We start from the raw sequence: 48117 nt of genomic DNA, 5'->3' as shown, positions 1-48117 counted from the left end.
CCACGTGTGCAGTTCGCGCTGACCGTCCCGACGGTGACGGACCGGCTGATCCAGCAGGCGTTACTGCAGGTACTGCAGCCGGTTCTGGACCCGACCTTCAGCGAGCATAGCTACGGCTTCCGGCCCGGGCGGCGTGCGCACGACGCGGTGCTTGCCGCGCAGTCGTACGTGCAGTCAGGGCGTCGGATCGTGGTAGACGTGGACCTGGAGAAGTTCTTCGACCGGGTCAACCACGACATCCTGATCGATCGTCTGCAGAAACGCATAGACGATGCCGGCGTAATCCGGCTGGTCCGGGCGTATCTGAACAGCGGCATCATGGATGGCGGGGTGGTCCAGCAGCGGGATCAGGGCACGCCGCAGGGCGGGCCACTATCCCCGCTGCTGGCCAACGTGCTGCTCGATGAGGTGGACAAGGAACTGGAGCGGCGGGGCCATTGCTTTGCGCGTTACGCCGACGACGCGAATGTTTATGTTCGTAGTCGCCGGGCGGGTGAGCGGGTGATGGCGCTGCTACGACGTCTGTATGGTCGACTGCGGCTGAAGGTCAACGAGACTAAAAGCGCGGTGGCAAGTGTGTTTGGTCGCAAGTTTCTGGGCTACAGCTTGTGGGTGGCTCCGGGCGGTGTGGTGAAGCGCAAGGTGGCGGCTAAACCGCTGCTGGCGTTCAAACGCCGCATCCGTGAACTGACGCGTCGGTCTGGTGGACGCAGCATGAAGGATGTGGTGGAACGGTTACGGTCCTACGTGCAGGGCTGGAAGGCGTACTTCCGGCTGGCGCAAACGCCGCGCGTCTGGTTAGCATTGGACAAGTGGCTGCGTCACCGGTTGCGTGCCATTCAGCTTAAACACTGGCGCCGTGGCACTACCATCTACCGGGCACTGCGTGCGCTGGGGGCATCGGCTGACGTTGCGCGACACGTCGCGGCGAACAGTCGCCGCTGGTGGCGCAACAGCGACCAATTGCTCAACAGCGTGCTGACCATCGCGTACTTCGATCGGCTGGGCGTGCCACGACTCTCATAACTTCAACTTCCCGAACCGCCCGGTGCGGACCCGCATGCCGGGTGGTGTGGCAGGGGTACGGCCTTCTGGCCGTCCCCTATGCCGATTGGACAACCGTCCCTTTCTCCAAATAAGGATGTGGCCAGACGCCATCGAACCGGCGCCACGGCGCGCGGTAACCGATGCCGACCGGCGCCGGATTGGGGCGCAGGTGCGCAGACGCCGGCGCTGACTTAATTGGCGCGCCGAGCCATAACGTTGAGGTAGTGGAGTCCGGAACGCTGCACGGGGCAAATTCCTGTCGGGGCAGACCGCTGGCCATCGCATCGACAGACGGTGCCAACGTCGGGCGCGATCGCGCCACGTACGATCCTGCGTGCGGATTGCGCGAAGGCGCGCCGATCGGGTAGGGTGACGAGATCGTCACCAACCACGACCGGGGCACAACGATGAACAAGCAGGAGTTGGTGGATGCAGTCGCCGCGAAGACCGGCGCAAGCAAGGCGGCCGCCGGCGAGGCGATCGATGCGTTTATCGGCACGGTCACCGCGGCCGTCACGAAAGGTGACACCGTGCAGCTGATCGGCTTTGGATCATTTTCGACGGGGGCGCGCGCCGCGCGCGTCGGCCGCAATCCGGCGACCGGCGCCGAAATCCAGATCGCGGCTGCGAAGACAGTGAAGTTCACGGCGGGCAAGGCGTTCAAGGATGCCGTGAACGGCGCCTGAGACCCGACGCAGACCGTCGGCCGGATGTCTGCCGATGGCGCGGCTGCCAGCAGTAGCCGCTGCAGGTACTGGCGGCAGCGACGGCGCGGCGTGATCGGGCAGGGCCTGGACCCCGGCCAGCCGGCCTGGTAGGATCAGTGCGAGATGCCGCGACATACTGCGGCCCCCGCGATTCGCTGCACATCTATATAGATAGCCGTATGGAAAAGAAACGATCGCGGACCGGGCGCGAAATCTCGTGCCCAACGATCGGCGCGTTACTGCGCTACCGGACGCGCATCGTGCAGTGATTCATGACGGACTCTGCTGACGCCGACGACACCCGACGTCCTTCCGTTCTGGCGCGCTGACAGTCGACAAGATCCTTTCTATCCGAGGCGGATGGTTACGACCGGTGGAAAAGCCGCGCTAGCAGAATTAAGGGACAGCATTAGCGCTTCAACGGACACCGCCAGCAAAATTAACGATCTCCAACACCAATCCTGACTTGTCGAATTGATTCTGGTGGGAATCAAATTCACTCGCTCAAGCGGCGTCGCGCGGAGGTTTGCTTTGGGCCTGGACAATCTGAATGAAGCGCTGTGTCGCCGGTGACAGATACGCATCGGTCCGATGGACGACGCCGAATTCGCGCGTCATGGTGGTGTCGGCGTTGAAGACCTCGACGAGTCTAGGCGCGAAGCGCCGGTCGTTCAGGTTGCGCCGCGAGATGAAACTGAGCAGGCCGGTTTCCGCAATGAGGCGGGGCACGGCATTGATCGAACTCGTCATTATGGCCGCGCGAGGCGGCGGCAAGCCACGCGCCGCGAACACCCGTTCGAGCCATTGCCGTGTCGCAACCGAGCGCGCCGGCAATACCCAGCCGTATTCGCACATATCTTCAAGTGGCGCGTGCTGGCCGGCGAGCGGATGCGTCGCGCTGACCGCGACCACCACGTGGTCCTCCGTAATCGGAATTCCCACCAGTTCTTCATCGCGAGTGCCGAGCGGGCCGATTACCACATCGAGCAGGCGACTGCGCAACGACTCGTGCAGTACATCGTTCATGCCGATCTGCAAATCGATCACCACATCGGGCGCCTCCTGCTGCAACGCCCGGCAGGCCTCCGGCATGATGAATTCGGCGACGGTCGCCGCCGCGCCCGCCCTGATCAAGCCTGCCAGCCCCTTGCCCAGCGATGAAATCTGCCGGTACGTCTCGTCGAGCGTACGTTCCACCAGCAGCGAGCGCGTGTAGAGCAGGTGCCCTGCGTCCGTGAGCCGGATGCCGCGGCCGCTGCGCTCGAACAGATCGGCACCGTAGGTCTCTTCAAGACGGTCAATACATTTCGACAGGGCCGGCTGCGTGATGTGCAAGGCGTGTGAAGCACGCCCAAGATGCCCTAGTTCGGCAACTTTGACGAAGTAAAGAAGGTCGCGCACCTGCAGGTTCATCGCCATTGCGTGATCTCCCTTAGCCACAAAATCCCAGCTCGAATCATAACTGGCAGGAATGTAAAGATGAAAAATTGAAAATAGACATTATGAGTCCATCCGTCAACAATGTGTCCAAACATTCAAGGAGACATTGATGTCTTACCGGATTCTCGTCACCGCTCCGCTGCTTGCCGCTGCCGGCCAGCGCGCATTGGCCGAGGCGCAATGTGAGGTCGTCTATATCGCCGACGCGCAGGATTCCGCGGAGGTCGAGCGCATCCTGACCACGCAGCCCATCGACGCCGTGATCTCGCGCACGGTCGAATTGTCCGCCGCTGGCATCGGGGCGTGTCCGACGCTCAAGGTGATCTGCAAGCACGGCGTGGGCGTGACCAATATCGATGTCGATGCAGCCACTCAAGCCGGCATCCCCGTCTTTACGACACCCGGCACCAACACGTTTTCGGTGGCCGAACTGACAATCGGACTGATGCTTGCGGCAGCCCGCAAAATCAATTTCTATGACAGCGAGCTGCGCGCCGGCCGCTGGACGCGCACCGGCGACGGCGTGCAATTGCATGGCCGCACGCTGGGCCTGGTGGGTTACGGCCAGATTGGACGGCATGTCGCGACAATCGCGCACGCACTCGGCATGCGCGTGCATGTGTTCGATCCCGCGTTGAGCGAGGGCAGCGTGGAGGCGCATGTGACTGTGGAGCGCTCGCTGCAGGATCTGTATGCACGTGCGGATGTGCTGAGCCTTCACTGTCCGGTGAACGCCCACACGCGCGGGATGATCGATGCGCATGCCATTGCCGCGCTGCCGGATCGCGCAATTGTGATCAACACGGCACGTGGTGAACTGATCGACGAGGCTGCGCTGGTGGCCGCGTTGCAAAGCGGGAAGCTGGCGGCGGCCGGACTCGACACCTTCGCGCATGAACCGCTCGGACGGGAAGATCCGCTCCTCGCGCTTCCCAATATTGTCCTAACGCCACATGTCGGCGGTTCGACGCCGGATGCACTCGACGCCGTCGCGACTTCGGCGGTGGCTACCAGCGTGCGTTATCTGCGTGGCGATGAAGTCGATACGGCAAGCTGCGTCAATCCGCAGATTCTTCTCTCTGACAGAAAGGTTATCGCATGAGCGTCATTCAGAATCGGGCCGGCTGGCCCGCAGGATTTTTCGTCGGCCAACGCACTTCCGTGCCCACTGCTGCGCAGGTCGACGCGTTCCGCACGGTGCCGGTCGCGCATGCAGGCGACTGCATGGGCCGCAGCGTGGGCGCTACGGGGCTGGTCGCGTACCACAACTCTCTGTCGCTGACGATGTGCGGCCCGGCGATCACGGTGCGCGTGCGTCCTGGTGACAATATGATGATTCACAAGGCAATCGAGCTCGCGCAACCAGGCGATGTCATCGTCGTCGACGGCGCTGGCGATCTGACCCAGGCGTTGATCGGCGGATTGATGCGGACGTCGGCGCTGACCAGGAAGATCGGCGGTTTCGTGATCGACGGCGCGGTTCGCGATCTCGCCGAATGGGCCGAGGGCGAGATTCCGGTCTACGCTCGCGGCCATACGTTTCGCGGGCCGAGCAAGGAAGGGCCGGGGGAGGTGAATGTGACGATCGCGTGCGCCGGCATGGTGGTGAATCCCGGCGATCTGGTGCTGGGCGACGCGGACGGCGTGATTGCCGTGCCGGTCGATCAACTCGACGCGCTGTTGCCACTGGTGCTCGCGCATGCCGACAAGGAAGCCGGTATTCGCGCGACCAACCGGGCCGGCACCGCCGATCCGGAGCGCTTCAACGCGCTGCTGCGCAAGAAGGGTTGCCCGGTTTGACCTCGCGCGTCCCGGCCGTCAATGCGGCGCCCGACATGCCAGTGCCCTTTTCCGCGGGCACGGGTGCGCCACGTCTCAATGTGCCGCCACTTGCCTGCGACTGCCACATGCATGTGTATTCAGATCGCTACGCGGTCGCGGACGATGCCGTATTGCTGCCGCCGGACGCGTCGCTAGCGGACTATCGCAAGCTGCAGCGACGGCTAGGTACGACTCGCAACGTGTTCGTCCTTCCGTCGACGTATGGCGTCGACAACGCCAGCGTGCTCGATGCAATCGCTGCATCGAATGGCGAAGCGAGAGGAATTGGCGTAGCTGACCGTTCTCTTACCCTGTCGAGCCTGGAAAAACTGGATCGAGGCGGCATGGTGGGGCTCCGGTTCAACCTGGCCCGCGCCGGTGCGAATGCGCTGACCGACGCAACGTTGCTCGCGCCCGCTCTCGCCGAACGTGGCTGGCATGCTGAATTTCACGTCAGTGGGCTGAGCCTGGCCGATATCGCGCCGACGCTAGCGGGCTTGCCATGCGATGTCGTACTCGACCACATGGCACGCATGCCTTTTAACGAAGGAACCGTGCAACCGGCGTTTCGCCTGTTGCGCGAACTGCTCGATGGTGACGCCTTCTGGGTGAAGCTGAGCGGGACTTATCTCGACACGCAGGCAAGTGTCGGAAACGTCGTCGAATTCGGCAAGGCGCTTGTTGAGCATCGCCCCGATCGCCTCGTATGGGGCAGCGACTGGCCTCATCCAGCGGCCAAAGCAATTCCCGACGACGCCGGGCAACTGGATTACTTGCTGGATTGGGCGCCCGATGCGGCAACGCGCAATTCGATACTGGTTGACAACCCCGCGCGGCTATATCGCTTTTAGATTGCAGATAAAAGAGCAACGAAACGCCTAAACAGGAGACTGTATGAAATCCGATTCATCCACTGCGTTCGCGCAGGATGCGGCGCGGGCCGTGTCGATCGCCGCAGCGCAAGCGGTGGAAGACGCCGACCAGTGTAGCAAGGCGGTGCGTAAAGCATCGTTTCGCTTGCTGCCGGTATTGTTGCTCGGCTATATCTGCAGCTATCTCGATCGCACCAACGTCGGTTTCGCCGCGCTCACGATGAACCGCGAACTCGGGCTGACATCGCTCGAGTTCGGCTGGGGAGCGGGTTTGTTTTTCGTGAGCTACGCGCTGTGCGAGGTGCCGAGCAATCTCGCACTACATCGATTCGGCGCGCGCCGCTGGCTGTCGCGCATTATGGTAACGTGGGGGTTGCTCTCTGCAGCGACCGCTTTTGTTGTCGGCCCCCATTCGTTCTATGGATTGCGACTCGTGCTCGGTGTGGCGGAAGCGGGCTTCTTTCCGGGTGTGGCCTTTTACCTGACGTCATGGTTTCCGCGCGCATACCGGGCGCGTGTGCTCGCTTGGTTCACGTTGGGCATTCCCTTGTCAGCTGTCATTGGCGGGCCTCTTTCCGGGGCTTTGCTTGGCATTCACACGTTTCTTGGGCTTTCAGGGTGGCAATGGCTATTCATTGCGCAAGGGCTTCCGGCTTCACTACTTGGTGTGTGCGCGTGGTTCCTGCTCTCCGATTCACCACAGGAGGCGCGCTGGCTTAGCGAGGGCCAACGCAGCGCTTTGTGCGCGCAGCTGGCGGCTGAGGTGAAATCCGGAAATGAGCGCAGCTTTCGCGCCGCCGTGCGCGATCCCCGTGTGCTGCTGCTGACCGCTGCGCTGTTCGGATTATCCGTGGGTATCACCGGGGTGGGCATGTGGTTGCCTCAGATCATTCGCCGCGATGGGCTCGGTCTCTTTCATACGGGGCTACTCTCCACGATCCCCTACTTGTTCGCGGGACTATGCATGGTGGTCTGGGCGCGCTGGATGGACCGCCGCGGCAATTACGTGGCGAGCCTGATCGCTGCCGCTGTCGTCGCCGCGCTCGGCTTCGGCGTCTCAACTTTTTCTGGGTCGGTCAGCGTGGCGCTCGTCGGCATAACCATTGCGATGATCGGCGTCAATGCAGCAAGAACCGCGTTGTGGGCGATCCCGCCGACTTTCCTGTCCGGCGCGGCCGCGGCTGGCGGTATCGCGTTCATTAACGCAATCGCGAATTTTGCCGGCTTCGTGGGTCCCGCGATGGTCGGTTTCATCAAGGAAATCACTGGGTCGTTCACTGCGGGGCTCATGAGTCTGGCGTTCTCGCTGGTGTTGACCGCAGGTGTCGCGGTCATGCTGGGCACGGTGTCGCGCCGATATCACCCTGGCTCGCGCTAGCGACTGAGAGACCTGACGAACTCTACTAAAATTGGAGCCTTTGACATGTACGACTTCACGAGTATCCCCATTATGGGTCGCAGGACGAAAGCGTTATGAGAGTGCCGAGAATCCTGGGGTCAGGGGCACATGAAAGCGATGCGACCGGCGAGCGCCCGAGTGCCCCCTACAGCGGTTCGTCATCGCCGACTGAACTGTCAGCACGCGAAGCCCCAAACTTGCGAAGCAAGGTCGCTGGCGAACCCTGACGAAGATCGCATGACGAGCTTTCGCTCAGTTTGGTAGAGGCGCAGGGTTGGCCGCCATACGCCCCGCGCCCTTGTTGTTCAATCCTAGGCGTCGGTGTCGAGCGCCTCGAGTGAACTTGTTTCGGGTTGCATCATGCAGGAATGATCCGCTCTGCCTTCAGCCGGTCAAACAACGCAAAGAATGCGTCTGGCGTGCTCTGATAGTCAAGAAAGCCCGCCTTGCGGCTCTTCGTCATGTCGGTGAGCACTTCCATCGGGCGTCCGAGATCGGCATCGGTATGCCACCACGACACCAGCTTGCCGATGTCCGCTTCGATCAGACCGAACCGCGCCGCAATCCCGGACCATTGCTGTTGCGCGTCCTGCATCCGGCTCTCGAGCGGACGCACCACGCCATCGAATGGAATCGCTTCAATGCCGAAGTAATCCGCAATGCGCGACCACATCCATTTCCAGCGAAACACATCGCCGTTGACCACGTTGAAATCCTGGTTACGGGCATTCGCGGAAGTCGCGGCCCATTCCAGATGTCGCGCGAGCAACCGGGCATCCGTCATGTCGGTGAGACTGTCCCACTGGGCGGCGGAACCGGGAAACAGGAATGGCTTGCCCTCCTGCTTGCAAAGCGTCGCGTAGACGGCGAGCGTCACCCCCATGTTCATCGCGTTGCCGACAGCAAAACCGATGATCGTATGCGGACGATGCACGCTCCAGCTAAAGCCGTATCGTTGCGCCGCTTCGAACAGGCGGTCTTCCTGTTCGTAATAAAAATTGTCGACCGGCTGGCGGCCCTGTTCTTCCCGAAACGGTGTAATCGGCACTGCGCCCGTCGCGTATGCCTCGAAAGGACCGAGATAGTGCTTCAGGCCGGTGACGAGCGCGGCGTGCGACACGGCGCCCGTCGGTCCAATCGCGTCCAGAACGTGACGCACCATGCCGCCGTTGACGCGGATGTTCTCCTTCTCCGTGGCCTGGCGGGCCCATGCCGTGAAGAACAGGTGACTGAAGGCTCTACCGGCTAACGCGTGACTGACGGATTCAGGTGAGGTCAGATCGGCGGTGATCGATTCGATCGCAGGCGACACCGCAGTGCGGCCCCGCGAGAGCCCCGAAACGCTCCAGCCAGCTGAAAGCAGACGATCGGCCAGATTGCTGCCGACAATGCCGCTTGCCCCAATGATAAGTGCCCGATTTTCCATGAGTGAGAAATTCAAAAAGTGAATGCCTGTTGACACAGGGAGGGTTCTGCGACCGATCGTTCCCCGTGGATGGAACGCGTCTCCAGCGAAATTCGTTAGACATCGTCGAATGAATGCAGATTCGGCGGTGCGCCGTCGAAAGCGATTTGCAGCAAGCGGCGAAGCGCGCCGCAGGACAGTGGCCTCGGATTGAAATACGGTGAACGCATGGCGACTTCGGCCGCGTGATCGAGATCAGTTTCGCTCAGACCGAGCGCCGCTAGCGACGAGGGCGCTCCAAGCCGCCGTCCGAGTTCATGCAGAGATGTCACCGGATCACGGGTGTCTAACGCACGGCAGAGCCGCTCAGCAGCCTGAGTCGCTGCCGGCAGATTGAACGCCATTGCATACGGTAGAACTACCGCGTGTGTTTCCGCGTGCGGCAGGTTGAATGTACCGCCCAGTGTGTGACAAAGCTTGTGATGCAACGCCATACCGACATTGCCCAGCACGGTTCCACACAGCCACGCACCGTACTGCGCGGTTTCGCGTGCCGCTACGTCATCGGGGCGCGCGCACACCGCCGGCAGCGCGAGCGCCAGATTGCGAATACCTTCCTCCGCGAATAACGACATCACCGGATTCACATCCTGCGCGTACAGACCCTCGGCAGCATGCGCAATGGCGTTCAGCCCGCTTGTTGCTGAGAGACCCGCAGGCAATGTCAACGTGAGGCTCGCGTCGTAAATCACGGTGCGCGGCAGTACGCGATAGCTCTTGCCGGTTTTCTTTTCATTGCCCGAGGTCATGCCATAGATCGGCGTGACTTCGGACCCCGCGTAAGTGGTCGGGATGGCGACGATGGGCAGCGACGTTTCGAGTGCGATCGCCTTGGCGAGTCCGAGCGTGGAGCCTCCACCCGCAGCAATCAATCCATCCGCTTCGACTGCACGCGCTGCGTCGACACCTGCTTGCGCGACTTCGACTGGAACATGCATGACGGCACCGTCGAACACGTCCACACAACGCTCGCTGCCCAACTTGCGAACGCGGTCGGCAAGGAAGCGCTGTTCCGGCGTCGACAGCACGAGTGCTCGCCGGATGCCCAGTTCGTCGAGTTCCTCGCCGAGCCTTTCGAGCGATCCCGAGCCGAAAACGATCCGGCCGGGCCGGCTGGTGTAAGTAAAGGGTGTCATGTTGAGCGGCTCAGGACGAAATCGAATTCAAGCGTGCTGAACGGAACGCTCATTCGCGTTCCATCCGGCGCCTGGCCGTCGGCATGTCGTATCCATTGCGCGACAAGCGACGAGCGCACGCCGAATACGGCATCCGAATCGAGATACCTGTCGCCCTCGCGGAAAACATGCGTGACGAGACGCTCGTATCCCGGTGCGGTAATCATGAAATGCAGATGCGCCGGCCTCCAGGGATGACGCCCAAGTGCCTCCAACATCCTGCCGACAGGGCCGTCGTGCGGAATCGGGTATGGCTCGGCCACGATCGAGCGAAAGTGGTAACGCCCGTCCGCGAGACTATGCAACATGCCTCTCGCCCGATGCGCCTCTCCGCCTGCCAGCTGCACGTCATAGAAGCCGTCCGAATCGGCCTGCCACACTTCGATACGGGCGCCGGCTACGGGTTCGCCATCGGGTCCCTTGACCGAGCCGGATACGAAGCACGGTTCGCCGCGCGCGCCGTTCGCTACATCGTCGCCGTTCTGATAGACGGGCGCACCCTCGACGAAAAACGGCCCGAACACCGTCGCTTCTGTGCAGCCTGCGGGCTTGCGGTTGGCCATTGCCGTAACGAGCATCGACAACCCGAGGGTGTCCGACAGCAGAATGAATTCCTGGCGGTTGTCGTCGGTGATGTGGCCGACCTCAGTCAAAAAGCGGATGCCTTGCTCCCATTCGCTTTCCGTCAGGTTCACTTCGCGCGCAAACGCATGCAGATGCTGAACGAGGCTCGTCACAATGGTTTTCAGGCGTTCGTCGGCCGCATGCTCATGCCGTGCCAGCACTGCTTCGGTGATGGTATTTTCGTCGAGATTGCGCATGGCCGTGATGTCCCTCTCCGGTTGGTCTAGCGATTATCTACCCGCTTGAGGAAAGGTCGGATATCGACGGTGCGCCAGATGCCGGCTTCGTTGAAGGGGTCGTTGCTGTTAAAGCGCATCACGTCGGCGATATCGTCGGCTTCGTACAGGAAGAAACTGCCAATCATGGTTTCCTGGTCGCCGGCCAGCAACGGACCGGACATGACCATCCTGATCGGCGCCGTTGCCAGATAGGCTTTGTGTGCATCGTAATGAGCGAGGCGGCGTTCGACCATATTGTCGTGATCGAGGCAATAGACTGTGAAATGCATTGCAGCTCCTGAGAGTAAGTAAATGATCGGCGTAGACGTTCAACCAGCAATACCTGCTGCCGATTCGACCGCCCGCACGATCGAAAAGAAATCGAGTTCCGCGCCATCGCCGTTCACGTATTGCGCGAACTGCTCACGTACGAGCGACGCGGCGGCCATCGGCACACCGGCCGCATCACCGGCGTCGACCACGAGCGTCATGTCCTTCAGCATTTGCGTGGAGGAAAACGCGGGTGAGAAGTCGCGTTGCTTCAATGGCTCAAGCTTGTATTTGATCAATGGCGACGCAGCGACGCTGTCACCGATCACGGTCAGCATCTCCGTCCAGTCGAGACCGCCTTTTCTGCCGAGCGTCAACGCTTCCGCAAGCAGCACAGCCGTCGACCCAACCAGATGATTGATCGCGAGCTTCAGATAGCGCGCCTGCTGGTCCGCGCCGACGTAGTACTGGCGTGCCGAAAGCGCCTGGAAAACTGGCAGCGCGTGCTCAAATGCGGGCTTCGGACCCGATGCAAAAACCGTCAGTTGCGCCTTCTCAGCGAGTACGGTGCTGCCCGAAACGGGCGCAGCGATGAAATCGATCGCGCGTGCGCGCGCCGCATCCCGCACGGTCTCCGAAACGGTTGGCGACACGGTGCTCATGTCGATGTACACCGCGTCATCTCGTGCATGTGCAATCACCCCTTGCGGGCCGAGCGCGACCTTTTGCAAAACTGAGTCGTCGGGAATGATCGAGAAGATCAGTTGCGCTGATGCCGCGACGCCAGCGATGTCTTTCGAGAGCCGCGCGCCCCGTTGCGCGAGCTCTTCCGCACGGCGCGAGTCGACGTCGTACACCACGACGTCGAAGCCCGCCTTGAGCAGATTGCCGACAATGGGCGAGCCCATCTTGCCAAGGCCGATCCAGCCAATCGTGGTTCTGTTCTGCGTGCCTGTTCCAGTCATGCCATTCTCCAGCTGCGTTATCACATCGGCGCCTTAGCGCGATTGCGGATTGATAAGGATCTTCATCTTGTCGCTGCCTTTGTCGCTCAGTACGTCAAAGCCCTTTGCAACCACATCGTCCGCGTCAATCAGATCGTGAATCAGCTTTTCGACCGGGAACTTGCCGTTCGCGATCATGCCGATGATGCGCGGCCAGATCGTGACCGGATAACACCATGTTCCTTCGATGCGAATATCCTTGAGCGACCACTTCATCGGATCGACGCTCGCCGTACCCACGTGCAGTCCCGCCTGTACGACGGCGCCGGCCGAACGCACGGCGTCGACACAGGCATTGAGCGCATGCTGGTTGCCCGCGCATTCGATCGCGACGTCCACGCCGACGCCTTCAGTCAGGTCGCGGATCTTTTGTGGCAGCTCACCGTCGGAGGGATCGAAGATATCGGTCGCGACGCCGAAGCCAGCCATCTTTGCAGCGCGTGCCGGGTTAGGATCGCTGACGAAGATTTTCGAAGCGCCGGCTGCGTGGCAGGCCAACGCGGCGAGTACGCCGATAGGCCCCGCGCCGGTAATGAGAACAGTCGACCCCACCGTCACGCCGCCGCGATCGACGGCATAAAGTGCGACCGCAGCCGGCTCGATCAGCGCGCCTTGCTTGTCGCTGACCGTGTCGGGCAGTTTGTTCGCGTGATAGTCGTTCAGCACCGTGTATTCGGCCATACCGCCGCCGTCCCAGCTCAGGCCCACGCAACCCATCTTCGTGCACAGGTGACGCAAGCCACGTGCGCAGTAGTAGCACTGACCACACGACGCCAGCGGCATCACCGAGATACGGTCGCCGGGTTGGACGTTCTTCACGTCTTTGCCGACTTCGATCACTTCAGCGCTGAATTCATGTCCGAGCACCTGCGGCGCCTTCGCGCCCGTGAGTGCATGCGGTTCGGTGGGCACGACAATCGGACCGGCCTGATACTCGTGCAGGTCGGTACCGCATATGCCGCACCACATGGGCTTGACGATCATCTGGTTCGCGCCCATCCCGCTCGGGTCGGGCACGTTCTCGACGCGGATGTCGTGTGCGCAGTGAAAACGGACTGCTCTCATGTGTCTGCTCCTGTTTGCGTTGACGTCCCTACATGGGCGTCGTTCTCCGATGTTCCTGGTTGCGTCGAAAGCGCTGTATGCGGTGTGATATGAAGCCACTGCGCTAACGCCGCCGCCGGACGACATAACACGCCGACGCACCGATGATGATTACGCCCTTGACGATGATCTGTGCCTGCACGGGCATGCCAACCAGCAGGACGATGTTGAAGACGATGACGAGGATCGCCGCGCCGGCCAGGCCACCGGGCAAGGAGCCGCGTCCACCCGAGAGCGCGAGGCCGCCCATCACGGCTGCCACGATCGAATCGAGTTCGAAGCCGCGTCCGACCCAGTTGTCGACGATGCCGACGTAACCCGACAGCGCAAGTCCGGCAAGCCCTGCGAGCAATGCGCTGATGACGTAGCAAACGATGCGCACAGCGTCCGGACTGACACCCACGAGCCGCGCCGCTTCCGGATTGCCGCCGACCATATAGACGCGTCTTCCGAACGTCGACAGATGCAAGAGCACGCCGAACACAACGGCACACGCGACCAGCATCAATACGCTGACGGGCATGCCGCCTATCGCACCTGTCCCCATTTCATGAAAGAGCGGCGGCACATTACCCGACGGCGCGCCCTGCGTATAGGCGAAGCGCATGCCCTGCAACACGATCGCGGTCGCAAAGGTAGCGAGAAAGGGCGACACCTGCCGCTTCGTGACGAGCAGGCCGTTCAACAGTCCAGCGCATACGCACATGACAAACGTCGCGCCGAATATCGCGGGTGTCGATGCATCGGTTCCGTCGAATGCGGTCGCGATCACGGCGGCAGTCGCCATGACGGAAGCAACTGACAGATCGAGTCCACCCACCAGAATCACGAACACCTGGCCGATCACGACAATGCCGAGTGGCGCGAACTGCACCAGCATGTTGACGACGTTGTCACTGCGCAGGAAAGTCGGCGACAGTGCACCTGAAACGACAACAAGCAGGATGAAGAACAGGAAAATGCCGTAGCGTCGCGCAATATCGATCGACAGGAACCGGACGAAAGACGGGCGGCGTCGGGAAGCGATCGAATTCATGCTGCCACCCGTTTGCGTTGCAGATTGACGGATACCGCGACAATGATTGCTGCGCCCTGGACGATCAACTGATAGTGTGAAGGAATGCCCGCAAAGTTGATCAGGTTGTTCAGCAGGCTGAGCAGATAAACGCCGATCAATGTGCCGATCACGCCGCCGCGTCCGCCGCTGAGAACCGTGCCGCCCACCACCACCGGCGTGATCGAAGCGAGCGTGTAGTTCGCGCCGAGGTACGGCTGGCCCGAGCCGAATTGCGCAGCGAGATAGATACCCGTCAAGCCTGCGCAGAGTGCGGAGAACACATAGACGAACAGGATCACGCGCGCTCGCGGAAGGCCCGACAGCGTTGCCGCGTATTCGTCGTCGCCGACCATATACACGTAGTGGCCCAGCCTGAAGTGGCGCATGAAGTACGAGACGGCGAAGTACAGCAGCACGACGATCGTCGCGGCGACGGGCACGCCGGCATAACGGCCATACGCGAGCGAATCAAATCCGTCAGGCACATTGCCTGCGGGGCCGCTCGAGTAGTAGAGAATAGCGCCCTGCAGTACTGCTCCCATGCCGAGTGTAACGATTAGCGGATGCACGCGTAGCCAGAGAACGAGGAATCCGTTCACGAGGCCAACAACGAGCGACAAGGCAAGAACCAGCACGATGGCCGTGATCCAGCCGCCGTACGGGTTGTCGGAGAGACCGGACGTAAGCGTCGCCGTCACGCTGATCAGCGAGCCCACGGACAGGTCGATACCGCCTGTGAGAATCGCAAGGGTCTGGCCAAGCGCCACCAGTGCAAGCCCCGTCGCCTGTTGATGCACATTCAGCAGGTTCGACACCGTCGCGAACCGGTCGCTCACATAAGCGCCGGCCAGCAGCAGAACCAGCAGCAGGCCGGCTACGACATACGCTGCACCGTTCGGCATCACATGATGTTTCAGCAGGCTTGTGCCGCTATTGGTTGACGAAAGCATGCTAGGCTCCTTGGGCTTGCGGCTGTGAAACGGTGGCAAGCCGCATGATGTCGTGCTCGGTCATCTGGCCGCCCGTCACCTCGCCGTTGATCCGGCCTTCGCGCATCACGAACACGCGGTCAGACATGCCGATCACCTCCTGCAATTCCGAACTGATCATCAGGATTCCGAGGCCTCGCTGCGTCAGTTGTCGCATTACACGATAGATCTCGGCTTTCGCGCCCACATCGACACCACGCGTCGGCTCGTCGAGAATCAGCACGCTCTTGCTCACACGAACCCATCGACTGATCAGCACCTTCTGCTGATTGCCGCCTGAGAGTGTTGCGACGCTGCCCGCAGGACGTGCGCCGGCAATGCCGTATTCCCGGATAGAAGCCGCGCCGGCCTCGCGCTCGGCACGCGAGCGCAACAGACCGAAACGTGAGATCCTGTCGAGCGTTGTCGCCGTGACGTTCTGGGCGACATTCAGGTACATCAGCAAGCCTTGCGATTTTCGATCCTCGGTGACGAAGCCGAGACCCAGGCGAATCGCTGCGCCCGGTGTCATGCGTGTGCGCCGGGTGCCGCGCACGTCGACGGTGCCGCGCACAATGCGCATTGCGCCAAAAATGCCCGACGCGAGTTCGGTGCGCCCGGAGCCAACCATCCCGGCAAGGCCGACAATTTCACCCGCACGCACGGTGAGCGACGCGTCGAACACGCGGTCTTGGACCTGCAAGCTATCGACTGCAAGCAATATGGGCGCGTCATGCGCGAGCGCCACTTTAGGCGGATAGATCTCCTTCATCTCGCGGCCCACCATCATCCTGACCAGAGCGTCGCGGGTCGTCGCGCTCACGTCCTGCGTCGCGATCTTGCGGCCGTCTTTCATCACCGTGACGCGATCGCAGAGCGCGAAAATTTCTTCCAGGCGGTGCGAGATGTAAATGATCGCAACGCCTCTCGCGCGCAGCACGCGCAGCCGCTCGAACAGTAACTGCACTTCCTTACCCGCGATCACGGCAGTCGGTTCGTCCAGTACGAGTACGCGCGTTTCACCTGCCATGGCCTTCGCGATTTCAACCATTTGCTGATCCGCGACCGAGAGATTCCTCAACCGGTCGCGAGGATCCAGGCGCACGCCGAGTTCATTGAGCAAGGTTTGCGCCTGACGGTTCATGCGTCGATGATCGATTGTGCCAAGCGATGTGCGCGGCTCGGCCCCGGCAAAAATGTTTTCGGCCACCGTCGATTGCGGAAACAACACGAGTTCCTGATAGATGACGTGAATGCCGCGCGCCTTGGCGTCCGCTGCCGATTTCCACTGCACCGGCTCGCCTTCGAAACGGATCTCGCCTTCGTCAGGCGTATACGCGCCAGCCATCACTTTCATCAGCGTCGACTTGCCCGCGCCGTTTTCACCAACCAGCGCGTGGATTTCTCCGCCGCGCACGCCAAACGTCACGGCGTCGAGACTCTTCACGCCGGGGAACTGTTTCGTCACGCTGACGACCTCGATCCTGTCAGGAGACCGTGGAGCCGCGTCGCCTGCAACCTTCGGCGAGGGATCGCTCATTTTTCCCCCGGCAGCTTGACCTTGAACGTCGACGGGTTGTAGCCCGGCCCCATGCCGCCGTCGATTATTTCGTCCGGCGGTCCCTTCGCATCGACGATCTGGTCGATGTACTGATCCGGATGCGGGACCGAGGCCGTTTCATCGCCACGCGTCAGTGCGATCTGTGGACTGATCTCGTAAATTTTCGGCAGAGGCTGGCCATCCAGGACCTTCAATGCAACGTCGAGTGCGGTACGGCCCATGGCCGGCGGGTAGCCGATTTCGAGCATCGGAATCCTGTATTTGAGCGCGAGTTGCAGTGGGCCGTTGAGGTCTGCCGTGGTGTGCGGCGGAATCTCGCCCGCCTTGAAGCCAGCCGCAACGAATGCATCGATCGAACCCGCAACCGGCAAACCGTGCGCGCACCACACCGCGTTAATCGTATGCCCGTATTTGGCGATCATTGCCTGCATCTGTTGCTTGGCTTTCACCGGGCTCCAGTCCGAATAGACAGTATCCAGCACCTTGATGCCCGGATACTGCGAGAAGACCTGATGCGCTGCGGCTTCGCGATCCGCGCTGACGCTGGAGCCTGCCTGGCCCGCGAGCATGATCACGTTACCTTTGCCGTGCAGCTTCTCGACGATCCATTGCGCCCACACACGGCCCATCATGGCATCGGAACCCGTCACGAACGACACGAAGTTGTCCGATGAAATGCGGCGATCGACCATCACGACAGGAATGCCTTGCTTCATGGCACGCGTGACAACAGGGTCGAGTGCTTTCTGTGTATTCGCACTCACGATCAGCAGATCGACGCCTCGGGAAACCAGATCCTGGATGTCGGCAGCCTGCTTCGCGTCGTCCATGTTGCCGTTCGTGATGATCAGCTGTTTGATGACGTCCGCATGCTCCGATGCGGCCTTCATCAACGACTGCTGCATCACGACACGCCAACTGTCTCCAAGCCCGGCGTTCGCAAAACCGATGACATACGGTGCCTTCTTTTTGAACTTCGCGGTGTCGGAAAAGGGAATCTGCACAGCGGGGTTGAACAGGAACGTTCTGGGTGCACCGCTGTAGTCTGCATGGGCACTATTCAAGGGAAGAAGAAGTGCTGCTGCTACGGTGAAAACACTCGCACGTAAGACGATCAAGCGGCGCATGTATGTCTCCATGAGTATTCTGGTTGTTGTCGGACCGACACCTTCCTTCGGAGCGCGATCTATAATCAGGCACTGCGGATTCGGATCAACGGACGTCCAGCCGACGACTGAACTTTGGCACGGATACACTGGGGCATCTAGCAATTGCCATTACTAGTAATGGCAGTAACAGGGAAGTGACAGGAGGGGCGCGATGGAAAAGCAGCAGCGGTTGAATGAACTGGCTGATTTTTTACGGACGCGGCGAGCCCGCCTTCGCCCGGAAGACATCGACTTCCCGGCAGGCAACCGCAGGAAGACGCCAGGACTGCGGCGCGAAGAAGTCGCCGAACGGGCGGGGATTAGCGTGACCTGGTACGCGTGGCTCGAGCAGGGCCGCGAGGTCAACGTTTCTTTCAAAACTATCGAAAGCCTTGCGAACGCGTTGAATCTTTCCCAGCACGAGCGCACCCATCTGTTCGAACTCGCCAATCACTACACGCCACCGGGCCCTTACCCGATCGCGCAAAACGTGACCGACACTATTCGTCGGATGCTCGATCAGCTGGGCAACATGCCGGCGTATGTCGTCGACGGAAACTGGAACTACGTGACGTGGAACGAGGCGGCGGTCAAGGTATTCACCGACTTTCGCAAGATGCCGGCCGGCCGCTGCAATCTGCTCTGGTTCACGTTTCAGCACGAAGGCGCGCGCTCATTGTTCCGGGGGTGGGATGCGTACGCGAAGTGCGTGCTGGCGCAGTTTCGGGGCGACTACATCCTTCGCCCTTCGGGGGAAGTGTTCCTTCGCGATCTGGTCGAAGAATTGACGGATACCGATGCGGACTTTTGTCGTTGGTGGGCCGAGCATGAAGTGCTCAAGCGCAGCGACTGGCGCAAGGTGATTGAGCATCCGGTCGCGGGAGTGCTTGAACTGGACGCACTTTCGCTCGAAGTGCCCGATGCGCCAGGAATGCGCATCATGGTCTACACACCCGCGCCGTCGACGGATACTGCACAGCGTATCGAAGCCCTCATGAAAAGTTCGCTTACGGCAACGAGGCCGTTTGAGGCGGTGGCTGTGCTGGAGACCTTCCGCAAGCCGCGAACGTCTGCAGGAAGGAAAGGCTGATAAGGGCCGGCTAATACCGGAAGCGCGTTGTCCGCCCGGAAGGAGCAACGCGGTCTGCGCGATTCGCGCTAACGAACTGGCTGGTGAACGCGCTTCGTTCAGCGCAGCACCCCTGAGCACCCGTGGTCGTCCGCCGATGATCTATAAGCAGATTCATACCTGGCGCGAACACACTTCGTTTGACCGAACTCGAATTGAGATCGGACGTTCGCATTGGCATCCAGACCCCGAAACGGTCAGCGCGCCAATCAGCAGACAAGAAGGGAGCCACACGACGTAATTTTGAAAAGCATTTGCTTTTTGGAAAGACTTTCCACTATGATGGCGCCTGTGTCGAATGGGAGCGTCATTGGGACGCACCGTAGCGAATCCGTGGATTCAGGTGACAAGCAATGAGCGCCGTAGCCGAACGCATCCTCCGTGTACTGGAAGAGCTCGCCAATGCGCCAGAGGGCAAAACGCTTTCAGAACTTTCCAGCACGCTCGACCTGCCGGTTAGCGCGACTCATCGGCTGCTCGCCGATCTCGTGGAGCAAGGTTATGTGCGAAAAGACGAACGGCGCGGCGAATTTTCCCTCACCATGAAAATGCCCTCGCTGGGTCTACGGTTTCTTAGCGCCGGCGGTGTGGTGGACGTCGCGCAGCCCATTTTGGAGCGGCTTGCCACGACATCGGGTGAATTGATCCGGCTGGCGATCGTCGATGGAGAGCAACTGATTTACGTTGCCAAAGCGCAAGGTGCACGGCAAGGCATTCGCTATGACCCCGAGATGGGCCGCGCGGTGACCCTTTCATGCAGCGCTGCGGGCATGATCTGGTTAGCTGGCAAGAGCGAAGAAGATGCGTTAAGGCTTGTTTCGAAACAGGGCTTTGGCATGCCATCTGACTTTGGTCCGCGTGCACCGACAACATTCAAAGCTCTGCTGCCAATGATTGAGCGTGCGCGCAAGAATGGTTACGCGACTACGCAAGACATGTTTCTGCCAGCCATGAGTTCTATGGCAACGCCTGTGCGTACGGCTGGGGGGGAAGTGCACGCAATCTTGATCATCGCGGGGCCGATGTCGCGCCTGACAGAAGAGCGAATGAAAGAACTCGTTCCGGCGCTCATGTCGACCGCTACGGAATTGTCCGATGCAAGCGGCGTGTCGCCCATGCTTAAGCAGGCGCTGCGAGGCGCCTGCCGCGCGGCAGGTGCTGAGCGTTAGGCCGGGTCGTCTACTGCGAGGGCGTAGTTCATTCACGACTTGACATGGTAGAAGGCGAATTGAAATTCGCCTTCACTTTGAATTAATAATTAGTATTACGAAGCAATGATGTCGGATTGACAAAAAGGCAAGGCAGCCTCTTTTAAACAGCAGGAGACACGCATGACCCACGTTACGGATGAGAGTACCTCGCATTCCATGGCCAACCGGGCGGTGAGCGCCGCTACGCTCGGTACGGCGCTTGAATGGTTCGATTTCACGCTCTATGGATCAGTCGCAGCCACCGTGCTGCCCAAACTGTTCTTTCCTGCGATGGATTCGAATTCCGCCATGCTCGCGTCGCTGGCAACTTTCAGTGTCGGATTGGCCGCGCGCCCACTCGGTGCGATCATCTGCGGATACTTTGGCGACAAGGTTGGGCGTCGTAACCTGATGCTCGGTACGGTATCCGTAATGGGGATTACTTCGGTGCTGATGGGGCTTCTGCCGACGTATGCGCAGATTGGTGTCTATGCCCCTCTGTTGCTTGTGATTCTCCGCATCATCCAAGGCTTCGCGCTGGGCGGCGAATCAACTGGCGGTCAGCTCATGGCGCTTGAACATGCACCAGCAGACCGGCGAGGCAAATACTCGGGCCTGATAGGCATGTGCGCCCCGCTGAGCCAGATAGTCGCCAACGCGGCGCTTCTGCTGCTCTCATCGACGATGAGTGCGGGTGCTTTCATAAGCTACGGCTGGCGCATTCCTTTCGTGCTGAGCTTTGTCCTGGTGCTGGTCGGCATTTACATCCGGCTGCGCGTTGCCGAGACACCGGCGTTCGTCAAGCTGCAGCAGTCCGCCGTCGCCAAGGTCGGAAGCCCGTTACGGGATGCATTCCGTCTGCATTACAAGACAATCATTCGCATGATGCTGTTCTTCTGTGGGCCGACCGCACTTTTTTACCTCGCCGTCGTGTTCACTTTGAGCTACCTGACGAACACGCTCGGCGTGCCGAAGCAGACCGGTTTCATGTTGTTGATGATCGCCAATGCATGTGCTATCGCGGGTTCGATTGGTGGCGGCTTGCTGAGTGACCGGATTGGTCGCAAGCGCGCGTTGCTGCTTGCGTCAGCCGCGACGTTCGTGATCATGCTGTTCTATTTTCAGGTGCTCGCCACACGGAGCTTCGTACCGATGGCGATAGCAATGGGTCTTTTCATGGCATTCACGCAGGTCCAGACCGGAATTCAGCCTGTTGCTTTCGCCGAGGTGTTCCCGACCAATGTCCGGTATTCCGGTTCGGCGCTCGCCTTCACCGGTGCGAGCCTGTTCGCGGGCGGCCCAATTCCGGTGGTCGCCGCGTGGTTGCTGCACCTGGGCAATGGCTCTCCGTGGGCGCTGATCGCACTGGTTGGAGCACTCAATATCCTGTCGTTCTGCATGATCGCCATCGGACCCGAGACCGCCGGTATCGACATGAACCGCCTCGACTCAGCAGCCGAAATTGCTGGCGAACGTGAGTCTGTCTCCGGGCAGGCGACTTACTGATCCTTCGGGGAGTGCATTCGCCCTGCGGGGCGGAGGGCATAGCCTCGGCGCACTGAAAAGCAGACGGAGAAAAGCAAATGATCAAAGACGAAACCGGCTTGCTCGCGATCTGGAGCACGATCGCAGCCGAATCTGAAACGGACTACATGCACTGGCTGACCCGGGAGCACATCTTCGAACGTGTGAGCGTACCTGGCTTTCGATCCGGGCGCGTATTCAAACGACGCAACAGCCGGCCCTCGGAATACATGATGCTTTATGAGCTCGACAATGCGGACGTAATGTCGAGCCCTGGCTACCTGGAACGATTGAACAATCCGACACCGTGGACGCAACGGATCATGCCGACGCTGGAACAGTTTCGTCGCGGCGGCGGCTCTATTGTCGCGCGGGGCGGCAACCCGGCCGGACACGGCGGCCACATTTCGATCGCACGCTTCGAGGATGCTCTGCCGGATCGTCTGGCCGCGCACGAAGGGCTGGAACTGGTGAAAGCGCTAGCGAAAGTCGATTGGGTTGTGAGCGCGCAGCTCATGTCCGTCAAAAACGATGCGACAGCCATCGCCACGCAGGAAAAGTCTATGCGTCGAAGTTCGGAAGGTGAGTTCGCTGGGCTACTCCTCGTGGAGTCGCTCGGTACTGGCTCCCTTGACAGGGCGATTGCGCAAGCCAGCGAATCGGCCGGCATCGAGCCCGATACGTTCGATTCATACGATCTCGTTTTCGTGTGCCATTCGCGGTAGGCGTAGAGCGAAGCAAATCTGTCACTGCCTGGCATAGTGCTGTTTACGCTCGTGAGTGGGCTAGTTGAGCTCGATTGCAAGCAGATCGATATAGTCTCCATGGAGCCGGAAAATTACACGCGACGACAACCGGGAGGGGACCAGTTCGCGCTGTCCGAAACCACGCTTGGATATCAGCCGATTCCTCGCTCCGTAGTCGATCTCGTGCAGTGATGATCTTGAGGCGGGGGTGTTTATTCTCGGATTCGAATCGGAGAGGCTGGAGCGTGCGCTTGAAGAGCACCGGATGATCGCAGACAAGGAAGTCAAGATAGTCTTCGGTGTTCTAGCGTATCGGCCGGGATGGGATCTGGATTCAATCGTTCCGCATTTGCAGACCCTGCAGACGGCGCGCCTCGAGATCGAGTACTGCTCGGCAAGCGATCCGGAGGCCGTATTCGAATGTCTTGAGCGCACGCGCCGATCGCTCGGCGTGGGGAAGCGCATGCTCGTGGCTCCGATTGGTCCGAAACCTTGCGGAATTGCTGCTGCAGTGTACGGGGTCCCCGCGCGGTCCCTTGCATGTGCAACTCACACAGATCTGAGAATGACTTTCCGGACGGTGCCACCTAGCCATGCGGTGATCCCCGAACGGCTGACAATTCCAATAGTCCGGCGAGGTCCGAGGACGGTCGCGCCAACGCACAACGCCAGTAGCAGCGTGACGCGCGGTGCGTCGGCGAGCGAAGCGATCAGGCCGACCGCAGGAGGCCGCGTCTGTCCGTGTACGGCCGGGACCGATGATGGAGTGCTATTCGCCGCTAGCAGCGCTGTGCGTGATTCCGCCATGCGCAGCAGGATCGCGGTCTCGGCTTCACTATTGGTCGGTACGCGGCTCATTTTAGCGCCTCCTTCAACGTGTCGAGATCGCTCCGGAGCTCCCCCTGGAGAAGATGAAGCGAACGTCCAGGTTTCTGGGCGCGGACGAAGAGCAGAGAGACAACGGAAACAACCAGCCACATCGCGGCAACGCCCCAGACCACCGGCAGGAAGTAAGGCGTCCGCCACGCCGTCGCGATGATCGCAATGCACACAAACGAAAGTGTGAACAGGCCAGCGACGGCCAGGGCAACAAGTGCGCTCAACTCGCGGACCAGAGATTTCCTGGTCTCCACAAGTTCGACGCCGAGGAGCTCACCATAGTCGGTGGCTCGCTCGACGCAGAATCTGCCGACGTTTCGCCACTTCGTGACTTTCGAACGCATGGACATTGCGGGACTCCTCGGGACTGGCTTGTTGCGGAAACGCCGGCGCGGCCCGCGCCAGGTGTTTGCCGTCTACACCTTTCAGGCCGCGTCGAAGGCAAGACGCGTGTAGCCTCACTCCCGATCGCTCGAGTCGCTTCGGCCGTTATCGGGCCTTGAGCGATTCGCTGCGCGCAACGCTCCAAGAATGAAGCCCACGCCGGCGGCAATTGCCAGCGCCGCGAACGGCCGCTCCACCGTGGACTCGCGTACGACATCCACAAAATCGGCATAGAGTTGCTGAGCCTTGCCACTCAACTCTTTCGCTGTTCCGCTAACCTGTGCGCCGGCACTGCCCAGCAGGTCCCCGGCGGCTTGCTGAACGTCGCCAGCAACCTCCCGTAGCGTTCCTTCTGCTTTCGTCGTTTCCATTGTCTGCTCCTCAAGTGAGTGCGATTCAGGCCGCACGGGAAAATGCGCCGGCATGCAAGTCGAGAACCACGCCTCTATGTGAAGCGCTGGCTCGGCAGCGGGACGGCGTGCCAGATGCTGCGCAAAAGTTGGGCCCAGCTCGCAACTCTCTGACGCACGCAGTGGCAAGGCCGGCGCTCTCCAAAGTCAGCTTTCAACCGGAATTTCGTCGGAAGTAACAAAAATGCTGGTCCCGTCGTTCAGCGGATCTAACATGAAAGCACCCCTCTGCAAAGCGCGTAGCATGGCCTGCCTCGTGCAGGCCGCCTCAGGGTGCAACTTCCAAATGGAGGCGACCTTCCGGTGAAGACGTGCTCAAGTGAGTGTCTTTGTGACGTCCCAGGGGCCGCGTACCGCACTTCAGATTTCGTCGAGCCCTCGACGGGCGTAAGACACGGGGTGGCGTTCGCTCTGCTCATGATGCCTGCCGTTTGGCCCAGTCGCGGCGATCATCAAATCAGAGCGGTGAGGATTCGGCGGAGCCCGTCCGCCTTCCCGGAAGAAGCCTTCGGCGTGTCAGCAGCGATTTGTCGAGTTAACGCGCGCGCACCGACGGATGCGTGCACCTGGCGATGGAGACGAAAATGGAAGTCCTCTTTAAAAGCTTCGCAGCTGCAGCGCTGATGTCGATCTTTGCGGCGACTGGATCTGCGCAGAATACAGGCGCGGCCCGCGAGGCGGGAGCGAGTGGTGGAGGGGCGGCCCGCTCGGGGGCGGGGATGCGAGGCGCTAGCGTCGCGGAGGCGCCTCAGAGCGACGATCGATCGCGCGTGCCTGGAGCAATCCGCGCGCCCCATTCTGGGTCGGCGGCCTCCGGACGACGCGAGACAGCGCCTGATAACCGCGGGGCGAGCGCGCCGACCGATCAAGGGGTGACGCGCGGTGGACCTGAGAATCCGAGCGGACTGAAGAAGCCCGATTGACTCGCCAGTGTGTTCAGGAACGCGTCTGGGCTCCAATCGTGAGGCGATTGACGAACAGTTCAGGAGCCGATCAGACACGGGTCAGTCGGCGGCCGCGAACTATGCGCACGTGCTCGCCGTTGGAAGGCCCCCCGTCTGCTGGACGATAGGCCGTTATCCATCTGAGGGTGGCTTGAGGTCGAACGCTTCCCGACAGGAAGCAACGGATCACAGACCTTCAGGAAAACGGACAGGAGGCGAAGGGAAACGCAGCTGAAGCCTTTGATCTGCGAACACAGCTAAGGCAATGCCGCGGTTGCCCCGTTCGCCCTGATCCGCCAAGGACTGTCGATTTCTCGATCGTTCGCAGTTCATCATTTCTTCCGTGGTCGACTGTTTCCGACGTGGGCGCGGGTCGAGCGTCCTCTTCCTCAACGGAGATGCGGGCCTGGCGCTCCAGAACGGATTCCATTAAGGGCGGACATTGGAAGGGCGAATTAAGTATGAAACATAAATCCAATGTGGTTCGCGCGCCCGCACTGCTCACGCACTCAAGGAGCGAGCATGAACCCCAACATGGCGAGCGTGGCAGCGCCCATGGCAATCGTCGCGGTCCAGCGGGTGATGCGATGGCGCACTGCAATGATGAAGCTGCACATGATGTTTGGATTCGCCGCTGTGAACATGATCAGCCCCATGATCGGGACGGAAACCACGCCGTTGATCACAGCGCTCCAGTAAAGTGCCTCGATAGGATCGATCCTTGTAAAGCCGATCACAAGACCGACTAGCGCCGACAGGGCGATGATGCCTTAGAAACGTTTTACCAATTGTGTTTCAGGGCGAGGCTGTTTCGCCAGTTAAACGCACCCGCCATTGCATAGGCTGCAGACCCCGCGAGTATTGGCAATGCGAGCAGGCCCGTGCCGATGATTCCCAGGCTGAACAGAGTGAAAGCGAAGTTGCCAGCGATGGGTTTCAGCGCAACAGCGGGCTGTCACACGGCACCGCCGGAAGCCACCAACCGGACGCGCGGCCCCGCCTGTCAGCAACCGATGCTGAGCGTTGTCTTCGCTGATCCTGAATCATCTTTTGGCCGCAGCACTTCGCCCGACCCCTGCAACTCACTGCGGCCGACGATATCGTCCGGGCCCAGACTTCGACCGCACGCTGGGCAGCCGGGCTTCATTTTTGCAAAGAGTCCGTCACCTCCGTCGTACGTCCCGGCATGGGTCAGGTTACGCAGCCACGTCCGGTACCGGTGGTCGGAAAAATCGCCGATGTCCAGGCTTTCGATGAGGGCTCCGCGATGTCCGCATGGGCATTCGACGTAAGTAAAAATGCGGGTTTTCATGATGGCCTCCTGCCGGTTAAAGCGAGCGCAGCATGAACTGGGCCAAGAAACTATTCACGGGTCCGCGGCGCGCGGAACGCTCGTGCCCGGGCTCGTCGCTTCGCTGGACTGGAAACGCCCGTTGCTGTTTTCAGGCGCCGTATGTCTACGCTGCCTGACTGCAATCGTGCGGTCATCCACCGCACCAGGCTGGCGTGCATCGTGTCCGTGGCGAGTGCAAGGGATGACTGGGCACCCTTCAATACACGACGCGCATCGATTACCGGCGCGATTGCGGCCTGTCGCGCATTCGACCGGCCAGCCTGCTGGATCAAGGTCAGGCTCGAGGATAGACGACTCTCGGCACGGCGGTTGCTAGTTACCGGATCACGACCAGCAAAAGAGAAGAACTGCGCATGAATTTCCCCGCTTTTCCCGGCCGCCGTCTGACTTCATGACACGCGACTAGCGCCTTCGCAGCATGCGCAAGACCATGCGCGATATGTTCGGTATCGCCAGGTTGCGTGCCGGGCAGGAGGACATCATGCGCAGCGTGCTGGAACGGCGCGATACGCTGGCCACGATGCCGACCGGCGCCGGAAAGTCGCTAGGCTATCGACTGCCCGCGCTGCATCTCGACGGCATGACGCTGGTCATCACTGGATTGGCGGCACCACGCCCAGTTTTTCGACCAGCATGCGCTCATACACGCCGAAGTGCAGGTCGACTTCCTCCTGGCTTACTGTCGTCACGATGATGTTAACCTGCTCCGACAGCAGGCCGAGCACGAGCGCGATCGCCGCTTCGAGTTGCGGCGCACAAACGCTGTCTTCCGCCAGGGTCGTGCCAACGGCGATATCGTATGTGTGGGGCTGCTGGAAGACGATCTCGACCAGCCGCGCGCGGGCGCTCATGTTGTTGTCAATCGCGAGGCGCACGACCTCCGCGGCGCTACGCATCAATTCCGTCGGAAAGCCTCTGGTCGAGCGCAGCCGGACGCGATGTCTGCCAAGCGTGAGCCAGTCCGAATCGAATTCCATGGTGTCCTCCGTTTCCGTTGCAATGCACCGCGATAATATTATTTGGCAGGGGATTTTCAAGACAGGAATTTCACCACCACCCCTTGAAATTTTCACCGTAGGTTCTATCTTTGATTTCGCTCAGGCAGTTGCGCCGGTCACATCCGGTGCGCTGCGTGTTTCGATTTGTTTGCCAGCGGCCTGGCAGGCGGACTGGAGCGCGTAGGCCCGTTCGCCTCCTCGCTGCATCGAAGGAGGATACGATGAGTGATCTCTTTTCCGGAACCGACCTGTTCAGTGAGTTTGACCGTCTGCAACGGCAGATGGACAGCCTGTTCGGCGGCTTCCCGTCCAGCATCCGCTCGGGCCGCTTCGGGGCCTTTCCGCAGGTGAACATCGGGACGACCGACGACTCGATCGAAATCGTCGCGTTCGCGCCGGGCCTCACGCTGGCCGACCTCGACGTGTCGATCGACAAGGGCCTGCTGACGATCAGCGGTGAGCGCAAGCCTGCCCGGGCCGGGACCGATGACGACACCCGCACCTATGCGCAGGAGCGCTTCACCGGCATTTTCCGACGCGTGATCGAGCTGCCGCAGAACGCTGACCCCGACAGGGTGCAGGCCCGCTACACCAACGGCTGCCTGTCGATCACCGTCGGCAAGCGCGAAGCGTCGAAGCCACGGGTCATTACCGTCCAGTAATGCCAGTTATTCAAGGAGCAAGCCATGAACGACAGGACACAGGTTGCTGAGCGCGACCAGAATGCAGTAGCGCGACGCGAGGGCGACCAGTCAGCACGTCGGAGGACACTCACACCGGCGGTGGACGTGTTCGAGGACAGCCAGGGCATCACGCTGTGGGCGGACCTGCCAGGCGTCACAAAGGACAAACTCGACGTGAAGGTGCACGACGGCAACCTCTATATCGAGGCCGAAGCGGTCGTGCCGACGCCCGCCGGTCTGCAGCTGCAGCACGCCGAGATCCGTGAACCGCATTTCGCGCGCGCTTTCTCCGTGAGCCCGGACTTCGACACGTCGAAGATCGATGCAAACCTGCAGGACGGCGTGCTGAAGCTGACGATTCCGCGTCGCGACGAAGCACGGCCGCGACGAATCGAGGTGCAGACGAACTGAACCCGGAAGACCAGCAACGGCGACCGGAGAAAAACCGGTGGCGACTGCGAGGTCGCCACCGCCCGGTTCGTGGAGGCGCCGGATGCAGATCATCGTGGTCCGGCTCTCCTGCCAGATCATTGAGGAGCAGCAGATGAACACCGACCCCAAAAAGTGGAATCCTTTCAAATTTCTCCGCGGCTCAGCGCGCAAGCCCGATGCGGACGGTCCGCAAAGTCCGCCGGCCAGCGAAACATGGCGTGCCGGATGGCCAGATATCCAGCGGCTTTTCGCCCGCGATCCGTGGCGTGCGATGGAGGATTTCTTTCACGATCCGTTTGCAACCCGCGGCCCGCTTGATCGATGGTTTGGCGACTTCAGCTCATCGCGTTTCCAGCCGCGCGTCGACGTCGTCGACGAAGGAAAGGTCCTGCGCGTGACTGTCGAGTTGCCGGGCATGGAAAGGGAGAATCTGACCGTCAGCGTCGAGGATGGAGCGATGGTGTTGCGCGGCGAGAAAAAGCAGGATGTGCACAGTGAGGAAGACGGCTGCTATCGACTTGAACGCGCGTATGGGGCCTTCACGCGCACGATCCCGATGCCGGAAAACGCCGACCCTGACCACGCGCTCGCAAAGTTTGACAAGGGTGTGCTTACGTTGACCGTGCCGAAACAGGAACCGCCGCGATCGGCGAGCCGCACGATCGAAATAGGCTAGCGTTGGGCGGCGATCCGACGCTTGCGAGATGAATGAATGGGAGTGGCTCGGGTCGTTAGCTCAGCTGGTAGAGCAGCGGACTTTTAATCCGTTGGTCACTGGTTCGAATCCAGTACGGCCTACCAAAGAATCGGCACTTGATCCAGTCCGCGTGACCGGGATCTTTGCTTTCTGGTCCATTTCCGGTCCGGTTGCAGTGAGGACGGCTCGCGGGCAAGTCGTCTTTTTACAGTCTGTGGCACACCTTCTTCGCCTTTCCGCTGCGGCTCAAGTCCCTCGTTCCTTTACCGTGAGGCCCCCTGTCCAACGACTTGCGTTGACTGAGCTGATGTTGAAGTCCTTAAAACTGCTATGAATGTCCATGGATTGCGCTAATGTAAGATTGTATTTTTGCGGCGCAAAATCAGGCATAGCAGCGGTTTCACAGCCTTTCTAGGCGTTGCGTTTCAGCAAAGCACGCACGCTCGGATGTCCGTTGATTTTGCTAACGCGTTTGTGTCCGCTAATTCGACTAATGCGGTTGTAGAGGAGCGTGATAGCTGTATTCGCTTGAAGCGGCAGCTAGTGCAAATACAGGTCATTTTTTTGATCTTCGGAAGGTGCCCATCTCAGTGCGCAGATCAAAAACGCCATACAGTATGGCGCTTTGTGCGTCACTGCTGCGGCCTTCAGCATCCCCTTGTGTGGATGTTGGTCTGCGCGGCGTCGTCCTGCGCTTAGTCAGTCGTGTCGGGCAGTGAGTTCGTGATGCGGTAGAAAGCCGCGCTAGCAGCGTTAGTGGGCACGATTAGCGAGCCAAGGACATCATTAACAAATTTGCGAACTTCAACAGAAGGCGCGACGCCGACGGTGTCGGGAGTATCGGCGCGGTCAGTCAGGAACAGGAGTTGCAAAATGTCGCCGCCCGGTCAAATCAGCGCCACCAGCACGGACGCAGTGAACGGCACGCAGCTTTTCCCGATTGCTTCGCAATGGAAGAAATAGAAGTGTCCGGCGACACGATCAACGGTGTTGAGAGCGATCGAATCGGCCGACCCGAACGACTCATCGCTCAGGAAGGTGCCGTACAGCGGAATTTAATTCGTAGGCATCCCCGAGTTCCCGTCCTTCGGGACTGTGGTGGGGCAAGCGATTGCGGGCGTCGTTGCTGGGCAAACCAGTGTGGACGCAGCGCTGAAGGCGGGCAACGCCGCCGCCGATCGCGCTGTGAAGCAGGCGGGTTATCAGAAGTGAGCCCCAGGAGCTCTCGACGCCATGCATGGAAGGTTGCTCAGTAAGCTCGTTTCGTCTGGATGTCGAGGACCGGTGATCGGTCGTGACCATCCAGACTACGACAATGCGCGGCGGGTGTGGAATGGCCTTGTGGACCGCAGGCCCGCCGCCATATTGCAGGCGGAGAGTGTCGATGACGTTCGAAGGGACATCGACTCGGCAGCCCAGTGCAATGCCCTCCTGGCAGTGCGTGGAGGCGGGCATAGCATACCGGGCCTATCCACCTGTGACGATGGTCTCGTGCTTGATCTCTCGCGGTTCAATTCGGTCGTCATGGATGAAAAGGCCCGGGAGTATCACGAGCAATGCGATCGATACGCTGCTCCGGGAGTTTGATGCGGCCCCCACTCCAGATTCGGAGTTTTATGTATTGCAGCTCGGAGGCGCGGTCGCGGACGTGCCAGAGGATGCGACCGCCTACTCCGGGAGACAAGCGGCATACTGTTGGATTGCCGAGCCCGTGTGGGACGATTCGGCGGACGACGAACGCTGCGTGGCATGGGGGCGGGCTGCCGCCACAAAGATATCTGACCAGTCCATACAGGCCAATTACCTCAACGAACAGGGAGATACCGCCATCGCTCCAAGTGCATATGGCGCTCTCAAATATGAAAGGCTTGCGCGTCTGAAAGCCCGTGCGATCCGGCGAACCTCTTCCGCCTTAATCAAAATATCGTACCCTTCTCGCGACCTCCCTCTGCGTGATTTTTCGGTGCAACGAATATCCCCGATGACCGTGAGCAGCGAGAAAGACGGAAAGAGCGTCCGTCGGTCTATTTGCGAGCGGCGATAAGTAAAGTAAAAGAAAGCGAGTGGCGGTACGGAATGACGGTTCCACTCAGAATGCCGGCCCTTGCACACACAATCGGTGAAACCGACGCGCCAACAATGCCAAGCGATGCGAGAGAAGCTGCCACGAACCCGGTTGTTTTCGTGTCTTCAACAAACTGCCGCGGAACATGCCCGGCAGCTTCATCGCGGTTCTTCGTACCTCCTATTGCTTGGTGAATTGCTATGAATCGTTGGTCCAGCAATCTAAGACCAGGGTTCCAGGAGGCGTCGGTTTCCAGTTGTTGTTTACCCCAGCGGCCACCTCCGAGCGCTGTTCGAGAAAGATTGTAACGACAGCGGCACTCTCATTATTACGGAATCAGGATTTTTGTCTGGACTATTAAAAAGTTCTTCGGTTCCCCACCGACATAGATCCGCAACGAGTCAGAGTCATTTTTATTCCATTCGCGCAGTGTTTTTATTTGCGTCACCGCCGAGAATTTGTTACCCACGCGTCAGACGGCTGTCATTTTGCGCCTAGAGAATCGGCGCTTTTGGTACGAGACGACGTTCACGGGATACGTCGGTTGCGTCGTTGACGGTGCAATCAATAGCGTTGTGTTCGTGGCGCAATCGTGTCGTACTCCAATTCATACAACGGAGTGCAAATTGAACAGCGGTGAAAACAACAAGGGTGGAATCGACCGTCGCACTTTCCTTGCTGGCCTCGCAGCAGGCACGGGTGCACTTGCGCTGTCGGCATGTGGCGGGTCGTCCGACGGCGGCAGCAGCACGACGGTCGGTTCGGCCGGAAGTACCAGTACGAGTACCGGCAGCACATCGGCAAATGAGATTCCCTCACCCGACGGCACGAACCGCTATACGTTGCCGCGCCCAGTATTGCCCGATCCGACGACTTCGGGCATCGATCACATCGTGCTCGTAACGATGGAAAACCGTTCGTTCGACCACTTCATGAGCTGGGTACCAGGCGCCGAGGGAATGCCGCCGAACCAATTGTTCACCGACAACTTCGCACAGCAGCATGCGCCTTTCCTATTGTCCGCCAATCCCGACTATGGCTACCAGGCATGCAATTTCGCGGATCCGAACCATAGCTTTGCCGGCGGGCGGATCCACCTTGCCAATGGCGCGATGAACGGTTTCCTGCTGTCGACTGCGACGAGCAAAACGCAGGGTGACCTGCTGCCGATCGGCTTCTATCAGGCTGCCGACCTCGACTTCTTTCGGGGTGTAGCAAGCCAATATACGGTTTCCGATTTCTACTTCAGTGGCATTTTGTCCGAGACGTTCCCCAATCGCATCTATCTGCATGCGGGCGCAACGGACCGGCTTAGCAACACGACGACCGTTTCGACACTGCCGACGATGTGGGACAAGCTGGCCGCCAAGAATGTCAGCGCCACCTATTTTTATCACGACACACCGTTCACCGCGCTCTTCGGGAGCCGCTACACGGGCATATCCCAGATGTTTCCGCAGTTTCTGACCCAGGCCGCGAACGGCACACTGCCCTCGTTTTGCATGATCGATCCGATCTTCTCCGGCGAAGCGCAGGGGGTCTCGGCAGACGATCATCCGCACGCGGACATCCGCAACGGCGAAGCCCTGCTCGGCCAGATCTACGACGCACTGCGAACCGGGCCGAACTGGGACCGCACACTGATGATCGTCGTCTATGATGAATGGGGCGGCTTCCACGACCACGTGATTCCCCCGACGCGTCCCATGAGCGACGCAGAAACGGCGCTTGGAAATGACGGAAAGCTGGGTTTTCGTGTGCCTTGCGTACTGCTCGGCCCGCGTGTTCCAGCGGCGACCGTGACGCGCTTTCCGTTTGACCCGAGTTCGATTCACCAACTGATTCAATGGCGCTTTGGCATCGATCCGGTTGGCGTACGCGGCAATGCTTCCGGCACGTTCAATCTTGCATACGCTCTGGATTTCACTCGTCCGGCGCGTACCGACGCGCCGGCCATTCCGGTCGCTCCGGGACCGTTCGGCAACGCATGTCCGATACCGGCGCCCGCAGCGCCGGCCAGCGGAGCGTCGGGAGCCGTTACGGCGGTGACCATGGCTGCCGAAATATCAAACGAGATACCGCGATTCACCGATGTGCGTGAACTCGCCGATACCTTCGGGTTCCCGAGACCCTAAGTTTGTCCGCGACCGTTGGCCGGTTATTGTCGGACCACGGGTGCTGTCAGGCTTCGAGAAGCTGCCAGCGATCAAATCGGCAGCTTGATGAACCGGCACGTCCACTTATAAACTCGATCTGACCGTCCGCACCAACGGCGCCACCTCTATCTGCACGCCATAGATTGGACATTTAATTCCACGGCTCCCTAACTGCCTTCTCCCGCCGGCCTTCGTAGCGTAGGGAATCGTGGAAACTTACTTCTTCGTTCCCGAGCATGACCGCGTTATTCATTTTCCTTGGCATCTGCCCGGTCGCGTTCGGCGTGCTGATCGCCTTCGCCGCGCGCATCGATCCTCGCTCAGGACGCTGGCGCCGACGCTCGCCCGAGCGACGGCGCGCGTAGCGTCGTGGTCGCTATTGCTCGCAGCGAACCACCATCGACCGGTTCTTCACGTTCGCGCCGAAAATACCACCGGCTGTTCCGCCCGAGGTCCCGACGCTGTCGACGTCTTTCGAAACCACGTCGCAGCCGTGGTTGCCGCAGACTTCACCCGCGCGTCTGTAGCACTCGGCCCAGGTCGAGCTCGCGTCGCTGCCGCTGCAGCTGATCGCAAAGCCGGCTTCGCCGTTTGGCAGGCACGTCACGATGGTGGTGCTGGGGCACAGCCGCCGAGGCTGACGAGCGTCAGCAGGCCGAGACTGAACATCGAGCGGTACTGGCGGATGCCATTGCGGGCACCGCACTTACCATCGCGACTGCGACAGAGGCGGTTTTTGTCGTTCGCCTCCCTCCCTGGCCGCTTGGGGAGCGCTTACTCGCGCGAAATGGAGTCGCTGCGTTCGTAGGCTTTCTCGGGGTCCTTCTGGTGGTCCGACCTCAAGGTGGCGTGTCTAATCTTATTGGCCCTTGTCTGCTCCTGCTGAGCGCTTTGTGTGGTGCTCTTTCCATGATTCAGATTCGCAAGCTTAAGGCTATCTTGAGTGTTGTCTCGGGTGAACCTGGTCTTTCAAGTGACGAGCCGCTGAAGTTTCGGCTCACCGATTGCTGCAGGCCCGGATACGTCAGGAGCCCTGCCTTATCGGCATACGTCCAGCTCTGGACTGCGCGGTCAAGCAGCCGCGAGCGGTGACACAATTCCTTCGGCGGTAAGTATTTGAACAGTCAGCGCCATTTCCCGGGCCACGGGTTGGGCGCCCGTGATTGACACAATTCCTGACACAACGGAGACAGATCCCTTCGTTCTACGTCTGGCGTTCGACAGCTTCCTCATGGTACCCCTTTACACACTGCCCGGTTAGACAGGTTCAGCGCCGTTTAGAGTAGAGCTGACGGGCACGCCCCGCTATCATTTTCCCGCCCCCGGACAAGTCTCGCTGCCTGGTCAGCCGTTCGTGTGGAGTAAGAGCAGGGACGGGCGGCATCGCGCGGCGGCGGACATTCGACCTCGTCCTTAGACGGCCATTAAAAGGACCGTTCCGGTTAGATAGCGGAGCCACACGACAATATCAGAAGGTCGGTTCGTACTTTCACGCCAATGCTCAGACGTGTTCCGGAGATTGAAGCGGCACGTCATATCGGTGGAAAGCGCAGACGCTTCTATGTATGGGTTTGTCCGCATACACACGGAGCACGCTTCATCGCCACGTACGTTCGAAACGTCGATCGGCTGACGGGCGTCGCCATCGGCCCTGTCGGCGATCTGTACCTCGTCAACGGCCCCGGAGCCATTCGCGTGGATCACGATACGCTGAAAACCCAGACGGTCGTCGATCCGTACCCGTCGACCGTCGCACGGGCATTATCGCAACGTTGGTGGTCGGTGACATCGATGGAGCGGGTCCGCAGAGCGTTCTCGCGACTGCAGTCGGCTTCACCTACCTTGTCTCCACGGCGTTTAGCCGACGCAACGATATGTTCTGTGCCGATTCTGGCCTGAACGCCGTGCATGAACTGGCGTCGTTGAAGAGACGGGTATCGGCGCCGTTTCTCCTCAGCGTATCTCAGGGTTACCTCGATGCGCCCGTCCGCGTAATGTTCATCGGGAAGGAAACTAACGGTTGGTGTGGCAAGCTAGGAGCCTTCTACGAGCGTCCGGACAGAATCGATATGGCGAAAGCTCGCTACGAGAATCAATACGCCTGTGGCACCGGCAATAGTGAGTTATTGCGGCAGTGGAAGCGGTTCGCTGATGCGTTCGCTGGAGGCGATCGAGCGGCTGTTTGCTGGAACAATCTAATGAAGATGGACTGGCACCGCCCAAAGCGCGGCTACTCTCGGACCTCTATCGGGCATTCCGCTCATCTGTTTAATTTCTCGGTGGCGGTCGTCCAATTCGAAATCGAACTGCTTAAGCCAGACCTGATAATCTTCGGCAGTGGACACACGTACGATCGCGCCTTGAAAGCTGTGCTTCCGAATCGTCAGACTGTGGAGGTTGAGCCAAAGGCCCTCTGGCACTTCCGGTCGAATGACATCGAGTGTTTTAGGACATTTCACCCAGATGCGTGGAATAACCACGCCCCGAGACCAATCAAAGAGTACTACCAGAAGATTATCGACACCGCTTCGAAGGCGTTTTCTGAGCGCCTATCGATGCAGAAAGCTTCGGCATAGGCTGACTTTGTCGCAACATTCTTCCGCACGGTCGTACGGCAACCGGCGCTGTGTTGACGAGCCGGTATGCGGCCCATATGTGACCTTCTCATGTGGTCGAAAAGCCGCCGTCGATAAACAACTCTACTGGAATGGGTTGATGAGAACGACGTGAGAGATGACTTGCTCCCAATGGGGTTGTGGACCTGCCGGTGAGGACGTGGCGTCGGTGATTCAGCCGATCTCGACGTTCAAGGCGATATCCCAGGTGCCGGCGCCGTTTTTCGCCAGGCCGATCATCATCAGACCGAGCGCCTCGAGCGTCGAGGCCATGTGCAGGCCACCGACATCCAACGGACGCAGTCCGAGACTTTCGATTACGGTCGAGACGCGCGCTTTGGCCTCCGCATCGTCGGCTGCGATGAAAGCGTCGAGGCGTCCGCTCTTGGCAAGTACGTGGCCAAAGATGGTGTTGAACGCCTTTACGACGTGCGCGGAGGCGGGAAGACCCTTGGCGATCTCCTGCGCGCCGGAACTGCCGTGTGGGGTGACGAGGCCGGAAAGGTCCGGGGCGACCGGATTGGTGATTTCGATGATCACCTTGCCGTCGAGCGCGTCTCCATAATCGGCCACTACCGCCGCCGCACTGCCGTACGGCACGGCGAGGATGACGATATCGCCGGTCGGCGCGGCGGCGTAAATCCCCGTGGTCGCTCCCGCTGAGAGCTTATCGGCCAGCGCCCGCGCCTTGGCGGGGTCGCGGCTCAGGACCTCGACAGAATGTCCTGCCTTGGCGATACGGCCGGCGACCGCCGTGGCCATGCCTCCTGTGCCAATGATGCTAATAGTGCTCATGAAAATCTCCTTCTAAGTTGGGGTATCCCCGTAATCTGTACGAGGCTTTCGCCCATAATGTTTTCCGTGTGCGCCGAGCCACTTGTGTCACTCTCCTACCACTCCGGGGGATGGTGTCCTGGTCGGACTCGGCGCGATGCGGGAGTCCCTGCCGTCCGCTTAGCTCAACTGGCAGGGAAGTAGTGGCCATTGTCCATATCGGCAAACAGGCCGGGCTGCGTTGGTGTCCAGCCGAGCGTCTGGCGCGTGATGGCATTCGACGCCGGGGTATCCAGCGTGACCAGATTCGCAAGGAACCCGAAATACCCCGGCAGCATCAGCACGTCCGCGGGAATGGGCACGGCGGGCAGCTTCAAGCGACTGCCGATGGCCTCGGCGATCTCGCGGTACGGAATGCTCTCGTCTGCAACCGCGTGCCAGCTTCTGCCGGCGGCGCCCTTCTCAAGCGCCAGGCGGAACACGGTGGCGAGGTCGCGTGTGTGTACGGCGGCCCACCTGTTCGCACCGTCTCCAGGGTAACCGACGATACCCTTTTTCTTCGCCAGCCCGATCAGCAGCGGAAGGAAGCCGGCATTATCGGTCGTGCTGTGCATGATTTCAGGAATCCGAACGACCGAAGACTGCACGCCTTTTTCGGCGAGGCCGATTACGGTGGTTTCCACGATGTTACGAACCCGCAAGGTGTTCTTGTATGGATCGCCGCCGGGAAGAGGCGGATCCTCCTCGGTGGCCGGTCGACCCAGGTTTTCCCAGCCGGGCGAGCCGATGCTTCCCGATGAGACCAGCGGCTTTCCGGTTCCGGCCAGCGCCTCGCCATATGCGAGCATGATCTGAAGCTCCGCATCCGCCACGGCGTTGATCCCGCCGACCGGAATCAGGTCCTGCCGGTGTGCGACATGGATGACACCGTCGGAGGCGGCGGCCGCTTCTTTAAGACCGTCAAGATCCTCGAGGCTACCGAGACGCGCCTTCGCACCGAGTGCGGACACCGCAGCGACCGCCTTGTCTGAACGAGCCAGGGCGGTGACCTCATGGCCGGCGGCGATGAGGTCGGAGATGATGTACGGACCGGAATGGCCGGTCCCGCCAGTGACGAATACGTGCATGTTAGGGTTCCTGTCGATGATGTGGTGTGAGAATTTCTGCGAGTGCGCTCAGCCGAGAAGGCTGGCGCCGAGTGCGAAGATGGCGGGTTTTGTAATATTCATGGGCAGTTTTACTCATGAGTTTGGGTATGATGGCCGCGTGCGTTGCTACCGGCTCCCTGCCGTCAGCTTGTCAGCCGGCAGGGAAGTAATGACCGTTGTCCAAGTCCGCGATCAGGCCGGGCTGAGCAGGCTCCCAGCCGAGGACCTGGCGCGTGATCGCGTTGGACGCCGCGAGGTCCAGCGTCACCACCGCCGTCAGGAACCCGAAATAGCCTGGCAGCATCAGTTCGTCAGCGGGAATGCTCACGGCGGGCAGGCCCAGGCGGGCGGCAATGGCCTCCGCTATCTCGCGGAACCGGATACCCTCGTCGCCGACCGCGTGCCAGGTCCTGCCCGCAGGTCCTTTTTCGAGCGCCAGGCGGAACAAGGAGGCCAGATCGCTGGTGTGCACCGCGGGCCACCGGTTTTCGCCGTCGCCGGGGTAGCCGACGAAGCCCTTCGTTTTCGCGAGCCCGATCAGTTGCAGGCGCCCGGTCGAACTATGAACCAAGGTAGGAATTCGCACGACCGACGAACGCACGCCCCTCTCTGCGAGCCCCACTACAGCAGTCTCCACGATGTTGCGAGCCACCAGCGTGCCCGCGTCCATGGGTCCACAAGGAAGGGCCGGGTCATCCTCGGTCGCCGGTCGGCCAAGGCTGGCTGGTGCGAAGAGCGGGCCTGCCCGTCCCAAGTTCGTGGGCGCGCCGATGCTCCCCGCCGCGACGAGTGGCTTTCCGGTGCCCGCCAACGCCTCGCCGAATGCGAGCACGATCGAAAGCTCCGAATCGCCTAAGGCAGTAATCCCGCCAGACGAAAGCAGTTCGGCCCTGTACCCGAGGTGGATGACGCCGTCGGACTCCGCCGCCGCCGTCTTCAGATCGTCAAGGTCGGTAAGGTTTCCACGTCGTACCCTGGCGCCGAGTGCAGACACTGCCGCCGCAGACGCGTCCGACCGGGCCAAGGCGACGACCTCATGCCCGGCGGCGATGAGGTCAGGAATGAGGTATGAACCGACCTGGCCGGTCCCGCCAGTGACGAAAACGTGCATATGATCCTTATGAGTAATGTGATGCGAGAAGCGGTGGTACCGGTGCACTCAACCGAGAAGGCTGACGCTGATTGAGAAGTTGGTGTGCTTGACGGAGTGGGTGAGGAGACCCAGCGACAGCAGGCAGGCGTGCTCCAGCGTCCTCGCCATGGGCAGCGGCCCGGTATCCATAGGGCGCAGTCCGAGGCTCTCGACGAACGCCGACACGAGTGCCTTCGCCTGCGCGTAGTCCCCCGCGATGAACACGTCCAATGGGTGGCCCTCGGCGGGACCGGCAGCCAGTACGTGTGAGAACTGAGTGTTGAACGCCTTGACGACTTTCGTATTGCCAGGGGCTGCCTTGGCGATCTCCAGCGCGCCGAAGCTGTCGCCGGGGGTCACAAAGCTCGTGTGGCCAGAGGCGGCGGGATTGGTGACGTCAACAAGAACCTTGCCTGCCAACTCTTCGCCGTACTGTTTCACCACGTCAAGAACGGCGGAGTAGGGAACCGCCAGGACGACCATGTCTCCGGCCGGGGCGGCGCCGTACGTTCCTGTCGTCGCGCCGGCTTCGATCTGCTCGGCGAGCGCCTGCCCCTTGGCGGCGTCGCGACTCATCACCTCGACGGTGTGTCTGGCCTTGGCGGCAAGGCCGCCAATCGCAGCGGCCATGCCGCCCGTGCCGATGATGCTGACGGTGCTCATGCAGTCTCCTGGTTGTTGGGTGCTGCTCGTACTCCCGAACAACCATGCTAGACACATTGCTTGCAAAAAACAAGTAAACAGCGGAATTTACTTGTGATACGCAAGCGATGTTAATATTTAGCCATGAAGACGACATCTAAAGAAGACATTCGGTCCCATTGCGCGGTGAACTACGGCGTGGAGCTCTTCGGCGACCGGTGGTCGCTCTTGATCATTCGCGATATCGTTTTTGTCGGCAAGAAGACCTATGGCGAGTTCCTGAAATCGGAAGAGGGAATCGCGACCAATGTCCTTGCGTCCCGCCTTGCTTTTCTCGAGGAGCAAGGAATTCTTTCGAAGGCGCCCAGCCCCAACGACAGGCGCAAGGACTTCTACGCGCTGACCGAAAAAGGCTTGGATCTCATTCCCATGGTGCTCAACATAGTCCTTTGGAGTGCAAAGTACGATTCGAAGTCTTACGTGCGGCGCCGCAAGGAGTTCGTCGCTCGATTAAGTCAAAGCCCCTTGCAGGTGAGCGAAGAGGTGAAGGCGCTGGTCCGCAATGGTGGATGTATGTTTCCTGAGAGCAAGGAATGAGCAAGACGGCAAGCGCGCCCTGTCACGTCGCACGAACGATATGCACACACCACCGGCTACGAGGTGCAGCGAATAGCGGGGGCCGATGTCCGAAACGGTCCTGGAAGCCGCCATTAATGTTTCACCAACCCCAGCGGCGGTTCAGGGTCGCGTGTCGCCAATCGACGACCGGCAGTGACCGGCCCAGTTAGAGACGATCGGCGTTCCGGTGAAGATTGTCGACAATCGGAGCTTGGCAGCGTGTGCGTGTTCACCTCGGGCCATTGCGACTGTATTTTCGCAGTTGGGCGGACCGTCTAGAGACCCGGGCGCCACGGGACCGAATTGTTTCGGTCGGCGCATCCAGTTATCGGCTTTTGCAAGGGCTGGGTCGAATCGCCGATCGCCAACGTCGCTGTTCTTGGACCGGGCGGTTGAAATAAGGATGGTCGCCCGCTGCATGCAAGGATATGGATCGCAACGGTGAGAGGCCATCCGTGCCGGTAAGGGCGGTAACGATTGCGGCCGACCAAGAAGGGCACACCCAGGTCGTCGTTAGTGTTGCTCGCCAGCGGCGCCCTGCGTACAACCAACACGATTGGACGTTTGCATCATCGCAGCGTTATTGGCATGTCACACTCACATTGGAGATGTCGCCGTCCGGGACGGTGCCGGTGCCGTTAGTCACTACGCACGTCCGCGTTGGTGGGATCGGCTGCGCCGAGACCGTAACCGAATAAGCATCACCGTATCGCACCTTCGTGGGAAAGTTGAAACTGCCGTTAGCTGCGAGAGCGAGGGAATTCGCACCGTTGTTTTGCAGCGTGATGGTCGTACCCGGTGCGAGGCCATTCAGGGTGCCACCCAGGGTATGACTGTTTGGGGTGCAGACGACGTTAACATTTGCGTCGGCGGGGCCGTAGCCGCTTCCATCCTGGTGGTAGATAGTGCATGACTGCCCGACCGGCTGGGTTAGAACCGTGACGCTAAAGTTGCGGGAGCTGTCCACCGTGTTGTTAAACGAAAATCCTCCATTGTTGCTCAGCGTCAGATTGTCGGTGCCGTTGTCTTGAAGGGTAACCGAACTGTTGGCGAGAAGCCCGGAAAGGCTGCCACCGACAGTATAGCAAGTGCCCTCGTCCAGACAGTCGGAACCACCCCCGCACGAAGATAATGTCAGTGCTATCGCAGCAGCAGCCAGATACGGGCGACAACGAAACAGGTGATGCGCGCTTTCGGCTGAGGAGTAAGCGGAGTTCATCTAGATCAACCTTAGGTCTGCATCAAAAGGGCTACCTTGCGTCGTCGGGCAACGCGTCTGTCGGTGCTCGACGATCAAAATAAGGTTCGTGCGGGGAACCGACCGCGCCGCACCGGAATCATCACGACCTATGCTCACACCGGGCAGGACCACCGTCGGCGGCCATGTCGGCTGGGTCAAACCGCACGTTTCGATCGAGGCTTGTCGAAGCTGCGCCGGCGAGAACAGCGCACAACACTTCAGTCGTCATTCGGAGCGTCGTTTGACACGCCAGCGTGTGGAGCGCAGTCGTGAAACCTGTGCGTATTGCGCAGAGCGCGAGAGCGGCTGGCTTACCCGGCAACATGCGAATAAATTATTACCAAATCATTACGAAGGCTATGCTTCGCATCCGTCCACGACAACCGGGCAAACCCGAGGGTGCACTGCAGCAAACCGTTCTGTAACAAAAGCTGTCGCTGAGCTGGCGCCGGGTTGATCCTGGGTAATTTTGGAAACCTGTGCATTCGCGATCCATACGCCACCTGAACGGGCCGGGCCTGAAGGGCGGCTTCCGAAGTGCAATGAGTCGCCATCCGGGGCCACAACTGACCCGACGCCACGGACCGCGAGTGAATGACCACTGCATCCTAGAATCGGACGGCTAAGTAGGGCTTGGTCCGACGTCCGTAGTGGGGTCGAACTGAGCCGTTGAAAGTCACTGTGCGGGGTCTTCCCGGGCGGCGATGGATCAGGGGTGGAAAGACAGGTGCGAAGCCTGTCAGTTAACCCAGTTTCAGCACAGTCTCCCAGATTCCAGCCGTGCCCGATGCTGGCGTTCATGCATGGCGCATCAACTACGGTGCACCGAATAATTCGCCTTACTTGTCAGTTAAAATCGGTGCTCCCTAGTTGATGACGGTACACGCTATGGCTAGTACTTGCGGCGATTTCGGCAACGCGTTTACGCAGAACATGAGTGCGCTGGGCCTGCCTGCCCCCAATAGCCTGTTTGGCTCTATTCAGGCGGCGGCTTCGAATGTCGCCACGATGCTGGGCGCACTCAAGACGCTGGGACCGAGCGCAACCGTCGCGGAACTAATCGGCGCGACTACTGCACTGGAGGCGCTATCGGTCATCGGCGCGTTGAGCGCATCGTTCTACGTAGGCGCATGTGTCGGCTCGCTGGTTGTTGCAGCGAACGCCGCCATGACATGCACCAGCGGTGCTACTGCTGCTGCCACTGCACGGACTACAGCGGCCCGCGTTGGGCTGGTCATCCCCGATACGATGCTGGCGTTTATTCAGCGCCACCCGGAAGTCATGATGGGTAGTCCGTCGCGTGGTAACTATGCGTTCCTCGCGTCGCACCAGCGGGCGGCGGCATGAAGTGGCTACTCGACAAGGCGGCGCTTCTGCTCGCTGCCATCGCGTGCGCGGGTGCCGCGTGGGGACTGATTCACTACAGCGGCCAGTGGTTCTATCTGCTGCTGTTCGTGCTGGCGTTTGCCGGGTTGTTTGCCGATAACCAGCGACTCCGCACCCGCCTGAAAGAACTCGGCGTAGATCCAAGCCAGCGCGACCCAAGCCGCCGCGTACGGCGTTAAGGCCGTACGGTTGAGTGCAATTTTCCCCGATGCTGCATAAGCTGAATGTCGATCACCGCCGAATCGTCACTCCTGCTCAGGTGTCCGCCAGAGGCGCTGACGGTCGTCCACTCGGCGGTTCGCCACTACGTCAGTCACAGCAATTGATTAAGCGGCGCTCACCGCTGTCGCAGTGCGGCCACCTGTCGTCGGTCACGACAGGCACAGTTCCGGCCACAACCTGCCGTTCACATGCACCGGCGGTCGGACGTTCAAGCGTCGGCTACACCTCGTAACCGGCCGTCGAATCGTAAATGACCAACGCTCGTCATCGGCCATTGCCGACACTGGCGCGGGCTGGATGCTACGTCAGCAATTTGGCAGATTGCTGACGGTGGCGGCATCGATCAGCCGGACGGCGGCTTCCTGCATCAGCGAACTCACACTCCCGACCCTGAGCAGCCGTTCGAGATGGTCATAAATGGGCGTCTGCTCACGCAAGCAAAGCAGCCAATCCGACGGCAAATTTTCACTTCGCTGAGCCCGAATTTTGAGCGACGACTGTCCAATGCGGTTAGCGTAAGGCGCCCCCACACATCACTGCGCTCAACCTTGGCCGTAGGGCTTCGGTTGACGTGTGTCACATGCACGAACGATTTCCTGCAAGAGACTCCGCCTCTCCGGGGGCCGCTTGAACCGTTCGTCTCAAAGGCGATCAGACAACCTGCTTCATCCCACAGCCACGACCGCACACCATCGCTGCATCAGCTACGATCCAAAAAAACATAAGCCCAGTTAAAGAGTAAGCATCTGATTTGTACCGTTCCCCGTCTTGCGTAGAAGATGCAATCATCGCCTGCGACGGACACGAGTGACCGACTCTGTCCACAAACGGGAATGGACACAGTGCCTCAGACAGTCGAGTTACCTGCCAAGCGCCAGAACCGACGGTATCCATTGGAATGGAAACGATCGGTCGTCGAGCAGACGTTTGAACCCGGCGCGTCGGTCGCAAGGGTCGCTCGCGACAACAACATCAACGCCAATCAGGTGTGGGCCTGGCGCAAACTGTACGCTCAGGGTCTGTTGATCGAAGATGCGCAGACGCAGACCATGTTGCCTGTCGTTGTCGATGTACAGTCCGATCGACCGGCGGCCCGTGCTCCGGAAGCGACGAACGCGCCGGCACCTCTGGAGGCTGCAAAGGGCAGCATTCAGCTTCAGCATGGCAATACGTCGGTCCGGATAGAAGGCGTGCCCGACACGACGATATTGCGCCTGGTCCTCGAGCGGATTCTGCGATGATCGGGCCGCCTGCAAACACACGGATCTGGATCGCTGCCGGCGTCACTGACATGCGCTCCGGCTTCAATTCCCTTGCGGCGAAGGTACAGATGGTGCTTGAGAAGGATCCATACGGCGGCCATGTTTTTATCTTCAGGGGCCGCCGTGGTGATCTGCTGAAGGCGCTGTACTGGAGCGATGGCGGCCTATGTTTATTTGCGAAGCGTCTTGAGAAAGGGCGTTTTGCATGGCCCCGCGCCGACGCCGGCGTCGTGGCGTTGACCACCGCTCAACTCTCGCTCCTGCTCGAAGGGTTTGACTGGCGACAACCAATCGAAGCGGCACGCCCGCGCAGTGCTTTGTAAACGTCTGTTACCCGATGATCCGTGTGCGGCAGATGGTCGTAAACTGTCGCAATGGATCTGACCGATATCGACCTGCCCGACGACATTGATGCGCTGAAGGCGCTGGTTCGCGCGCATGCGGCGTCGGCTCACGCAAACGCGCAGCGGGTCGTCGAATTGCAGGACCAGCTCAGTTCCCGCGTAATCGAGATCGAACATCTGAAGCTGACGATTGCGAAGCTGCGTCGCATGCAGTTCGGTCGCAAGTCTGAGAAGGTGGAGCGTCAGATAGAGCAGCTTGAACTGCGACTTGAGGACCTGCAGGCAGACGAAGGTGCGGCCACCCAGGCTGACTCAAAGAAGGCGCAGCAACGGCGCGAGAGTGCCTGTCGCAAACCACTGCCCGATCACCTCGAACGCGAAGAGCGTGTGCATCGGCCCCTCGAGGAACACTGCCCGGGGTGCGGTGGCGCGCTCAAACCGCTGGGCGAAGACGTTTCCGAACAGCTTGAATACGTGCGCGCGCACTTCCGCGTCATCCGTCATCGCCGTCCCAAGTTCGCCTGTTCGTGCTGCGACTGTATCGTGCAGGCCGCAGCGCCGAGCCGGCCGATCGATCGTGGCCTGCCGGGTCCGGCTTTGCTCGCCCACATCACGACATCGAAGTTCGCATACCACATCCCGTTCTATCGCCAGTCCGTCATGTACGCGCGCGACGGCGTCGAGATCGAAGCGGGCACCATGGGCCACTGGCTGGGTAGTCTGACATGGCTACTCAACCCTCTGGTCGACGCAGTGCGCCGCCACGCGCTTGGTGGCACCAAGGTTCACGCCGACGACACCCCGCTGCCGGTGCTCGCGCCGGGCAATGGCAGGACGAAGACCGGTCGGCTCTGGGTGTATGTGCGCGATGATCGGCCCAGTGGTTCGGACGAAGCGCCGGCCGTCTGGTTTGCCTATACACCGGATCGTCGCGGCGAACATCCACAGCGTCACCTTGCCAACTTCACCGGCGTACTGCAGGCAGACGCCTTCGCCGGTTATGCGGATCTGTATCTGGGCGGTCAGATTCACGAAGCAGCGTGCATGGCGCATGCACGTCGAAAGCTACATGAGCTACACGCTGTTCGGGCATCGCCGATCACCAGCGAGGCACTCGAGCGCATCGGCGCACTCTATCGCATCGAAGAGTACATTCGTGGCAAGCCGCCTGAAGAACGACGGCGCGTTCGCCAGGAGAAGGCTGCGCCGCTGCTTGATGACATGAAACGGTGGCTCGAGACGACGCTTCTCACACTCTCCGCGAAATCGGACACCACTAAAGCGATCCAGTATTCGTTGAATCGCTGGCCTGCGCTGGTCTATTACTGCAGTGATGGTCTGGCCGAGACTGACAATCTGATTGCCGAGCGCGCATTGCGCGGCGTGGCAATCGGAAGACGGAATTTTTTATTTGCCGGTGCGGACTCAGGCGGAGAACGTGCAGCCGCGATGTACAGCCTGATCGGATCTGCCCGCATGAACGGCATTGATCCCGAAGCCTACCTGCATTACGTCATCGAGCGCATCGCCGATCACCCAGTGAACCGCATCGACGAACTGCTACCCTGGAACGTCGCTCCTTTGCTGCCCGCCGCCTCACACATCGATCCCGTTCGCTAGCAGCCGATCCTCTCGCGCGTCAACAAAATCCGCGACGGTGTAGATCCGATGCTTACGTTAAAGAAAGCGGACAGCCTGCCTATACATTGACTTGCGTAGTTTCATTAACTGGGAAAGTAACAAAAATGCGCAATGAATTATCTGCTATCGCCGTAGCCTGTTTTATGCTTGCCGCATGCGGAAATTCAATTGAACGATCTGAAGGACCAGCCGTGTCTTCAGGCACATAGCGAGGTGCATCTTGCGACGCCTTACTGCAAGGTCCGGAACCCTGCCGCCAAGTTACGAGACCTGACTCGGACGAAAGAAAGTCGGGCACAGATCTAAAGTTTTCCGTTTTTGAGTCCGACAACACTTGTAGGCTGGTAGCGCGCGATCCTCTGGCGGACTGCGGCCGAACACGATTCGAGCTTTCGCTCAACGGCACCTCGCGGAACTGGGGCATGGAAACATCTTGTTAAACACTGCAATCATAAAAATTGAAAATCGCATGAATACGAAAAATATTGTCGCTGCCGGTCTTGCAATAGCGCTTTGTGGCTGCTCGGCGATGCAACAGACTTCATCACAACCGCAGACTACGCCGACGGCTTCGCCATCTACATCGTCGACAACAGCAGGAAGCAACCATCAGTCAACTTCAACCGACGATGGCCGCAGCATCCAGAAAATCCATGTCGGAGGAATCGACGGTGAAATGGTCGGTACACCTGCGAAGAACAGCAAATTTGCGAAAGTGCGGATTGGTATGGGTCAGAAGCAAGTCGAAGACTTGATCGGTGCTCCGAATGACTCTCACGATTACACGACAGGTAAGGCATTTATCCCGTTCTATTTTGGAAAAGACGCTTATCGTATTGAAACTTTTTACAAGAAAGAAGGTTCTCTTACCTATCAGGGCGGCGGTATTAGTGGGACCAGCAAAGTACTTATCCGCGTGAGTGTCGATACGACAGCGGATGGCTATGCACATAACGGCAAATAAATAATCATTGTGATTGATTGCCCGAAGGCGCCAAGGTCGTGCAGGTATATCGCATGTTTTGGGGCTTGCTGACACACATCGCTAGCCACGCTACGAATGCCGGGAAAGGCGCTTTTGCGAACTCATCGATGCCAATTCACGAGTGTCTGGCATCCGAACAAGCTGTTGCGCGAAATCTGGCTAGGAACGACCGCCTTCGGATGGAAGCGGTCGTCCGAGTGACGCATTGTCAACGGTCACCTGCGTCGCGTATTGGCCGAACTCTGCTCGATGCCGACGCGCGCCAGAACTCTCGAACCGCACATCGCGCAGAGGACCGTAGCCGACCCGAATCCGTCACTTGTCCAGCCGTTCGCAAAAGTCTGCTTACTGACGCGTAGTTGACAGCCCCACATACGAGCTAATGGTCGAATAGGCGCCCATATGCACACGCTGTACCCTCGTTCGTTGTCGACGTTGAAGATGCATTTGCGCGTTGCAATGTGAACTATGCGTGATCACCAAAACCACTAAATATTCGCCGGATTGTGCCGATAACACGGAGGCAACAGTTTTCTTAAGAGTGGTGCCGATTCCGCTGACCATCCACCTGGAGCATTTATTTGAAACCCTCGCCTATCTTTGCCATTACCACTCTTTGCTTACTTACTCTAGGAGC

Annotated in this window: 46 protein-coding genes, 1 tRNA gene and 3 pseudogenes; 27 read left to right on the top strand and 23 right to left on the bottom strand. The window is 60.1% G+C overall.

What is annotated here, in order from left to right:
* Together ltrA and P0D73_RS40885 are read left to right on the top strand one after the other, a co-directional pair.
* Positions 1-1026 (top strand): group II intron reverse transcriptase/maturase (gene ltrA / locus P0D73_RS40890; protein ID WP_408319321.1); only part of this gene is annotated, 1026 nt, incomplete at its 5' end.
* Positions 1027-1424: 398 nt separating this feature from the next.
* Positions 1425-1733: an HU family DNA-binding protein gene (locus tag P0D73_RS40885; RefSeq protein ID WP_408319403.1), complete on the top strand. Its 309-nt coding sequence runs from the start codon at positions 1425-1427 to the stop codon at positions 1731-1733.
* A gap of 525 nt (positions 1734-2258) precedes the next feature.
* On the opposite strand, the gene P0D73_RS40880 is transcribed toward P0D73_RS40885, so the two are convergent.
* Complete coding sequence (locus P0D73_RS40880) at positions 2259-3173, bottom strand: LysR family transcriptional regulator (RefSeq protein WP_408319323.1); 915 nt, start codon at positions 3171-3173, stop codon at positions 2259-2261.
* Positions 3174-3303: 130 nt separating this feature from the next.
* Between P0D73_RS40880 and P0D73_RS40875 the strand changes: the two genes are divergently transcribed.
* From P0D73_RS40875 to P0D73_RS40860, 4 genes are read left to right on the top strand one after another with little or no spacing between them, the layout of a single operon-like run.
* Positions 3304-4296 (top strand): hydroxyacid dehydrogenase, encoded by a 993-nt coding sequence (locus P0D73_RS40875; protein WP_408319325.1) that lies wholly within the window; start codon positions 3304-3306, stop codon positions 4294-4296.
* Positions 4293-4994, top strand: a complete 702-nt coding sequence (locus P0D73_RS40870; protein ID WP_408319327.1) for an RraA family protein — start codon at positions 4293-4295, stop codon at positions 4992-4994. The genes P0D73_RS40875 and P0D73_RS40870 overlap by 4 nt, the downstream gene beginning before the upstream one ends.
* Positions 4995-5029: 35 nt before the next feature.
* A complete protein-coding gene (locus tag P0D73_RS40865; RefSeq protein ID WP_408319329.1) occupies positions 5030-5866 on the top strand; it encodes an amidohydrolase family protein in 837 nt (278 codons plus the stop codon).
* Positions 5867-5909: 43 nt separating this feature from the next.
* Complete coding sequence (locus P0D73_RS40860) at positions 5910-7265, top strand: MFS transporter (protein WP_408319331.1); 1356 nt, start codon at positions 5910-5912, stop codon at positions 7263-7265.
* Between the two features lie 379 nt (positions 7266-7644).
* Here the strand turns inward: P0D73_RS40860 and P0D73_RS40855 are convergent, their stop codons facing one another.
* The 10 genes from P0D73_RS40855 to P0D73_RS40810 all read right to left on the bottom strand — a co-directional run bounded on the left by P0D73_RS40855 (position 7645) and on the right by P0D73_RS40810 (position 17859).
* Entirely contained in the window at positions 7645-8712 is a 1068-nt protein-coding gene (locus tag P0D73_RS40855) for an SDR family oxidoreductase (RefSeq protein ID WP_408319333.1), read from the bottom strand.
* 95 nt (positions 8713-8807) lie between these two features.
* The gene (locus P0D73_RS40850) at positions 8808-9887 is read right to left on the bottom strand and encodes a maleylacetate reductase (RefSeq protein ID WP_408319335.1); all 1080 of its coding nucleotides are present in this window, start codon (positions 9885-9887) and stop codon (positions 8808-8810) included.
* The gene (locus P0D73_RS40845) at positions 9884-10747 is read right to left on the bottom strand and encodes an intradiol ring-cleavage dioxygenase (protein WP_408435591.1); all 864 of its coding nucleotides are present in this window, start codon (positions 10745-10747) and stop codon (positions 9884-9886) included. Before P0D73_RS40845 ends, P0D73_RS40850 begins: the two co-directional genes overlap by 4 nt.
* A 26-nt stretch (positions 10748-10773) precedes the next feature.
* Positions 10774-11058 (bottom strand): YciI family protein, encoded by a 285-nt coding sequence (locus P0D73_RS40840; protein ID WP_408319338.1) that lies wholly within the window; start codon positions 11056-11058, stop codon positions 10774-10776.
* Positions 11059-11097: 39 nt separating this feature from the next.
* Positions 11098-12003 (bottom strand): NAD(P)-dependent oxidoreductase, encoded by a 906-nt coding sequence (locus P0D73_RS40835; protein WP_408319340.1) that lies wholly within the window; start codon positions 12001-12003, stop codon positions 11098-11100.
* A gap of 33 nt (positions 12004-12036) precedes the next feature.
* On the bottom strand, positions 12037-13107 hold the full coding sequence (locus P0D73_RS40830) for a 2,3-butanediol dehydrogenase (protein WP_408290775.1): 1071 nt from the start codon (positions 13105-13107) through the stop codon (positions 12037-12039).
* Positions 13108-13210: 103 nt separating this feature from the next.
* Positions 13211-14182 carry an ABC transporter permease gene (locus P0D73_RS40825; protein ID WP_408319341.1) on the bottom strand — a complete coding sequence of 324 codons (972 nt, stop codon included), beginning with the start codon at positions 14180-14182 and terminating at the stop codon, positions 13211-13213.
* Positions 14179-15153, bottom strand: coding sequence for an ABC transporter permease (locus tag P0D73_RS40820; protein ID WP_408319343.1), 975 nt, complete (start codon positions 15151-15153; stop codon positions 14179-14181). Before P0D73_RS40820 ends, P0D73_RS40825 begins: the two co-directional genes overlap by 4 nt.
* Position 15154: 1 nt before the next feature.
* Positions 15155-16711 (bottom strand): sugar ABC transporter ATP-binding protein, encoded by a 1557-nt coding sequence (locus tag P0D73_RS40815; RefSeq protein ID WP_408319345.1) that lies wholly within the window; start codon positions 16709-16711, stop codon positions 15155-15157.
* Positions 16708-17859 carry an ABC transporter substrate-binding protein gene (locus P0D73_RS40810; protein WP_408319347.1) on the bottom strand — a complete coding sequence of 384 codons (1152 nt, stop codon included), beginning with the start codon at positions 17857-17859 and terminating at the stop codon, positions 16708-16710. Before P0D73_RS40810 ends, P0D73_RS40815 begins: the two co-directional genes overlap by 4 nt.
* 193 nt (positions 17860-18052) lie before the next feature.
* Here P0D73_RS40810 and P0D73_RS40805 point away from each other — a divergent pair, with 193 nt between their 5' ends.
* From P0D73_RS40805 to P0D73_RS40790, 4 genes are all read left to right on the top strand, one after another.
* Positions 18053-18970 (top strand): helix-turn-helix transcriptional regulator, encoded by a 918-nt coding sequence (locus tag P0D73_RS40805; protein WP_408319349.1) that lies wholly within the window; start codon positions 18053-18055, stop codon positions 18968-18970.
* 392 nt (positions 18971-19362) lie between these two features.
* The gene (locus tag P0D73_RS40800; protein WP_408319351.1) at positions 19363-20178 is read left to right on the top strand and encodes an IclR family transcriptional regulator; all 816 of its coding nucleotides are present in this window, start codon (positions 19363-19365) and stop codon (positions 20176-20178) included.
* Between the two features lie 198 nt (positions 20179-20376).
* Entirely contained in the window at positions 20377-21705 is a 1329-nt protein-coding gene (locus P0D73_RS40795) for an MFS transporter (protein ID WP_408435589.1), read from the top strand.
* Between the two features lie 98 nt (positions 21706-21803).
* Positions 21804-22448: a hypothetical protein gene (locus P0D73_RS40790; RefSeq protein ID WP_408319355.1), complete on the top strand. Its 645-nt coding sequence runs from the start codon at positions 21804-21806 to the stop codon at positions 22446-22448.
* Positions 22449-23323: 875 nt separating this feature from the next.
* Here the strand turns inward: P0D73_RS40790 and P0D73_RS40785 are convergent.
* The 5 genes from P0D73_RS40785 to P0D73_RS40765 form a co-directional block, all read right to left on the bottom strand.
* Positions 23324-23698, bottom strand: a complete 375-nt coding sequence (locus P0D73_RS40785; RefSeq protein WP_408319357.1) for a phage holin family protein — start codon at positions 23696-23698, stop codon at positions 23324-23326.
* Between the two features lie 108 nt (positions 23699-23806).
* A complete protein-coding gene (locus P0D73_RS40780; protein WP_408319359.1) occupies positions 23807-24103 on the bottom strand; it encodes a CsbD family protein in 297 nt (98 codons plus the stop codon).
* 1492 nt (positions 24104-25595) lie between these two features.
* The gene (locus P0D73_RS40775) at positions 25596-25823 is read right to left on the bottom strand and encodes a hypothetical protein (protein ID WP_408435587.1); all 228 of its coding nucleotides are present in this window, start codon (positions 25821-25823) and stop codon (positions 25596-25598) included.
* Between the two features lie 44 nt (positions 25824-25867).
* Positions 25868-25975 (bottom strand): hypothetical protein, encoded by a 108-nt coding sequence (locus P0D73_RS40770; protein WP_408435593.1) that lies wholly within the window; start codon positions 25973-25975, stop codon positions 25868-25870.
* 114 nt (positions 25976-26089) lie between these two features.
* On the bottom strand, positions 26090-26398 hold the full coding sequence (locus tag P0D73_RS40765; RefSeq protein WP_408319363.1) for a hypothetical protein: 309 nt from the start codon (positions 26396-26398) through the stop codon (positions 26090-26092).
* Positions 26399-26858: 460 nt separating this feature from the next.
* Between P0D73_RS40765 and P0D73_RS40760 the strand changes: the two are divergent.
* Positions 26859-27050, top strand: a pseudogene (locus tag P0D73_RS40760) (DEAD/DEAH box helicase); the annotation flags it as partial.
* On the opposite strand, the gene P0D73_RS40755 reads toward P0D73_RS40760, so the two are convergent.
* A complete protein-coding gene (locus P0D73_RS40755) occupies positions 27034-27417 on the bottom strand; it encodes a hypothetical protein (protein ID WP_408319365.1) in 384 nt (127 codons plus the stop codon). The pseudogene P0D73_RS40760 and the gene P0D73_RS40755 overlap by 17 nt on opposite strands.
* Between P0D73_RS40755 and P0D73_RS40750 the strand changes: the two genes are divergently transcribed.
* From P0D73_RS40750 to P0D73_RS40715, 8 genes and pseudogenes are all read left to right on the top strand, one after another.
* Positions 27416-27622 (top strand): hypothetical protein, encoded by a 207-nt coding sequence (locus P0D73_RS40750; protein WP_408319367.1) that lies wholly within the window; start codon positions 27416-27418, stop codon positions 27620-27622. The two genes, P0D73_RS40755 and P0D73_RS40750, sit on opposite strands and share 2 nt — an antisense overlap.
* 37 nt (positions 27623-27659) lie before the next feature.
* Positions 27660-28100, top strand: coding sequence for an Hsp20/alpha crystallin family protein (locus tag P0D73_RS40745; RefSeq protein ID WP_408319369.1), 441 nt, complete (start codon positions 27660-27662; stop codon positions 28098-28100).
* Positions 28101-28124: 24 nt separating this feature from the next.
* Positions 28125-28532: an Hsp20/alpha crystallin family protein gene (locus tag P0D73_RS40740; protein WP_408319371.1), complete on the top strand. Its 408-nt coding sequence runs from the start codon at positions 28125-28127 to the stop codon at positions 28530-28532.
* Between the two features lie 133 nt (positions 28533-28665).
* Complete coding sequence (locus tag P0D73_RS40735) at positions 28666-29229, top strand: Hsp20/alpha crystallin family protein (protein WP_408319407.1); 564 nt, start codon at positions 28666-28668, stop codon at positions 29227-29229.
* Positions 29230-29278: 49 nt separating this feature from the next.
* Positions 29279-29354, top strand: a tRNA-Lys gene (locus P0D73_RS40730).
* An 883-nt stretch (positions 29355-30237) separates the two neighbouring features.
* A pseudogene (locus P0D73_RS40725) lies at positions 30238-30462 on the top strand (sugar ABC transporter substrate-binding protein); the annotation flags it as partial.
* Between the two features lie 21 nt (positions 30463-30483).
* Positions 30484-30837, top strand: a complete 354-nt coding sequence (locus P0D73_RS40720) for an FAD-binding protein (protein WP_408319373.1) — start codon at positions 30484-30486, stop codon at positions 30835-30837.
* Positions 30838-31941: 1104 nt separating this feature from the next.
* Entirely contained in the window at positions 31942-33450 is a 1509-nt protein-coding gene (locus tag P0D73_RS40715; protein WP_408319375.1) for an alkaline phosphatase family protein, read from the top strand.
* 397 nt (positions 33451-33847) lie between these two features.
* On the opposite strand, the pseudogene P0D73_RS40710 reads toward P0D73_RS40715, so the two are convergent.
* Positions 33848-34140 (bottom strand): annotated as a pseudogene (locus P0D73_RS40710) (hypothetical protein).
* A gap of 1106 nt (positions 34141-35246) precedes the next feature.
* Here P0D73_RS40710 and P0D73_RS40705 point away from each other — a divergent pair.
* Positions 35247-36047 (top strand): uracil-DNA glycosylase family protein, encoded by an 801-nt coding sequence (locus tag P0D73_RS40705; RefSeq protein WP_408319377.1) that lies wholly within the window; start codon positions 35247-35249, stop codon positions 36045-36047.
* Between the two features lie 213 nt (positions 36048-36260).
* Here P0D73_RS40705 and P0D73_RS40700 read toward each other — a convergent pair whose 3' ends face one another.
* The 4 genes from P0D73_RS40700 to P0D73_RS40685 form a co-directional block, all read right to left on the bottom strand.
* Positions 36261-36881, bottom strand: a complete 621-nt coding sequence (locus tag P0D73_RS40700) for an NADPH-dependent F420 reductase (protein ID WP_408319379.1) — start codon at positions 36879-36881, stop codon at positions 36261-36263.
* Positions 36882-37045: 164 nt separating this feature from the next.
* Positions 37046-37987, bottom strand: coding sequence for an SDR family oxidoreductase (locus P0D73_RS40695; protein ID WP_408319381.1), 942 nt, complete (start codon positions 37985-37987; stop codon positions 37046-37048).
* A gap of 172 nt (positions 37988-38159) precedes the next feature.
* A complete protein-coding gene (locus tag P0D73_RS40690) occupies positions 38160-39119 on the bottom strand; it encodes an SDR family oxidoreductase (protein WP_408319383.1) in 960 nt (319 codons plus the stop codon).
* A 48-nt stretch (positions 39120-39167) separates the two neighbouring features.
* Positions 39168-39803, bottom strand: a complete 636-nt coding sequence (locus tag P0D73_RS40685) for an NADPH-dependent F420 reductase (protein WP_408319385.1) — start codon at positions 39801-39803, stop codon at positions 39168-39170.
* Positions 39804-39926: 123 nt separating this feature from the next.
* Between P0D73_RS40685 and P0D73_RS40680 the strand changes: the two genes are divergently transcribed.
* On the top strand, positions 39927-40379 hold the full coding sequence (locus P0D73_RS40680; RefSeq protein ID WP_408319387.1) for a winged helix-turn-helix transcriptional regulator: 453 nt from the start codon (positions 39927-39929) through the stop codon (positions 40377-40379).
* 601 nt (positions 40380-40980) lie between these two features.
* Here the strand turns inward: P0D73_RS40680 and P0D73_RS40675 are convergent.
* A complete protein-coding gene (locus P0D73_RS40675; RefSeq protein WP_408319389.1) occupies positions 40981-41619 on the bottom strand; it encodes a hypothetical protein in 639 nt (212 codons plus the stop codon).
* A 909-nt stretch (positions 41620-42528) separates the two neighbouring features.
* Between P0D73_RS40675 and P0D73_RS40670 the strand changes: the two genes are divergently transcribed.
* From P0D73_RS40670 to P0D73_RS40645, 6 genes are all read left to right on the top strand, one after another.
* On the top strand, positions 42529-42987 hold the full coding sequence (locus P0D73_RS40670) for a hypothetical protein (protein ID WP_408319391.1): 459 nt from the start codon (positions 42529-42531) through the stop codon (positions 42985-42987).
* Entirely contained in the window at positions 42984-43205 is a 222-nt protein-coding gene (locus tag P0D73_RS40665; RefSeq protein ID WP_408319393.1) for a hypothetical protein, read from the top strand. The genes P0D73_RS40670 and P0D73_RS40665 overlap by 4 nt, the downstream gene beginning before the upstream one ends.
* 885 nt (positions 43206-44090) lie before the next feature.
* A complete protein-coding gene (tnpA, locus tag P0D73_RS40660; protein ID WP_408435585.1) occupies positions 44091-44489 on the top strand; it encodes an IS66-like element accessory protein TnpA in 399 nt (132 codons plus the stop codon).
* A complete protein-coding gene (tnpB, locus tag P0D73_RS40655; protein WP_408319395.1) occupies positions 44486-44833 on the top strand; it encodes an IS66 family insertion sequence element accessory protein TnpB in 348 nt (115 codons plus the stop codon). The genes tnpA and tnpB overlap by 4 nt, the downstream gene beginning before the upstream one ends.
* Before the next feature lie 51 nt (positions 44834-44884).
* Positions 44885-46474 (top strand): IS66 family transposase, encoded by a 1590-nt coding sequence (tnpC, locus tag P0D73_RS40650; RefSeq protein ID WP_408319397.1) that lies wholly within the window; start codon positions 44885-44887, stop codon positions 46472-46474.
* A gap of 490 nt (positions 46475-46964) precedes the next feature.
* The gene (locus P0D73_RS40645; protein ID WP_408319399.1) at positions 46965-47459 is read left to right on the top strand and encodes a hypothetical protein; all 495 of its coding nucleotides are present in this window, start codon (positions 46965-46967) and stop codon (positions 47457-47459) included.
* The last annotated feature ends 658 nt before the right edge of the window (positions 47460-48117 follow it).

This window comes from Paraburkholderia sp. RL18-101-BIB-B, from assembly GCF_046026985.1.
In the GTDB taxonomy this organism is placed as follows: Bacteria; Pseudomonadota; Gammaproteobacteria; order Burkholderiales; family Burkholderiaceae; genus Paraburkholderia.
This window is presented reverse-complemented; position numbering and strand designations above follow the sequence as displayed.

Excerpts from the sequence above, each read along its gene's own strand:
- tnpB (WP_408319395.1), top strand. The coding sequence starts at position 44,486 with ATGATCGGGCCGCCTGCAAACACACGGATCTGGATCGCTGCCGGCGTC.
- P0D73_RS40870 (WP_408319327.1), top strand. The coding sequence starts at position 4,293 with ATGAGCGTCATTCAGAATCGGGCCGGCTGGCCCGCAGGATTTTTCGTC.
- P0D73_RS40830 (WP_408290775.1), bottom strand. The coding sequence starts at position 13,107 with ATGAGAGCAGTCCGTTTTCACTGCGCACACGACATCCGCGTCGAGAAC.
- P0D73_RS40685 (WP_408319385.1), bottom strand. The coding sequence starts at position 39,803 with ATGAGCACCGTCAGCATCATCGGCACGGGCGGCATGGCCGCTGCGATT.
- P0D73_RS40680 (WP_408319387.1), top strand. The coding sequence starts at position 39,927 with ATGAAGACGACATCTAAAGAAGACATTCGGTCCCATTGCGCGGTGAAC.
- P0D73_RS40815 (WP_408319345.1), bottom strand. The coding sequence starts at position 16,711 with ATGAGCGATCCCTCGCCGAAGGTTGCAGGCGACGCGGCTCCACGGTCT.
- P0D73_RS40820 (WP_408319343.1), bottom strand. The coding sequence starts at position 15,153 with ATGCTTTCGTCAACCAATAGCGGCACAAGCCTGCTGAAACATCATGTG.
- P0D73_RS40670 (WP_408319391.1), top strand. The coding sequence starts at position 42,529 with ATGGCTAGTACTTGCGGCGATTTCGGCAACGCGTTTACGCAGAACATG.
- P0D73_RS40720 (WP_408319373.1), top strand. The coding sequence starts at position 30,484 with ATGCATGGAAGGTTGCTCAGTAAGCTCGTTTCGTCTGGATGTCGAGGA.
- P0D73_RS40865 (WP_408319329.1), top strand. The coding sequence starts at position 5,030 with ATGCCAGTGCCCTTTTCCGCGGGCACGGGTGCGCCACGTCTCAATGTG.
- P0D73_RS40810 (WP_408319347.1), bottom strand. The coding sequence starts at position 17,859 with ATGCGCCGCTTGATCGTCTTACGTGCGAGTGTTTTCACCGTAGCAGCA.
- P0D73_RS40740 (WP_408319371.1), top strand. The coding sequence starts at position 28,125 with ATGAACGACAGGACACAGGTTGCTGAGCGCGACCAGAATGCAGTAGCG.
- P0D73_RS40755 (WP_408319365.1), bottom strand. The coding sequence starts at position 27,417 with ATGGAATTCGATTCGGACTGGCTCACGCTTGGCAGACATCGCGTCCGG.
- P0D73_RS40855 (WP_408319333.1), bottom strand. The coding sequence starts at position 8,712 with ATGGAAAATCGGGCACTTATCATTGGGGCAAGCGGCATTGTCGGCAGC.
- P0D73_RS40780 (WP_408319359.1), bottom strand. The coding sequence starts at position 24,103 with ATGGAAACGACGAAAGCAGAAGGAACGCTACGGGAGGTTGCTGGCGAC.
- P0D73_RS40805 (WP_408319349.1), top strand. The coding sequence starts at position 18,053 with ATGGAAAAGCAGCAGCGGTTGAATGAACTGGCTGATTTTTTACGGACG.
- P0D73_RS40835 (WP_408319340.1), bottom strand. The coding sequence starts at position 12,003 with ATGACTGGAACAGGCACGCAGAACAGAACCACGATTGGCTGGATCGGC.
- P0D73_RS40785 (WP_408319357.1), bottom strand. The coding sequence starts at position 23,698 with ATGTCCATGCGTTCGAAAGTCACGAAGTGGCGAAACGTCGGCAGATTC.
- tnpC (WP_408319397.1), top strand. The coding sequence starts at position 44,885 with ATGGATCTGACCGATATCGACCTGCCCGACGACATTGATGCGCTGAAG.
- P0D73_RS40645 (WP_408319399.1), top strand. The coding sequence starts at position 46,965 with ATGAATACGAAAAATATTGTCGCTGCCGGTCTTGCAATAGCGCTTTGT.
- P0D73_RS40850 (WP_408319335.1), bottom strand. The coding sequence starts at position 9,887 with ATGACACCCTTTACTTACACCAGCCGGCCCGGCCGGATCGTTTTCGGC.
- P0D73_RS40840 (WP_408319338.1), bottom strand. The coding sequence starts at position 11,058 with ATGCATTTCACAGTCTATTGCCTCGATCACGACAATATGGTCGAACGC.
- P0D73_RS40695 (WP_408319381.1), bottom strand. The coding sequence starts at position 37,987 with ATGCACGTATTCGTCACTGGCGGGACCGGCCATTCCGGTCCGTACATC.
- P0D73_RS40690 (WP_408319383.1), bottom strand. The coding sequence starts at position 39,119 with ATGCACGTTTTCGTCACTGGCGGGACCGGCCAGGTCGGTTCATACCTC.
- P0D73_RS40700 (WP_408319379.1), bottom strand. The coding sequence starts at position 36,881 with ATGAGCACTATTAGCATCATTGGCACAGGAGGCATGGCCACGGCGGTC.
- P0D73_RS40750 (WP_408319367.1), top strand. The coding sequence starts at position 27,416 with ATGGTGTCCTCCGTTTCCGTTGCAATGCACCGCGATAATATTATTTGG.
- P0D73_RS40875 (WP_408319325.1), top strand. The coding sequence starts at position 3,304 with ATGTCTTACCGGATTCTCGTCACCGCTCCGCTGCTTGCCGCTGCCGGC.
- P0D73_RS40735 (WP_408319407.1), top strand. The coding sequence starts at position 28,666 with ATGAACACCGACCCCAAAAAGTGGAATCCTTTCAAATTTCTCCGCGGC.
- P0D73_RS40825 (WP_408319341.1), bottom strand. The coding sequence starts at position 14,182 with ATGAATTCGATCGCTTCCCGACGCCGCCCGTCTTTCGTCCGGTTCCTG.
- P0D73_RS40675 (WP_408319389.1), bottom strand. The coding sequence starts at position 41,619 with ATGAACTCCGCTTACTCCTCAGCCGAAAGCGCGCATCACCTGTTTCGT.
- P0D73_RS40665 (WP_408319393.1), top strand. The coding sequence starts at position 42,984 with ATGAAGTGGCTACTCGACAAGGCGGCGCTTCTGCTCGCTGCCATCGCG.
- P0D73_RS40845 (WP_408435591.1), bottom strand. The coding sequence starts at position 10,747 with ATGCGCAATCTCGACGAAAATACCATCACCGAAGCAGTGCTGGCACGG.
- P0D73_RS40860 (WP_408319331.1), top strand. The coding sequence starts at position 5,910 with ATGAAATCCGATTCATCCACTGCGTTCGCGCAGGATGCGGCGCGGGCC.
- P0D73_RS40795 (WP_408435589.1), top strand. The coding sequence starts at position 20,377 with ATGGCCAACCGGGCGGTGAGCGCCGCTACGCTCGGTACGGCGCTTGAA.
- P0D73_RS40800 (WP_408319351.1), top strand. The coding sequence starts at position 19,363 with ATGAGCGCCGTAGCCGAACGCATCCTCCGTGTACTGGAAGAGCTCGCC.
- P0D73_RS40745 (WP_408319369.1), top strand. The coding sequence starts at position 27,660 with ATGAGTGATCTCTTTTCCGGAACCGACCTGTTCAGTGAGTTTGACCGT.
- P0D73_RS40880 (WP_408319323.1), bottom strand. The coding sequence starts at position 3,173 with ATGGCGATGAACCTGCAGGTGCGCGACCTTCTTTACTTCGTCAAAGTT.
- P0D73_RS40765 (WP_408319363.1), bottom strand. The coding sequence starts at position 26,398 with ATGAAAACCCGCATTTTTACTTACGTCGAATGCCCATGCGGACATCGC.